The organism is Rhizobium sp. CG5, assembly GCF_023701945.1.
Taxonomy (GTDB): Bacteria; Pseudomonadota; Alphaproteobacteria; order Rhizobiales; family Rhizobiaceae; genus Allorhizobium.
This window is the reverse complement of the sequence record NZ_JABAEF010000008.1, coordinates 226295-282520: the sequence shown is the minus strand read 5'-3', so window position 1 is coordinate 282520 and position 56226 is coordinate 226295. Positions and strand designations below refer to the sequence as shown.

The 56226-nt window shown below is 62.9% G+C and carries 58 protein-coding genes and 1 riboswitch (2 of these 59 only partly in view); of the genes, 46 read left to right on the top strand and 12 right to left on the bottom strand.

Annotation, left to right across the window (positions count from 1 at the left end; translation table 11 throughout):
- Both HGO38_RS15710 and HGO38_RS15705 read left to right on the top strand, forming a co-directional pair.
- Nucleotides 1–48 carry the 3' portion of a hypothetical protein gene (locus HGO38_RS15710; protein ID WP_250956835.1) on the top strand. The gene continues 324 nt to the left of window position 1, outside the view, so 48 of the gene's 372 nt are visible here — the last part of the coding sequence; its start codon lies off the left edge, out of view; its stop codon occupies nt 46–48.
- A gap of 86 nt (nt 49–134) precedes the next feature.
- Nucleotides 135–1157, top strand: coding sequence for a copper chaperone PCu(A)C domain-containing protein (locus tag HGO38_RS15705; protein ID WP_250956834.1), 1023 nt, complete (start codon nt 135–137; stop codon nt 1155–1157).
- An 83-nt stretch (nt 1158–1240) separates the two neighbouring features.
- Here the strand turns inward: HGO38_RS15705 and HGO38_RS15700 are convergent, their stop codons facing one another.
- A complete protein-coding gene (locus HGO38_RS15700; protein ID WP_250956833.1) occupies nt 1241–1516 on the bottom strand; it encodes a hypothetical protein in 276 nt (91 codons plus the stop codon).
- Nucleotides 1517–1758: 242 nt separating this feature from the next.
- On the opposite strand from HGO38_RS15700, the gene HGO38_RS15695 reads away from it, so the two are divergent.
- From HGO38_RS15695 to cobO, 11 genes are all read left to right on the top strand, one after another.
- Nucleotides 1759–2295 (top strand): flavodoxin domain-containing protein, encoded by a 537-nt coding sequence (locus HGO38_RS15695; protein WP_250956832.1) that lies wholly within the window; start codon nt 1759–1761, stop codon nt 2293–2295.
- A gap of 65 nt (nt 2296–2360) precedes the next feature.
- Complete coding sequence (gene crcB, locus HGO38_RS15690; RefSeq protein ID WP_250956831.1) at nt 2361–2738, top strand: fluoride efflux transporter CrcB; 378 nt, start codon at nt 2361–2363, stop codon at nt 2736–2738.
- 134 nt (nt 2739–2872) lie between these two features.
- Nucleotides 2873–3862 (top strand): RluA family pseudouridine synthase, encoded by a 990-nt coding sequence (locus HGO38_RS15685; protein WP_250956830.1) that lies wholly within the window; start codon nt 2873–2875, stop codon nt 3860–3862.
- Nucleotides 3859–4512, top strand: coding sequence for an HAD-IA family hydrolase (locus HGO38_RS15680; RefSeq protein WP_250956829.1), 654 nt, complete (start codon nt 3859–3861; stop codon nt 4510–4512). The genes HGO38_RS15685 and HGO38_RS15680 overlap by 4 nt, the downstream gene beginning before the upstream one ends.
- 11 nt (nt 4513–4523) lie before the next feature.
- The gene (locus HGO38_RS15675) at nt 4524–5315 is read left to right on the top strand and encodes an ATP12 family chaperone protein (RefSeq protein WP_250956828.1); all 792 of its coding nucleotides are present in this window, start codon (nt 4524–4526) and stop codon (nt 5313–5315) included.
- An 86-nt stretch (nt 5316–5401) separates the two neighbouring features.
- Complete coding sequence (locus tag HGO38_RS15670) at nt 5402–6148, top strand: hypothetical protein (RefSeq protein ID WP_250956827.1); 747 nt, start codon at nt 5402–5404, stop codon at nt 6146–6148.
- Between the two features lie 41 nt (nt 6149–6189).
- Nucleotides 6190–6604, top strand: a riboswitch (cobalamin riboswitch).
- Between the two features lie 168 nt (nt 6605–6772).
- The gene (locus tag HGO38_RS15665) at nt 6773–7030 is read left to right on the top strand and encodes a hypothetical protein (RefSeq protein WP_250956826.1); all 258 of its coding nucleotides are present in this window, start codon (nt 6773–6775) and stop codon (nt 7028–7030) included.
- Between the two features lie 3 nt (nt 7031–7033).
- On the top strand, nt 7034–7561 hold the full coding sequence (cobU, locus tag HGO38_RS15660) for a bifunctional adenosylcobinamide kinase/adenosylcobinamide-phosphate guanylyltransferase (RefSeq protein ID WP_250956825.1): 528 nt from the start codon (nt 7034–7036) through the stop codon (nt 7559–7561).
- A 4-nt stretch (nt 7562–7565) separates the two neighbouring features.
- Nucleotides 7566–8639, top strand: coding sequence for a cobalamin biosynthesis protein CobW (cobW, locus tag HGO38_RS15655; RefSeq protein ID WP_250956824.1), 1074 nt, complete (start codon nt 7566–7568; stop codon nt 8637–8639).
- A 3-nt stretch (nt 8640–8642) separates the two neighbouring features.
- Nucleotides 8643–13226, top strand: coding sequence for a cobaltochelatase subunit CobN (locus tag HGO38_RS15650; protein ID WP_250956823.1), 4584 nt, complete (start codon nt 8643–8645; stop codon nt 13224–13226).
- The gene (gene cobO, locus HGO38_RS15645) at nt 13219–13851 is read left to right on the top strand and encodes a cob(I)yrinic acid a,c-diamide adenosyltransferase (protein WP_250956822.1); all 633 of its coding nucleotides are present in this window, start codon (nt 13219–13221) and stop codon (nt 13849–13851) included. Before HGO38_RS15650 ends, cobO begins: the two co-directional genes overlap by 8 nt.
- Nucleotides 13852–13878: 27 nt before the next feature.
- Here the strand turns inward: cobO and HGO38_RS15640 are convergent, their stop codons facing one another.
- The 4 genes from HGO38_RS15640 to HGO38_RS15625 form a co-directional block, all read right to left on the bottom strand.
- Nucleotides 13879–14178: a type II toxin-antitoxin system RelE/ParE family toxin gene (locus tag HGO38_RS15640; RefSeq protein WP_250956821.1), complete on the bottom strand. Its 300-nt coding sequence runs from the start codon at nt 14176–14178 to the stop codon at nt 13879–13881.
- Nucleotides 14175–14423 (bottom strand): type II toxin-antitoxin system ParD family antitoxin, encoded by a 249-nt coding sequence (locus tag HGO38_RS15635; RefSeq protein ID WP_250956820.1) that lies wholly within the window; start codon nt 14421–14423, stop codon nt 14175–14177. The genes HGO38_RS15640 and HGO38_RS15635 overlap by 4 nt, the downstream gene beginning before the upstream one ends.
- Before the next feature lie 74 nt (nt 14424–14497).
- On the bottom strand, nt 14498–15319 hold the full coding sequence (locus tag HGO38_RS15630; RefSeq protein ID WP_502941576.1) for a TSUP family transporter: 822 nt from the start codon (nt 15317–15319) through the stop codon (nt 14498–14500).
- 110 nt (nt 15320–15429) lie between these two features.
- Nucleotides 15430–15600, bottom strand: a complete 171-nt coding sequence (locus HGO38_RS15625) for a hypothetical protein (protein ID WP_250956818.1) — start codon at nt 15598–15600, stop codon at nt 15430–15432.
- A gap of 355 nt (nt 15601–15955) precedes the next feature.
- On the opposite strand from HGO38_RS15625, the gene HGO38_RS15620 reads away from it, so the two are divergent.
- From HGO38_RS15620 to cobM, 6 genes are all read left to right on the top strand, one after another.
- Nucleotides 15956–17293: a sirohydrochlorin chelatase gene (locus HGO38_RS15620; protein WP_250956817.1), complete on the top strand. Its 1338-nt coding sequence runs from the start codon at nt 15956–15958 to the stop codon at nt 17291–17293.
- Between the two features lie 184 nt (nt 17294–17477).
- Complete coding sequence (locus HGO38_RS15615) at nt 17478–18122, top strand: precorrin-8X methylmutase (protein ID WP_250956816.1); 645 nt, start codon at nt 17478–17480, stop codon at nt 18120–18122.
- Nucleotides 18115–19341 (top strand): precorrin-6y C5,15-methyltransferase (decarboxylating) subunit CbiE, encoded by a 1227-nt coding sequence (gene cbiE, locus HGO38_RS15610; protein ID WP_250956815.1) that lies wholly within the window; start codon nt 18115–18117, stop codon nt 19339–19341. The genes HGO38_RS15615 and cbiE overlap by 8 nt, the downstream gene beginning before the upstream one ends.
- 1 nt (nt 19342) lies before the next feature.
- Nucleotides 19343–20086, top strand: a complete 744-nt coding sequence (gene cobI, locus HGO38_RS15605) for a precorrin-2 C(20)-methyltransferase (RefSeq protein ID WP_250956814.1) — start codon at nt 19343–19345, stop codon at nt 20084–20086.
- Nucleotides 20083–22017 (top strand): precorrin-3B C(17)-methyltransferase, encoded by a 1935-nt coding sequence (gene cobJ, locus HGO38_RS15600; protein ID WP_250956813.1) that lies wholly within the window; start codon nt 20083–20085, stop codon nt 22015–22017. The genes cobI and cobJ overlap by 4 nt, the downstream gene beginning before the upstream one ends.
- Nucleotides 22018–22230: 213 nt before the next feature.
- Nucleotides 22231–23013, top strand: a complete 783-nt coding sequence (cobM, locus tag HGO38_RS15595) for a precorrin-4 C(11)-methyltransferase (protein WP_250956812.1) — start codon at nt 22231–22233, stop codon at nt 23011–23013.
- Between the two features lie 38 nt (nt 23014–23051).
- On the opposite strand, the gene HGO38_RS15590 is transcribed toward cobM, so the two are convergent.
- Entirely contained in the window at nt 23052–23318 is a 267-nt protein-coding gene (locus tag HGO38_RS15590) for a hypothetical protein (protein WP_250956811.1), read from the bottom strand.
- Between the two features lie 231 nt (nt 23319–23549).
- Here HGO38_RS15590 and HGO38_RS15585 point away from each other — a divergent pair, with 231 nt between their 5' ends.
- The gene (locus tag HGO38_RS15585; RefSeq protein ID WP_250956810.1) at nt 23550–24008 is read left to right on the top strand and encodes a GFA family protein; all 459 of its coding nucleotides are present in this window, start codon (nt 23550–23552) and stop codon (nt 24006–24008) included.
- Nucleotides 24009–24090: 82 nt separating this feature from the next.
- On the opposite strand, the gene HGO38_RS15580 is transcribed toward HGO38_RS15585, so the two are convergent.
- Entirely contained in the window at nt 24091–25329 is a 1239-nt protein-coding gene (locus tag HGO38_RS15580; RefSeq protein WP_284739427.1) for a TadE/TadG family type IV pilus assembly protein, read from the bottom strand.
- A gap of 370 nt (nt 25330–25699) precedes the next feature.
- Here HGO38_RS15580 and HGO38_RS15575 point away from each other — a divergent pair, with 370 nt between their 5' ends.
- Nucleotides 25700–26659 carry a nucleoside hydrolase gene (locus tag HGO38_RS15575; protein ID WP_250956808.1) on the top strand — a complete coding sequence of 320 codons (960 nt, stop codon included), beginning with the start codon at nt 25700–25702 and terminating at the stop codon, nt 26657–26659.
- Between the two features lie 154 nt (nt 26660–26813).
- Nucleotides 26814–27323 carry a chemotaxis protein CheD gene (locus HGO38_RS15570; RefSeq protein ID WP_250956807.1) on the top strand — a complete coding sequence of 170 codons (510 nt, stop codon included), beginning with the start codon at nt 26814–26816 and terminating at the stop codon, nt 27321–27323.
- Here the strand turns inward: HGO38_RS15570 and HGO38_RS15565 are convergent.
- Nucleotides 27320–28003 carry a cobalt-precorrin-6A reductase gene (locus HGO38_RS15565; protein ID WP_250956806.1) on the bottom strand — a complete coding sequence of 228 codons (684 nt, stop codon included), beginning with the start codon at nt 28001–28003 and terminating at the stop codon, nt 27320–27322. The two genes, HGO38_RS15570 and HGO38_RS15565, sit on opposite strands and share 4 nt — an antisense overlap.
- Nucleotides 27993–29129 (bottom strand): cobalt-precorrin-5B (C(1))-methyltransferase, encoded by a 1137-nt coding sequence (locus HGO38_RS15560; protein ID WP_250956805.1) that lies wholly within the window; start codon nt 29127–29129, stop codon nt 27993–27995. Before HGO38_RS15560 ends, HGO38_RS15565 begins: the two co-directional genes overlap by 11 nt.
- Nucleotides 29130–29222: 93 nt before the next feature.
- Between HGO38_RS15560 and cobA the strand changes: the two genes are divergently transcribed.
- The 5 genes from cobA (at nt 29223) to HGO38_RS15535 (ending at nt 33908) form a co-directional block, all read left to right on the top strand.
- Nucleotides 29223–30065 carry a uroporphyrinogen-III C-methyltransferase gene (gene cobA, locus HGO38_RS15555; protein ID WP_250956804.1) on the top strand — a complete coding sequence of 281 codons (843 nt, stop codon included), beginning with the start codon at nt 29223–29225 and terminating at the stop codon, nt 30063–30065.
- Nucleotides 30062–31369: a cobyrinic acid a,c-diamide synthase CobB gene (locus HGO38_RS15550; RefSeq protein ID WP_250956803.1), complete on the top strand. Its 1308-nt coding sequence runs from the start codon at nt 30062–30064 to the stop codon at nt 31367–31369. Before cobA ends, HGO38_RS15550 begins: the two co-directional genes overlap by 4 nt.
- Entirely contained in the window at nt 31369–32370 is a 1002-nt protein-coding gene (cobD, locus tag HGO38_RS15545) for a threonine-phosphate decarboxylase CobD (RefSeq protein WP_250956802.1), read from the top strand. The genes HGO38_RS15550 and cobD overlap by 1 nt, the downstream gene beginning before the upstream one ends.
- On the top strand, nt 32367–33338 hold the full coding sequence (cbiB, locus tag HGO38_RS15540; protein WP_250956801.1) for an adenosylcobinamide-phosphate synthase CbiB: 972 nt from the start codon (nt 32367–32369) through the stop codon (nt 33336–33338). The genes cobD and cbiB overlap by 4 nt, the downstream gene beginning before the upstream one ends.
- 141 nt (nt 33339–33479) lie before the next feature.
- Nucleotides 33480–33908, top strand: a complete 429-nt coding sequence (locus HGO38_RS15535) for a L,D-transpeptidase (protein ID WP_250956800.1) — start codon at nt 33480–33482, stop codon at nt 33906–33908.
- 45 nt (nt 33909–33953) lie between these two features.
- Here HGO38_RS15535 and HGO38_RS15530 read toward each other — a convergent pair whose 3' ends face one another.
- Complete coding sequence (locus HGO38_RS15530) at nt 33954–34682, bottom strand: Crp/Fnr family transcriptional regulator (RefSeq protein ID WP_250956799.1); 729 nt, start codon at nt 34680–34682, stop codon at nt 33954–33956.
- A 221-nt stretch (nt 34683–34903) separates the two neighbouring features.
- Between HGO38_RS15530 and hemN the strand changes: the two genes are divergently transcribed.
- From hemN to HGO38_RS15490, 8 genes are all read left to right on the top strand, one after another.
- Nucleotides 34904–36253, top strand: a complete 1350-nt coding sequence (hemN, locus tag HGO38_RS15525; protein ID WP_250956798.1) for an oxygen-independent coproporphyrinogen III oxidase — start codon at nt 34904–34906, stop codon at nt 36251–36253.
- A gap of 107 nt (nt 36254–36360) precedes the next feature.
- Complete coding sequence (locus HGO38_RS15520) at nt 36361–36639, top strand: acyl carrier protein (RefSeq protein WP_168474252.1); 279 nt, start codon at nt 36361–36363, stop codon at nt 36637–36639.
- A 24-nt stretch (nt 36640–36663) separates the two neighbouring features.
- Nucleotides 36664–37137, top strand: coding sequence for a 3-hydroxyacyl-ACP dehydratase FabZ family protein (locus tag HGO38_RS15515; protein WP_250956797.1), 474 nt, complete (start codon nt 36664–36666; stop codon nt 37135–37137).
- A 103-nt stretch (nt 37138–37240) separates the two neighbouring features.
- The gene (locus tag HGO38_RS15510) at nt 37241–38449 is read left to right on the top strand and encodes a beta-ketoacyl-ACP synthase (RefSeq protein WP_250956796.1); all 1209 of its coding nucleotides are present in this window, start codon (nt 37241–37243) and stop codon (nt 38447–38449) included.
- A gap of 14 nt (nt 38450–38463) precedes the next feature.
- Entirely contained in the window at nt 38464–39750 is a 1287-nt protein-coding gene (locus HGO38_RS15505) for a beta-ketoacyl-ACP synthase (protein ID WP_250956795.1), read from the top strand.
- 85 nt (nt 39751–39835) lie between these two features.
- The gene (locus tag HGO38_RS15500; protein WP_250956794.1) at nt 39836–40864 is read left to right on the top strand and encodes a zinc-binding dehydrogenase; all 1029 of its coding nucleotides are present in this window, start codon (nt 39836–39838) and stop codon (nt 40862–40864) included.
- 4 nt (nt 40865–40868) lie between these two features.
- The gene (locus HGO38_RS15495) at nt 40869–41798 is read left to right on the top strand and encodes a lipid A biosynthesis lauroyl acyltransferase (protein ID WP_250956793.1); all 930 of its coding nucleotides are present in this window, start codon (nt 40869–40871) and stop codon (nt 41796–41798) included.
- A gap of 297 nt (nt 41799–42095) precedes the next feature.
- On the top strand, nt 42096–42926 hold the full coding sequence (locus HGO38_RS15490) for a PAS domain-containing protein (RefSeq protein ID WP_250956792.1): 831 nt from the start codon (nt 42096–42098) through the stop codon (nt 42924–42926).
- Nucleotides 42927–42961: 35 nt separating this feature from the next.
- On the opposite strand, the gene HGO38_RS15485 is transcribed toward HGO38_RS15490, so the two are convergent.
- Entirely contained in the window at nt 42962–43483 is a 522-nt protein-coding gene (locus tag HGO38_RS15485) for a hemerythrin domain-containing protein (protein WP_250956791.1), read from the bottom strand.
- Nucleotides 43484–43788: 305 nt separating this feature from the next.
- On the opposite strand from HGO38_RS15485, the gene ccoN reads away from it, so the two are divergent.
- The 9 genes from ccoN (at nt 43789) to gnd (ending at nt 53643) form a co-directional block, all read left to right on the top strand.
- Nucleotides 43789–45417 carry a cytochrome-c oxidase, cbb3-type subunit I gene (gene ccoN, locus HGO38_RS15480; protein WP_250956790.1) on the top strand — a complete coding sequence of 543 codons (1629 nt, stop codon included), beginning with the start codon at nt 43789–43791 and terminating at the stop codon, nt 45415–45417.
- Between the two features lie 12 nt (nt 45418–45429).
- The gene (gene ccoO / locus HGO38_RS15475) at nt 45430–46161 is read left to right on the top strand and encodes a cytochrome-c oxidase, cbb3-type subunit II (RefSeq protein WP_250956789.1); all 732 of its coding nucleotides are present in this window, start codon (nt 45430–45432) and stop codon (nt 46159–46161) included.
- Nucleotides 46162–46171: 10 nt separating this feature from the next.
- Nucleotides 46172–46324, top strand: a complete 153-nt coding sequence (locus tag HGO38_RS15470) for a cbb3-type cytochrome c oxidase subunit 3 (RefSeq protein ID WP_250956788.1) — start codon at nt 46172–46174, stop codon at nt 46322–46324.
- A gap of 3 nt (nt 46325–46327) precedes the next feature.
- On the top strand, nt 46328–47191 hold the full coding sequence (gene ccoP / locus HGO38_RS15465) for a cytochrome-c oxidase, cbb3-type subunit III (RefSeq protein ID WP_250956787.1): 864 nt from the start codon (nt 46328–46330) through the stop codon (nt 47189–47191).
- A gap of 294 nt (nt 47192–47485) precedes the next feature.
- Nucleotides 47486–49072, top strand: coding sequence for a cytochrome c oxidase accessory protein CcoG (gene ccoG, locus HGO38_RS15460; RefSeq protein ID WP_250956786.1), 1587 nt, complete (start codon nt 47486–47488; stop codon nt 49070–49072).
- A complete protein-coding gene (locus tag HGO38_RS15455; protein ID WP_250956785.1) occupies nt 49069–49566 on the top strand; it encodes a FixH family protein in 498 nt (165 codons plus the stop codon). Before ccoG ends, HGO38_RS15455 begins: the two co-directional genes overlap by 4 nt.
- On the top strand, nt 49563–51869 hold the full coding sequence (locus tag HGO38_RS15450; protein ID WP_250956784.1) for a cation-translocating P-type ATPase: 2307 nt from the start codon (nt 49563–49565) through the stop codon (nt 51867–51869). The genes HGO38_RS15455 and HGO38_RS15450 overlap by 4 nt, the downstream gene beginning before the upstream one ends.
- Nucleotides 51866–52021, top strand: coding sequence for a cbb3-type cytochrome oxidase assembly protein CcoS (gene ccoS, locus HGO38_RS15445; protein WP_250956783.1), 156 nt, complete (start codon nt 51866–51868; stop codon nt 52019–52021). The genes HGO38_RS15450 and ccoS overlap by 4 nt, the downstream gene beginning before the upstream one ends.
- A gap of 194 nt (nt 52022–52215) precedes the next feature.
- Complete coding sequence (gene gnd, locus HGO38_RS15440; RefSeq protein ID WP_250956782.1) at nt 52216–53643, top strand: NADP-dependent phosphogluconate dehydrogenase; 1428 nt, start codon at nt 52216–52218, stop codon at nt 53641–53643.
- A 35-nt stretch (nt 53644–53678) separates the two neighbouring features.
- Here gnd and HGO38_RS15435 read toward each other — a convergent pair whose 3' ends face one another.
- On the bottom strand, nt 53679–54722 hold the full coding sequence (locus HGO38_RS15435; protein ID WP_250956781.1) for a LacI family transcriptional regulator: 1044 nt from the start codon (nt 54720–54722) through the stop codon (nt 53679–53681).
- Nucleotides 54723–54915: 193 nt separating this feature from the next.
- Between HGO38_RS15435 and HGO38_RS15430 the strand changes: the two genes are divergently transcribed.
- Together HGO38_RS15430 and HGO38_RS15425 are read left to right on the top strand one after the other, a co-directional pair.
- The gene (locus HGO38_RS15430; RefSeq protein WP_250956780.1) at nt 54916–55125 is read left to right on the top strand and encodes a hypothetical protein; all 210 of its coding nucleotides are present in this window, start codon (nt 54916–54918) and stop codon (nt 55123–55125) included.
- A gap of 45 nt (nt 55126–55170) precedes the next feature.
- Nucleotides 55171–56226 carry the 5' portion of an ABC transporter substrate-binding protein gene (locus tag HGO38_RS15425; protein WP_250956779.1) on the top strand. 180 nt of this gene lie beyond the right edge of the window, so only the first 1056 of its 1236 coding nucleotides appear in the window; the start codon lies at nt 55171–55173; the stop codon falls past the right edge of the window.

The window sequence follows — 56226 nt, the reverse complement described above, 5'->3', positions numbered from 1 at the left end:
CTGGCCGTCGACCATCCCCGGTCACGTGGACCACCGTCGATCTCCTGATCTTCGTCGAAAAATAATCCCTAAGATCCGCCGTCGATCGGCAGGTCAGGACATGCGCCGCATGGGCCTGGTCAGGAGAAAACACCATGAAAACCCTTTTGAAATTCGCAGCCGTCTCGCTGCTTGCCTCGTCTGCCGCAACCGCGGCTCTCGCCCATGCCAGTTTTGCCAATGGCGAGGTCGAGCCCGAGGGTTATGTCGCCGCCGTCCTGCAGGTGCCGCACGGTTGCGACGGCAAGGCCACCAATGAAGTGCAGATCAAGCTGCCCGAGGGCTTTATCAGCGCCAAGCCGATGCCGAAGGCGGGCTGGGATCTGGAAGTGATCACCGGCGACTACAAGAAGAGCTACGACAATCACGGCAAGGCGATCACCTCGGGTGCGGTCGAGATCCGCTGGAAGAACGGCGACCTGCCGGACGCATTTTACGATACGTTTACGGTCTATGGCAAAGTGTCGGGCATCGAAGGCGGCTCCGACCTGCCCTTCGTCACCACGCAACTGTGCGGCACCGACGGCAAAGTTTCCTGGGACGAAATCGCCCCGGCCGGGACAGATCCGCATTCCCTGAAGAGCCCGGCGCCGGTATTGAAGATCGCCGCGACCTCGAGCGGTCATGATGCCCATGCCGGCCACGGACAAGCCGCAGCAGCCGACGCCCATGCCGGTCATGGCGCCCACGGTGATCACGGCGCTGCTGCCGCAGCGCCGACAGATGCTTCTACGGGCAAGATTGGCGATCTGGAACTCTCGGGCGGCTTCACCAAGGCCATGCTGCCGGGCCAGCCGGTCGGTGGCGGTTTTGTCACCATCCACAACGAAGGCTCGACCGACGATCGTTTGATCGCGGTCGAATCTCCGTCCGCTGGTCGTGTGGAACTGCATGAAATGGTCATGCAGAACGACGTGATGAAGATGCGCCAGCTGAACGATGGCATTCCGGTGCCGGCCGGCGCCATGGTCGAACTCAAGCCGGGCGGCCTGCATCTGATGTTCATGGACGTCAAAAAGCCCTTCGTCGAAGGCGAAACGGTCGACGTCAAGCTGACCTTCGAGAAGGCCGGAACGGTCGATCTCGTCCTGCCGATCGGCCCTGCCAAGGGCAAGTAAGGCCAGTCGACGAAGAGGCGCCTATCAAAAAACGCCGGGACCGCCCCATGGGCAGTCCCGGCGTTCTTACGTCCGGGGAGGAGTTAGGCGGCTGAGTTGCGATAGGCTTCGAGCGTTTGCTGCAGGGTCGCCTGCTGGTTATGCTGCTGGCTGGCGGTCAGGAAATAAAGCGCCAGCGCTGGCGGCTGGATCACGTTGACAACGGCACGCAGCGAGAAGTCTTCACTCCGCGAGGCCTTCTCGGCGATAATGCGCGTTTCCTGCGCAACGATACTCTCGCGCACGTTTTTCAGTTGCGGCTTCAGCAAGTCGCTCGCATAGCCGGCAGTCGTCGCAGAAACGGTCAGTACCTGAGTCATGTGGATCACCAGTCCATTGTCATGACGCTAATGTACACCGAAGGAATGGACGCACTTCTAAATTGCGCTTTTCATTTTGACTCAATTTTTAGCGATTGTTCACAATGCCGCAGTCGACCAATGGACGGGCTATCCGGCTTGCCAAAGGTCCGGATTTGTTCGAGCTTGGGGCGAGGGCGCGGGCCGGTACACGGCAATGCCAGAGGCCTTAAGGAAAGACCCGCGTCGAGGAGGAGACATTCATGACCATTCTTGTTGCCTATACGAGTATCGAGGGCCAGACGCGCAAGATTGCCGAGCATGTCGCGGCTGAGATCGAGAAAGGGGGCGAGCGGGCTGCCCTGTTCAATGTCGCCTCCATGGCAGAATATGCGCTGGAGCGTCCCGATGCCGCCATTCTCTGTGCGCCGATCCATGCCGGGCGCTATCCGGCGCCGTTTGTGGATTTCGTCGAGCGGGAAAAGGACTGGCTCTCTTCGGTGCCGAACGCTTTCGTCTCGGTGTCGCTGTTCATCCGCAGCGACGATCCGGCGGAACGCGAAGAGGCGCTGCATTTTCCCGACGCCCTGATGGCCCAGTCGGGCTGGATGCCGGGTGAGGTGCATCACGCCGCCGGCGCGCTGCGCTTTACCGAATACGACTTCTTCAAGCGCTGGATGATGAAGCGCATGGCCGAGCGCGAAGGCGCGCCGACCGATGTCGGCCACGATCACGAGTTCACCGACTGGGCAGCACTGGATGTGTTCATTGGAGAATTCATCAAGGCCATCAAGTCTTGACGACGCGCTAATTCGCTCCGGTCCGGCCTTGGCGCTGATTGAGATTTCGGCTAAGGACTAAAGCCATGAACCATATGCTTCTTGTCGCCGCCGGTGGCGCGGTCGGATCCGTTGCGCGCTATGCCGTGGGCGTCTGGGCCATCAGGACGTTAGGTCCGGCCTTGCCCTGGGGCACCTTCATCGTCAATATCGTGGGATCATTCGTGATCGGCCTGTTTGCCGAAATGGTGGCGGGCAAGTTTTCGGCCTCGCCGGAACTGCGCCTGCTGTTGATCACCGGCTTTCTGGGCGGTTTCACCACGTTTTCCGCCTTCTCGCTCGATGCGATTTCGCTCATCGAGCGCGGTGCATCCACCTCGGCACTGATCTACGTGGTTGGCAGCGTCACCCTGTCGATTGCGGCTGTGATCGCCGGATTGGCGCTGGGACGGCAGTTTTTCTGACGAATTGCGACGTCTGTCGCCTTTAACGCTGCGTTTTTTGTCGGTTCCTGTTTCCCCTTGCCGCCAAAATGCTCTAGAGGCTGCAGGTCTGGACAGAAGGCGCGGGGCGCCGAGCGGATTTTGAAAGAGTTATCATGGCGGGCATAGAGCATATTACTGTGAACGAGGACGAGGCTGGCATGCGCCTCGACCGCTGGTTCAAGGTGCACTATCCGGGCCTCGGCTTCGGCCCGCTGCAGAAGCTGCTGCGCTCCGGCCAGGTGCGCGTCGATGGCGGCCGCGTCAAGACCGATGCCCGCGTGCAGCCCGGCCAGGTGGTGCGCATTCCGCCGATGGATGTCGATGCCAAGGGCGGCGGCCCGATTGCCGGTCATGACCTGAAACATGCCGGCGACCACGAATTGCTGTCGCGCATGCTGCTGCATGAGGACGAAAAGGTCATCGTGCTGAACAAGCCGGCCGGCCTTGCCGTGCAGGGCGGCTCCGGCCTCAATCGACACATCGACCAGATGCTGGAAGCCTGGACCAGCCGCAAGGGCGAAAAGCCGCGCCTGGTCCACCGTCTCGACCGCGATACCTCGGGCGTGCTGGTGGTGGCCCGCACCCGCGGTGCCGCCCAGAAGCTGACAGCCGCGTTTCGCGAACGCGACACCAAGAAGACCTATTGGGCGCTGGTCAAGGGCGTGCCGCGCAAGCACGAGGATAAGATCTCCACCTGGCTGGTCAAGGACCAGACCGACGAAGGCGACCGCATGCGCATCGCCCGGCACGGCGAGGACGGCGCCGACCATGCCATTACCTATTACCGCGTTCTCGAAACCGCGGCGCAGAGCCTCGCCTGGCTGGAAATGGAGCCCTATACCGGCCGGACCCATCAGTTGCGCATCCATTCCCTGCATATCGGCCACCCGATCATCGGCGACCCGAAATATGCCGACGAAGACCATAACTGGGATTTCCCGGGCGGCATGCAGAAGCGTCTGCATCTCCATGCCCGTCATATCGACATTCCCCATCCCGATGGCGGACGGCTGAAGATCACAGCACCTCTGCCGCCCCATATGGTGCAGAGCTGGAACCTTCTCGGCCTCGACATGGAAAATGGCCGCAGGGACGACGAATGAAGCTTGTTCTGTTCGATTGCGACGGTACGCTGGTCAACAGTGCGGCCCTGATCCATGAAGTGATGGTGCGCACCTTTGCCGAGTTCGGTCATGCCCGGCCGACGATCGAGAGCACCAAGTCGATCATCGGCCTGACCCTCGACATCGCCATTGCCCGCATGCTCGGCAGGCCGCATGCCGATGACGAAGCGGTGCGGATGACGGCCTGTTACAAGTCGTTCTTCCCGACCGTGCGGGCCGAGGCCGGTTATGAGGAAAGCCTCTACGACGGCATTGCAGACCTGATCGCGACGCTGGCGGCGCGCGACGACATCCTGATCGGCGCCGTGACCGGAAAATCCCGTCGCGGGCTGGAATTGGTGCTGAACGGCCACGGCTTCAAGCCGCATTTCATCGTGTCGCGCACCGCAGACGATTGCCCCTCCAAGCCCCATCCGGCCATGGTCACCGAATGCTGCGACGAGACCGGCATGCAGGCCGCCGACACGATTGTCATCGGCGATGCGATCTATGATATGCAGATGGCCAAGGCGGCCGGCGCCAGGGCGCTCGGCGTTTCCTGGGGCTATGCCTCTGTCCAGCAATTGCAGACGGCCGGCGCCGACGTGATCGTCGATCACCCGGCCGATATCCTGACCCACCTTTACTGAGGCACAAGTCGATGCGCGACATCCTGAGCGATCCTGGTCCCGAACTGAGCGATGCCGATCCGGTCCGCCGGGCGCAGATCCAGATGAAGAAACCGCAGATCAAGCGCTTCTACACCGGGGTCAGCACGCAGCCGGAGGCCGATTGCGTCTCGGTGCGGCTCGATGGCCGCAGCGTCAAGACGCCGGCCAAGAAGACCCTGACGCTGCCGAATGCTGCAGCCGCCGAACTGGTGGCTGCCGAATGGCGCGCCCAGGGCGAGATCATCGAGCCCGCCACCATGCCGGTGACGCGGCTGGCCAATACCGCCATCGACGCGATCGCCGACCAGGCCGACGACGTGTTCGCCGATATCGTCCACTATGCCGGCAACGACCTTTTGTGCTACCGCGCCGAGACGCCGCAGGAACTGGTCGATCGTCAGGCGCAGGCCTGGGACCCGGTGCTGGAATGGCTGGCGGCGACCCACGGCGCGCGGTTCATCCTGGCCGCCGGCATCGTCCACCAGGCGCAGCCGGACGCCGCCATTGCGGCCTTCCGCCACGCGCTGTCGCGCTATGCGACGCCGTTCCAACTGGCCAGCCTGCATGTGGTGACCGCCATGACCGGCTCGGCGATGCTGGCTCTGGCCTTTGCCGATCAGCATCTGTCGCTCGACGCGATCTGGCAGCTGGCCCATCTCGACGAGGACTGGACCGACGAGCATTGGGGCGCCGACACGGAAGCGCAGGCCCGCCGGGTGGCGCGTTATCGGGATATCGACGCGGCGGCCCGGCTTTTCAACGCCCTGCGCCCAGTGAAGTGACGCCAACCGTTAAACGGTTAATCCTTCGCTAACCATAACAGGCGAAACTTCGCGGCATGCTCATCGCGCCGTCGGGGAAGATCGCCATGCTTTGCCGTACCGTTCAAGCTGCCGTCGTGCTGGTTGCCTGCGTGCTGCTGGCCTCCTGCAGCGTGTTCAACCGCCGCCCGATCGAACGGCCGCTTTACTACGATGTCCGCGACATCTCCGTCATGGCCAGTGCACGGGTCTCGCCGGTGCTGATTGCCGGGATCGACCGGCGCATCTCCGCCTCGATCGACGCGACACGCCGGCCAGTGCCCTTGCCGCGCGTCGTCCTGGCCGTGCGCATCGAAAACTACAGCGTGGGCACCGGCATGAACCGGCGGTTGAACGAGGCGCGCTTCCGCGTCTCCGCCATTTCGGTGGAGAATGGCGAAACGGTCGCAACCGGCGTGTTCGACGTCTACAGCACCAGCGACAATCCGCTGATGGCCGAGGAGAGCCTTGCCGAAGAAATCACGGCGCGGGTGCGTTATGCCTTTTCGCTGACCACGCCGTCGCTGCCGAAGCCGGCGAGGCCGGCGGTTCGACGGGTGACGTCACCCGACGTCTCGGATTCGGCGGCAAGCCCGGCGCCGATTGCGGTCGAGCCTGTGTCGGCCCCGGCCGATGGTGGTGTGGAGGTCGTGCCCGAGGCCCCGGGGCCGGCCCCCCAGACCAATGCCGTTTCGCCCGGCACCAACACCGAAGAGGGGGCGCTGGCAACCATCGACCTGTCGGGTCGCGGTCCGGCCAAAACCGCCGACTGCAAGGACGCGCCAGGGCAGCCATGCCCGTTGCCAAAGCCGTGAGCGCCCGCCGCGATTGATTGACTTCGCGCGGCCTTGCGCCTATTTCTGAGATTACGAATGGTTCCCGCAGCCGTGTGATGCGGATCGGGAAGCAAAAGGGAATACGACGGCATGGACCCAATCCGGGCATGCCGGAAGTAGCCGACCCCGCGACTGTAGAACAGCGAGGGTCTTTCGTCCTTTTGACACCGTCGCGTTGCCGATCGTCCGCATGGTGCGGGCAGGGGGCGCGGCGAGCACAAAAGGAAAAGCCACTGGAGTGGCCAAGCGATCTGCCGGGGCTGGACGCCTCTATCATCTACGAATCGTCCACCTTTTCGCAAAGCCAGACACTCCGGGAAGGCGAGAAAGACCCGCTGGCATTGAGCCGGACGAATTGATGTCAATCGACGTCATTCACCGGTTCGAGCGCCTGAAGCTGCGAGCCAGGAGACCTGCCTTTCGTGCCGGGCACATGCCCAAGACTGGGGGAGTTTTCCCCGTTGCCTGCACGGAGGTTGGCGTGGCGACAGATCGTTTCAACGGGACAGGACTGTCCCGCGCCGGCCGGTATTCCGGCCACTCTTGCAGCCGGTATTCCGGCTCTTATGCTTGCGCAGGCTCTCCGCGACCGGAGGCGCTGCCATGACCCTTTCCCATGTTCAAGCGACCATCATGGCCACGGCCGTGCTTGTGCTGGCCGGGCTGGCATTCGCGTTGTTTCCGCGCGGCTTTGCCGAGCCTGCCGATTCCGTCGTGACGGGCTCGACGGGCGCGTCGACGGGCCGTGCCGCGTCAGAAAATTCGCTCGCCGACCCTGAAGGCAAATGGCAGCCGACCCCGTGGCCGGCCTTCGCGCCGCGCGACGGCGGTCTTTACGCCGCCCCTGGCGCCGACGACTGACCCATGGATCAGACAGCACACCGCAGCCTCCTGGTGCTGGGAGGCGCCCGTTCGGGCAAATCCCGTTTCGCCGAAGGTCTTGCCATCGAGACCGGGCTGGAACGCCACTATATCGCCACCGGCCGCGCCTTTGACGACGAGATGCGCGCCCGGATCGCGCAGCACAAGGCTGACCGCGCTGGCCGCGGCTGGACCACCCATGAGGAACCGCTGGCGCTCACCGACACGCTGACCCGCATCGACGATCCGGGCCGCGTCGTGCTGGTCGATTGCCTGACGCTGTGGGTCACCAATCTGATGATGGAGGAGCGCGATGTGGCGGCCGACAGTGCCGCCCTGGGAGCGCTGCTGCCGGACCTGAAAGCGACCGTCCTCCTTGTGTCCAACGAAGTCGGGCTCGGCATCGTGCCCGACAATGCCATGGCGCGCGCCTTTCGCGACCACGCCGGGCGCCTGCACCAGATCGTCGCCGAACAGGCGACCGAAGTCTATTTCGTTGCGGCCGGCTTGCCGCTGAAAATGAAGGGTTGAACCAATGCTGCAATCAAAAATCCCCGCCACCGTCATCACCGGATTCCTCGGCGCCGGCAAGACGACCATCATCCGCAACATGCTGATGAATGCCGGCGGCAAGAAGATCGCGCTGATCATCAACGAATTCGGCGATCTCGGCGTCGATGGCGACGTGCTGAAGGGCTGCGGCGCCGACAATTGCACCGAGGACGACATCATCGAACTGACCAATGGCTGCATCTGCTGCACGGTGGCCGACGATTTCATCCCGACCATGCAGAAGCTTCTGGAGCGTGGCACGCTTCCCGATCATATCGTCATCGAGACCTCGGGCCTCGCCTTGCCACAGCCGCTGGTCAATGCCTTCAACTGGCCGGATATCCGCACCCGCGTCACCGTCGATGGCGTCATTACCGTGGTCGACAGTGCAGCGGTGGCCGCCGGCCGGTTCGCCGACGATCACGACAAGGTGGCGACGCAGCGCGCCGAGGACGACAGCCTCGACCATGACAGCCCGATCGAGGAACTGTTTGAGGACCAGTTGACCTGCGCCGACCTGATCGTGCTCAACAAGACCGACCTGCTGGATGCCGCCGGCATTGCCGCCGTGCGGGCCGACGTGACAGCGCGCGTCAAGCGCAAGCCGACCATGGTGGAAGCTCGCAATGGCGAGGTGCCGTCGATGGTGCTGCTCGGTCTCGGTGCTGGTTCCGAGGACGATATCGACAACCGCAAGTCCCATCACGAGCTGGAACATCAGGCGCTGCACGACAGCGGCGAGGCCCATGACCATCATCACGATCACGACGAGTTCGAGAGCTTCGTGCTGAAGCTCGGCTCGATCGCCGATCCCTCAGCTTTTGTCGACCGGCTGGTGCCGGTCATCGAGGCCCATGACATCCTGCGCCTGAAAGGCTTCATCGACGTGCCCGGCAAGCCGATGCGGCTGGTGATCCAGGCCGTCGGCAGCCGCATCGACACCTATTTCGACCGGCCCTGGACCTCCGGCGAAAAGCGCGAGACGCGCCTGGTGGTGATCGGCCTGCATGACTGGGATTTTGCAGCCGTGGTCGGGGCGGTCGAGAAGGCGGTCTGATCCATGCATCTGCTGCTCGCCCAGAAAGGTTCGATTGCCGATGGCGAAGAGGCGATCGACCTTGGTCAGACGCCGGGCGACATTGTCTTCCTGTCGGCGGCCGATACCGAGCTTGCGGCGATTGCCGCAGCCGTGGCCGCCCGGGCAGAGGGTCCGAGCTTCCGGCTGGCAAGCCTGATGAGCCTCAAGCATCCGATGTCGGTCGACACCTATGTCGAGCGCACGGCGCGCCATGCCCGGCTGATCGCTGTGCGGGCACTGGGCGGCGCCAGCTATTTCCACTATGCGCTGGAGGCTTTGCATGCGGCGGCCCGCCGCTCGGGCGCTTTGATCGCCGTCTTGCCCGGCGACGACAAGCCGGATGAGGGGCTCGCCGCGTTTTCGACCGTCTCTCCTGAAGACCTCGCCGCCCTGTGGGCCTATCTGATCGAGGGCGGCGAGACCAATGCCCGCGCCTTCACCGACTATGCCAGCGCCCTGATCGGCCACGGCGACCGCCCGCAGCCCGCTGACCCGTTGCTGAAAGCCGGCATCTGGTGGCCGGGCAGGGGCGTGGTGGGCGTGGAGGAGTGGAAAGGCCTTGTGGCTTCGGCCCCCTCATCACTGGTGCAAGATGTCGCGCCCGCCGCTTCGGGTCTTCCTCTCTCAGCTGGGCAAACGGCCTATCCTGGGTCTTTGTCGCGGAGTACCGTGACACCCCCCTCTGGCCTGCCGGCCATCTCCCCCTCAAGGGGGGAGATCGACTCGCTGCATGCGTCCCCAGCTTCATCCGGCACCGCGCCTTCAGAAACCCTTTCAACAAATGCCAGCTCTGGAGGTGACGCAGCGTGGTTCCCGCGTCCGATCTCCCCCCTTGAGGGGGAGATGGCCGGTAGGCCAGAGGGGGGTAAACACAGGCCAGCCCCCATCGTCGCCCTCTGCTTCTACCGCGCCCTGGTGCAAAGCGGCGAGACGAAACCCGTCGAGGCGATGATCGAGGCACTGCGGGCGGAGGGACTGATCGCCCTGCCGGTATTCGTCTCGAGCCTCAAGGATGCCGTGTCCGTCGAGACGCTGCGGGCAATCTTTGCCGAGGCACCGCCGGCCGTGGTGGTCAATGCCACCGGCTTTGCCGTCTCGGCGCCCGGCGCCAAGCGCATGTCCACGGTTCTGGACGAAGGCGGCGCGGTCGTGCTGCAGGCGCTGTTTTCCAGTTCGACGCGCGAGGCCTGGGCCGCGTCCTCGCAGGGGCTTTCCGCCCGCGACCTCGCCATGAATGTAGCGCTGCCGGAGGTCGATGGCCGCGTCATGACCCGCGCCGTCTCCTTCAAGGCCGCCGCCCGTTTCGATGCCCGCGTCGAAGCCAATATCGTCACCCACGCCCCGGATGCCGACCGCTGCGCCTTTGTTGCGCGGCTCGCCGCCAACTGGGCGCGCCTGCGCCAGGCCGCACCGCCAGAGCGCCGGGTGGCGCTGATCCTCGCCAATTACCCCAACCGCGACGGCCGCCTCGGCAACGGCGTCGGCCTCGATACGCCGGCCGGCACGGTCGAGGTGCTGCGGGCCCTGCAATCGGCCGGCTATGCGGTCGGCGATCTGCCTGCCGATGGCGACGCGCTGATCAACCATCTGATGGCCGGACCGACCAATGCGGCGACCCGCGGCCGGGAAATCCGCGAAACCCTTTCGCTCAACGATTATATGAGTTTCTTCAAATCTCTTCCCAGATCGGTTCAGGATGCGATCACCAGCCGCTGGGGCGATCCCCTGACCGATCCGTTCTTTCGGGACGGACGCTTCGCCCTGCCGCTGTCGCGCTTCGGCCATGTCGTCGTCGGCATCCAGCCGGCCCGTGGCTACAATATCGATCCTAAGGAAACCTATCATTCGCCGGATCTGGTGCCGCCGCACGGCTATCTCGCTTTCTACGCCTATCTGCGGCTGACGATGGATGTCCATGCGGTGATCCATATGGGCAAGCACGGCAATCTGGAATGGTTGCCGGGCAAGGCTTTGGCGCTGTCCGAGACCTGTTATCCCGAAGCGATCCTCGGGCCGCTGCCGCATCTCTATCCCTTCATCGTCAACGATCCCGGCGAAGGCACGCAGGCCAAGCGCCGCACCGCGGCCGTCATCATCGATCACCTGACGCCACCGCTGACCCGCGCCGAAAGCTATGGCCCGCTGAAGGACCTGGAAGCGCTGGTCGACGAATATTATGAAGCGGCCGGCGGCGATCCCAGGCGGCTGCGCCTCTTGAAAAAGCAGATCCTCGATCTGATCGCCGATATCGGCCTCGACCAGGATGCCGGCATATCAAAGGGCGAGGCCGACGAAACGGCGCTTGAAAAGCTCGACGCCTATCTCTGCGACCTCAAGGAAATGCAGATCCGCGACGGCTTGCACATTTTCGGCCTGGCGCCCGAGGGACGGCTTTTGACCGACCTGACGGTGGCGCTGGCCCGCGTGCCGCGAGCCTTGGGTGAGGGCGGCGACCAGAGCCTGCAGCGGGCGATTGCGGCGGATCTCCATCTGATCTCCCCCCTTGAGGGGGAGATGTCGGCAAAGCCGACAGAGGGGGGGATTGCAAGTGAGACCTCTCGGCGTTCACCCCCCTCTGCCCTGCCGGGCATCTCCCCCTCAAGAGGGGAGATCGGCGCGAGGCAACCGCCCGCGTCATCGACCCCGGCGTCATCTGGAACAGCTGTTGGCCTCTCTTCCTTTGTCGCAAACCTTGAGAATGGCCGAGTGGCATCATCCCCAATCTCCCCCCTTGAGGGGGAGATGTCGGCAAAGCCGACAGAGGGGGGTATTGCAATCGAGACCTCTCGGCGTTCACCCCCCTCTGCCCTGCCGGGCATCTCCCCCTCAAGGGGGGAGATCGGCGCGAGGCAACCGCCTGCGTCATCGACCCCGGCGTCATCTGGAACAGCTGTTGGCCTCGCTTCCTCTGCCGCAAACCTTGAGAATGGCCGAGTGGCATCATCCCCAATCTCCCCCCTTGAGGGGGAGATGCCCGGCAGGGCAGAGGGGGGTATTTCCGGCACAGATTCCCCTTTCGACCCCCTCGACTGCATCATGTCCGATCCCTGGACCGGCCCGAAACCCGCCATCCTCGCCGCTCTCGACGACGCCCCCTGGCGCACCAAGGGCGATACCGTCGAGCGTATCGAGCTTCTGGCAGCAAGGCTGGTCGACGGAATGGTGCCATGCCCCGACCATTGGCCCCAAGCCCGTGCCGTGCTCGACGAGATCGAGACCCGGTTGAAACCCTCGATCATTCACTCCGGCCCCGCCGAAATCGCTGGCCTGCTGACCGGACTTAACGGCTGCTTCGTGGCGCCCGGCCCGTCGGGTGCCCCGACCCGTGGCCGCCCGGACGTGCTGCCGACCGGCCGCAATTTCTACTCGGTCGACAGTCGCGCCGTGCCGACGCCGGCGGCCTATGAACTGGGCAAGAATTCCGCCGAGCTGCTGGTCATCCGCTATGCCCAGGACCATGGCGAATGGCCGACCTCGCTCGGGATCACCGCCTGGGGCACCTCCAACATGCGCACCGGCGGCGACGACATTGCCCAAGCCCTGGCGCTGATCGGCGTCAAGCCGCTGTGGGACATGGCCTCGCGCCGCGTCACCGGCTTCGAGATCCTGCCGCAGGCGGTTTTGAACCGGCCGCGCGTCGATGTCACCCTGCGGATCTCCGGCTTCTTCCGCGATGCCTTTCCCGAGCAGATCGCTTTGTTCGACAAGGCGGTGCGGGCGGTCGGCGCTCTGGACGAGGACGATGCCGACAACCCGATCGCCGCCCGCATGCGGGTCGAGACGGCGCGCCTGATCCAGCAGGGCCTCAGCGACACCGACGCCGCCCGCCGCGCCGGTTACCGGGTCTTCGGCTCCAAGCCGGGGGCCTATGGCGCCGGTCTGCAGGCGCTGATCGACGAGAAGGGCTGGCAGAACCGCGCCGATCTGGCCGAGGCCTATCTGGTCTGGGGTTCCTATGCCTATGGTGCCGGCAGCGAAGGAAATGCCGAGCGCGGCCTGTTCGAGGAGCGGCTGCGGTCTGTTAAGGCCGTGGTGCAGAACCAGGACAATCGCGAACACGATCTCTTGGACAGCGACGACTATTACCAGTTCGAAGGCGGCATGACGGCGGCAATCGAACATGTCGCCGGCAAACGCCCCAGCGTCTACCACAACGACCACTCCCGGCCGGAAAAGCCTGTCATCCGCAGCCTCGAGGAAGAGATCGCCCGGGTCGTGCGCGCCCGCGTCGTCAATCCGAAATGGATCGACGGCGTCATGCGCCACGGCTACAAGGGCGCCTTCGAGATCGCCGCCACCGTCGACTACATGTTCGCCTTCTCGGCCACGACAGGCGCCGTGCGCGACCACCATTTCGAGGCGGTCTACCAGGCCTTTGTTCTGGATGACAAGGTCCGCGATTTCATGGCGGACAAGAACCCGGCGGCGCTGACCGAAATGGCCGAACGGTTGAAGGAGGCGATCGATCGCGGCCTGTGGACGCCCCGCAGCAATTCGGCGATGTTCGACTTAACCGCGCTTGCCAGGCAGAATATGGAAAAGCAATTGGAGGACCACCATGATTGAGGATACCACAGGCGCATCGCCCGAGGATCTCGCCCGCCACGCGGAAAAAATGGCCAAGAAGAAGGCCGCTCGCGAAAAGATCATGGCGACCAAGACGGGCGAGAAGGGCCTGGTGATCGTCCACACCGGCAAGGGCAAGGGCAAGTCCTCGGCCGCCTTCGGCATGATTTTTCGCCATATCGCCCATGGCCGGAAATGCGCGGTCGTGCAGTTCATCAAGGGCGCCATGTCGACCGGCGAGCGCGATCTGATTCTGAAGCATTTTTCCGATCTCTGCCAGTTCCACACCATGGGCGAAGGCTTTACCTGGGAAACCCAGGACAAGGCCCGCGACGTGGCGATGGCCAGAGCCGCCTGGGACAAGGCCAAGGAGCTGATCCGTGACGAGAGCAATGCCATGGTGCTGCTCGACGAAATCAACATCGCGCTGCGTTACGACTATATCGACATTGAAGAGGTGGTCGAGTTCCTGAAAACCGAAAAGCCCGAGATGACCCATGTCGTCCTGACTGGCCGCAATGCCAAGGACGAACTGATCGAGATCGCCGATCTGGTCACCGAGATGGAATTGTTGAAACACCCGTTCCGCTCCGGCATCAAGGCACAGATCGGTGTGGAGTTCTGAAGGGCTGACAGGGGGCGGGAGACGGAGTCAGCGAATTTTGTTCTCCGGCGCCATTCGCTGGTGGAGAACGCGTAGGATTTCAACGCCTTCAGCGATCATGCGATAAAAAATCACATGCGATCCTTCGGGATAACTATAGACCTGCGTTGCAAACTCCGATCTTTCCATGCCAGCACGAGGATGGTGGGATAGCCATAGGAAACGCGCGCTGAGTGCTCGCAAATAGATGTTTCGCTTCTTTCGTCCCCAAAGCTTTGCGGTGTAGCGACCTATTTCCTCAATATCGCGATTGGCCAAGGGCGTAATGCGATAATGATGTCCGTTCATCTTTCAGCATCAAGCCTGTCGATCAAATCTTCGATCGAAAAATTGTCCACGAATTCCCCGGCGTCTGCCTGGGATATACCTTCATTGACCAGTCGACGAAGTTCGTCGAGTTGCTGGGTTTGCTTCTCAAGCCCCTGCAACGCATCGCGCACCACCTCCTCGGCCGAGGCGTAGCGACCGCTGGTCACCTGCGCTTCGATAAAATCTTCCCAATGGGGGCCGAGATTGAGGGCCGTCTTTGCCATCGTCCGTCTCCGAGGTCAGTCGTCAGAACAATCCGAATATAGATCAAGCAGCAGAGCTTGCAAAGTTGTCCGTCTCAGACGCCGACCCACACCCGCACCGGATTGGCAGGATCGGCCAGAAGCCGGATGGCCATGGCAAGGCACGAGACGATCAGCAGCGGCTTGATGATCTTGGCGCCGCTCTTCATCGCGAAACCCGAGCCGACCTGGGCGCCCAAGAACTGGCCGAGGCCCATCAGCAGGCCGACCTTCCAGAGAATGACGCCGCTGAACAGGAAGACCAGAAAGGCTCCGGCATTGGAGCCGAGATTGAGCAGCTTGGTATGGGCCGTCGCCTTCAGCATGCCGAAGCCGGCCAGCGACACGAAGGCCAGCATGAAGAACGATCCCGTTCCGGGACCGAAAATGCCATCATAGAAACCGATCAGCGGCACGAAGGTCAGGCCGAACAGCAGGGCCGTGATGCGGCGATGGCTGTCGCGGTCGCTGAGATTCGGCTTCAGGGCGAAATAAAGTGCAATGGCGACCAGCAGGAAGGGCATGATGGCGCGCAACACGTCGCCGGGCACGAGGATGGCAAGCGCTGCCCCCAGCGCTCCGCCAAGCGTCGCCATGGCGGCCATCGGCAATTGCGCCTTCAGATCGACATGGCCTCTCCGCGCATAGGCGATGGTGGCCGATGCCGCACCGAATTGCGATTGCAGCTTGTTGGTGCCCAGCGTCTCCAGCGGCGGAATGCCTGATATCAGCATGGCCGGAATGGTGATCAACCCGCCGCCGCCGGCAATCGAATCGACGAAGCCGGCGAAGAAGGCGGCGATGAACAGCAGCAGCAGGGTCGGGAACAGGATGTCGGGCAAGGGAAAAATCCGCCGGGAGGAAAACGACAGGCACATGTTCGCCTGAGCGCTCCCTATGGCACAAACCGGATGACATCAAAAGCCCGTTCCAAGCGCTCATGACGTCTAGCGCGGAGCAGATCGCGCGCCACTCCGGAGCAACACCATCACAGACCTTTGACGAGATTGCCCAGCAGCAGGACAACGAAGGCCGCCGTCATGATCCAGAACGATGGAATGGCGGCAAATGGCAGAATGTTGAGGAATATCAGCAGTGCGACTACGGCAAGAACAATCGAAATGACAAAAACGGCCTGGGTGGGACGGCTCAGATACATGATGTAATTCTCCAGATGGATGGTCCTTGAGGCCAGGACAACACCTCATAATGCCGTCCTCGCGCGAAAGTTCCATGACGACCTGAAACAGTCTTGGGAAAATCGTGCCCTCGGCGGCGCCGGTTCGCGCGCGGATGGCCCACAGAATGGCGCAAACAGGTTTGACCTGATGACGCCGACTGGCTAAACCTCTTGCCATGTGCGACGGCGCCTGTTTGACAGGCTGGAAATGAGTCCGGTGCGGCCGACCCAGTCAGGGGGCCAGATCCGGAGCTGTCCCAATGGCCACAGAACCGATTGCGTTCTGGCGCTTCGTACATAGTGTTGGAACGAAGCAGGGAGGCCTATCAAAACAATGGCTGAAAAACTTGGAATCATGGTCTGCGGCCACGGCAGCCGCAACCAGAATGCGGCCCGCGAATTCGCTGTCATCGCGGAGGCCCTGAAGGCCCGCAACCCCGATATGCCGGTCGAATACGGCTATCTCGAATTCTGCAATCCGGTCATATCGGCCGGCCTCGACAGTCTGCGCGCCAAGGGCGTGACGCGGGTGCTGGCCATTCCCGGCATGCTGTTTGCCGCCGGCCATGCCAAGAACGACATTCCGTCGGTGCTCAACACCTACCAGGCCCAGAACCCCGGCATGGTGATCAACTATGGCCGCGAACTCGGCATCGATTTAAAGATGATCCGCGCCGCCGGCGACCGCATCCAGGAGGCGGTCGATGCCGCCAATGCGGAACTTGGGCCCGTCGACAAGCACGAGACGCTGCTGATGGTGGTCGGCCGCGGCTCGTCGGATCCCGATGCCAATTCCAATGCGGCCAAGGTCATGCGCATGCTGTGGGAAGGCATGGGTTTCGGCTGGGGCGAGACCTGCTATTCCGGCGTCACCTTTCCGCTGGTCGAGCCGGGCCTGACCCATGCCGCCAAGCTCGGCTACAAGCGCATCATCGTCTTTCCGTATTTCCTGTTCACCGGCGTGCTGGTCAAGCGCATCTACAGCTATACCGACGAGGTCGCCGCCCGTTATCCTGAGATCCAGTTCGTCAAGGCGAGCTATCTCAACGACCACCCGCTGGTGCTCGACACTTTCCAGGATCGCGTCCATGAGATCCTCGACGGCGCGGCGCTGATGAACTGCCAGATGTGCAAATATCGCGAGCAGGTGCTGGGTTTCGAGGCCGATGTCGGCCAGCCCCAGGAAAGCCATCACCACCATGTCGAAGGCATCGGCGGCGGGTTGGAAAACTGTCCGTGCCAGGGCGATTGCGATGCCTCGTGCCGCGACGAGGATTTCTGTCGCGAGCACGGCCTGCCCTGGACGCCGCTGCATTCCCATGCCGAACCCCGCCCGCTGGAGCCTGCCTTCGACTACACGCCGTCGACGACGCTCGGCGGCAAATATGCCCATCTGATGAATGCCAGCCCGGATGCCGACCTGGAAGCGGTGATGAACGCGCCCTCCAGCGGCAAGGCAGCGGCCCACGAGCACGGCCCGAACTGCGGCTGCGGGCATGATCACGGCCATCACCATGGGCACGATCATGGTCACGCGCACGACCATCATGGCCATGACCACCACGACCACCATGATCACCATGACCATGCGCACGATCATGGTCATCACCACGCCCCGTATCCCCATGCCGACCATCCGCTGGGGCCGAAGTCGATGCAGAAGAAGACGTGATGGGTCTGGTGACCGGATTACCCCCCTCTGGCCTGCCGGCCATCTCCCCCTCAAGGGGGGAGATCGATCTGCCGCACCGCCTCACTTTTAGCTGCATGCAATTGCCCGAAATCGGAACATTTGGCTGCTTGCCGATCTCCCCCCTTGAGGGGGAGATGCCCGGCAGGGCAGAGGGGGGTGTGCGTTGACCACCCCGCTCGACCACATCCGCGACCCCGCCGAAATCTATCGCCAGTCCTTCGAAACGATCCGGCGCGAGGCGGATCTGGCGCGGTTTTCGGGCGGCATGGAGAGCTTGGCTATCCGGCTGATCCATGCCTGTGGCATGACCGATCTGGCCGGCGATATCGCCTTTTCAGACGGCGCCTTCGAGGCGGGGGCGCAGGCTCTGGCGAAGGGCGCGCCGGTCCTCTGCGATGTCGAAATGGTCCGCCACGGGATCATCCGCCTGCTGCTGCCGGCCGACAACCAGGTGCTGTGCCTGCTGAACGACGAGCGGGTCCGCCCGATCGCGGTGCAAATCGGCAATACCCGTTCGGCCGCGCAGGTCGATCTGTGGGACGAGCATCTCTCCGGCGCGGTGGTGGCGATCGGCAATGCCCCGACGGCGCTGTTCCGGCTGCTGGAGCGCATCGCCGCAGGCGCACCGCGCCCGGCGCTGATCCTTGGTCTGCCGGTCGGCTTCGTCGGCGCTGCCGAATCCAAGGACGCGCTGATCGAAAATGACCTCGGCATTCCTTTCATTGCGGTGCGTGGCCGGCGCGGCGGTTCGGCCATGGCATCGGCCGCCGTCAACGCCCTGGCCGGGGGGCTCGGCGCCAATGACTGACCGCTGGCTGACCATTATCGGCATTGGCGACAACGGCCTGTCGAGCCTGACGCCGGAGGCCCAGGCGCTGCTCTGGCAGACCGAGACCGTGGTGATCGGCGAGCGGCTCGATCATGTGCTGGAAGGCGGAGCCCTGCCGGAATTGAAGCGCATCCTCAACTGGGGCGGCGGTTTTCGCGACACCTTGAACGAGGTGCTGAAACTGCGCGGCACGCCGGTCACCGTTCTGGCCACCGGCGATCCCATGCATTTCGGCATCGGCGCGACACTCAGGCGTTATGTGGCGCTGGAGGAAATGTATATCGTTCCATCGCCCTCGGCCTTTTCGCTGGCCGCCGCGAGAATAGGCTGGCCGCTGCAATCCGTGGCGCAGATCTCTTTGCATGGCCGGCCGCTCGCCAGCCTCAACCGCCATATTCTGCCCGGAGCGCGCATCCTGGCGCTGACGTCAGGCGCGGAAACCGTGCACCAGGCGGCCGACCTGCTGGTCGAGCGCGGCTTCGGCGCCTCCATCCTGCAGGTGCTCGAGCATATGGGCGGCGAGGAAGAGCGCACCGTGATCATGACCGCCCAGGGCATGGTCGATCATCGGCCCGAGATTTCCGAGTTCAACACGCTGGCCATCGACTGCGCCTATGACGGCGCGCTGCTGTCGCCGGTGCCGGGCCTGCCGGATGATGCCTTTCGCCATGACGGGCAATTGACCAAACGCGAAGTGCGCGCCGCGACCCTTGCGCTCTTGACCCCGTTTCCCAATGCGCTGCTCTGGGATGTCGGCGCCGGATGCGGCTCGATTGCCATCGAATGGCTGCGCTGCGGCATGGGAACAAAGGCCGTCGCCATCGAGCCGAAGCCGGAGCGGGTCGCGATGATCCGTTTCAACGCCGCCACCCTCGGCACGCCGGATCTGAAGGTGGTGGAGGGCGAGGCTCCCGCGGCGCTTGCGGACTTGGACGTACCCGACGTGATCTTCATCGGCGGTGGCATTACCCATGAGGGCCTGTTCGAGACCTGCTGGGCAGCGCTGCGCAGCGGCGGCTGGCTAGTCGCCAATGCAGTCACCATCGAGGGCGAGGCGCGGCTGGCCGAATTGCGCGGCCAATATGGCGGCGACCTGACCCGGATATCGGTGGCGAGAGCCGCCCCGGTCGGGCGTTTTTGCGGCTGGAAATCGCTGATGCCGGTGACCACCTGGTCGGTGACGAAGGGGGCGGAGTGACATGAGTGGCAAGCTCTATGGCCTCGGCCTTGGCCCCGGCGATCCGGAACTGCTGACCCTGAAGGCCCATCGTATCCTGACGCAGGCGCCGGTGATTGCCTATCCGGCACCCGATACCGGCCCGAGCTTTGCCCGGCAGATCGCCAGCTCCTATCTGTCCGGCAATCAGATAGAAGTGCCGATCGTCGTGCCGATGCGCGTCGAGCGCTTCCCAGCCCAGGATATCTATGATGCCGCAGCACTGACCCTGTCGCGCCATCTCGATGCCGGCTCGGACGTCGCCGTGCTCTGTGAGGGCGATCCCTTCTTCTACGGTTCCTTCATGTATCTGTTCGAGCGGCTGGCCGGGCGCTATGAGACGGAAATCGTGCCCGGCGTCTCGTCGATGATGGCCGCAGCCGCAGCCCTTGGCCGGCCGCTGGCGGCCCGCAACGATGTGCTGAGCGTGGTGCCGGGGCCGCTCGACGACGCCGATATCAGCGCCCGCATCGACGCGGCCGGCGCCGTGGCGATCATCAAGGTCGGCCGGCATTTCGCCCGGATCCGCGCGCTGATCGACACCATGGGGCTGACCAGTGCCGCCGGTTATGTCGAACGCGTCAGCCTGCCCGAACAGCGCATCATGCCGCTGGCCGATGTGAAAGAGTCCAGCGCCCCTTATTTTTCGATGATCCTGATCTACAAGGGCAGCGAGGGCTGGGCATCCGGTCCTGCCAGCGGCGCCCGCAATGGAAGTGCCTCATGACTGTGATTGTGAAACCGGCCGTTATCCTTCTGTCGCCGTCTGCCGCCGTGCTTGGGAGCCGGATTGCCAAGGCGATCGGCGGCGAGATCCATGGCGCGAAGGCGCGGCTGGCGGATGCCGACGTGCTGTTCGACGATGTGAAGGCGCATCTGCAGGCGCTGTTTGCCGCCGGCCGGCCTGTCGTCGCTGTCATGGCGTCGGGCGCCGTCATCCGCCTTCTGGCGCCTGTTCTGGCCGACAAGCAGTCCGAACCGCCGGTAATCTGCGTCGCCGAAGACGGATCCTCCGTCGTGCCGCTGCTCGGCGGCCATCACGGCGCGAACGATCTGGCGCGGACCATTTCTGCCGCGATCGATGGCCATGCCGCCATCACCACCGCCGGCGACCTGAAATTCGGCGTGGCGCTCGACCAGCCGCCGGAGGGCTATGTGCTGGCCAATCCGGACACGGCCAAGGCGGTGATGGCCGAACTGGTGGCGGGGGCTGGCGTGACGCTCAACGGTCCTTCTCCCCGCTTGCGGGGAGAAGGTGCCCGAAGGGCGGATGAGGGGCCGTTGCACGACGAGCGAGATCTGCCCCCCACCCCCACCCCCTCCCCCCCGGCGGGGGGAGGGGGCATCGCCGCCTGGCTCACCCAATCGAGACTGCCATTCCAACCTGAGGCCAAAGTAACGCTGACCGTCACCGACCAACAGAAGACCGCAGGCGAGCTGGAACTCGTCTATCACCCGAAAACGCTCGTTCTCGGCATGGGTTGTGAGCGCCATGCTTCGATCGAGGAAGCGATTACGCTGGCCGAGCAGGCCCTGACCGACAGCGGTCTGGCGCGCCAGAGCCTTGCCGTCGTCGCCTCCATCGACCTCAAGGCCGACGAGACGGCCATCCATGCAGTGGCCAGCCATTTCGGCGTGCCGGTCCGGTTCTTCTCCGCCGCAAGGCTGGAACAAGAAGCGCCGCGCCTGAAGAATCCGTCGGATGTGGTGTTTGCCGAGGTCGGCTGCCACGGCGTTGCCGAAGGGGCGGCGCTGGCCGCAGCCGGTCCGGACAGCGAGCTGGTCTTCGCCAAGATCAAGTCGAAGGGCGTCACCGCGGCGATTGCCCGGTCAGCTGAGGTTGTCGACCCGCAGGCGGTGGGCCGGGCGAGGGGCACGCTGTTCGTGGTCGGCATCGGGCCGGGGGGCGAGCAATGGCGCTCGCCGGAGGTCTCGGCCATGGTCTTAGCCTCCACCGACCTGGTCGGCTATTCGCTCTATCTCGATCTCATGGGCCCCCTGGTTGAAGGCAAGGCGCGCCATGATTTCGACCTCGGCAAGGAAGAGGCGCGCGTCGTGCATGCCATGGAACTGGCCGGTGAGGGCAGGACGGTGGCGCTGGTCTGCTCGGGCGATGCCGGCATCTATGCCATGGCGACGCTGGTCTTCGAGCTGTTCGACAAGGGCGGCATTTCCGATGCCGCCTCGCGCATCGAGGTCCAGGTCTCGCCCGGCATTTCCGCCTTGCAGGCCGCCGCCGCGCGGATCGGCGCGCCGCTCGGCCACGACTTCTGCACCATCTCTCTGTCGGATCTCTTGACCCCTTGGGAGCATATCCAGAAGCGCGTCAGGGCGGCCGGCGAGGGCGACTTTGTCATCGCCTTTTATAATCCCGTCTCCATGAAGCGCCGCACGCAACTGGCCTTTGCCCGCGACAAATTGCTGGAATACCGCCCGGCCGACACCCCGGTCATTCTCGCCACCAATCTCGGCCGGCCCGGCGAACATGTCCGCACCGTGCCGCTCGGCAGCTTGAATGTCGATGATGTCGACATGCTGACCGTGGTGGTGGTCGGTTCCTCGGAAAGCCGCACGGTCACCACCGGCGACGGCAAGACCTGGGTCTACACGCCGCGCGGCTATTCGGGCAAGGCCGAGAGCGGCATGAAGGCGGGTTAAGGGGTCGTGTGCTGGGTGTCGGCTGCCCCTCATCCCCCTGCCGGGACCTTCTCCCCGCAAGCGGGGCGAAGGGACTTGTGGCACGGCCTCGGCTCCATCTGCCTTCGCCCCGTCAAAACGGGGAGAAGGTCCCGGTAGGGGGATGAGGGGCAACGCGTTGCGCTGGGGATGAGGGCAACGGAGCGAACTGAAATTGGATAAGGAAGAACAAGCATGACCGTCTATTTCATCGGCGCCGGACCGGGCGCGCCGGACCTGATCACGGTACGCGGCCTCCGGCTGATCGAGCGCTGCCCGGTCTGCCTCTATGCGGGCTCGCTGGTGCCGGAGGAGACGGTGAAATGCGCCCCGGATGGGGCCGTCGTCAAGGACACGGCCCCCATGCATCTCGACGAGATCATCGCCGAGATTGTCGCCGCCCATGCCCGTGGCGAGGATGTGGCGCGCGTCCATTCCGGCGATCCGTCGATCTACGGCGCCATCGCCGAACAGATGCGGCGGCTCGAAGCGCTCGATATTCCCTATGACGTGGTGCCTGGCGTGCCGGCCTTTGCCGCAACCGCCGCACGCCTCAAGACCGAGCTGACCCTGCCGGAAATCGCCCAGACGGTGATCATCACCCGAACCGAGATGAAGGCATCGTCGATGCCGGAATTCGAGACCCTGGAGATCCTCGGCAAATCCCGGGCGACGCTGGCGATCCATCTGTCGATCCGCAACCTCACCCATATCCGCGATACGCTGACACCGTTCTATGGCGAGGATTGCCCGGTGGTGATCGCCTATCGCTCGACTTGGCCGGACGAATTGCTGATCCGCTCGACCCTGAAGGACATGGCCGAGGATGTGCGCAAGGCCAAGATCACCCGCACCGCGCTGATCATGGTCGGCAAGGTGTTCGGCCATGTCGAGTTCCGCGACAGCGATCTCTACAATTCCGGCTTCACCCATGTGCTGCGCAATGCCGGCAAGAAGAAAAACAAGGTGGCGGGTTGAACTGCCGGGCTCTGCAATTGTGGCTGCCCGATCAGGCTTTACCCTGATCGCATGTATCGTCGAAAGCAGGGAATCAAGAAGGATCCGGTGCGGCGGTGGGCTCTGCCGGACCGCATCTTTTCGGCTTCGGTGCCTGCCATATCCTGGCCGGCTTTTACCTGCAGCATAGGCCGCTGCCCGGCTTTTTTGCCGAGCGCATCGTTCCGGATGATGGTTTTGCCGGCGCCCATGTGTTTGCCACGGACGGTTTCGTCGCCTTTGATTTTCACGGTTATAGCCGGCGCGATCGGCTGCTTGCCCACCATGACAAAGGCTGGTCAGCCCATAATCCGGGATGGCATAGCAGGATCGAACCCGTGGATGTCGACCTGTTGGACACAGCGGCGCTGAACGCGCGGAAAATGTTGGGACCCGACCAGTATCTTCATGATCCGCGGCCGCGCGCTTCGGCATTCGTGCAACGCCGCGATCATGTCCGTGACGCGAAACAAGCCCGGCAATCCGCTGGGCCAACATCCTGAAACGAGGAGACTAGGATGTCCGAGACTGAAGCGACCCACAACGGTGCATGCCGGTGCGGCCAGGTGCAGCTAAAGGTCCGCGGCAAACCGCTGATCACCATGGCCTGCCATTGCAGCGGCTGCCAGAAAATGACATCCAGCGCCTTTTCGCTCAGTGCCCTCTATCCGCTCGATGTGGTCGACATCAGCGGGCTTGAGCCTGTTATCGGCGGCATGCACGGTGAGATGCGCCATCACTTCTGCCCCCATTGCCTGAGCTGGATGTTTACCCGCGCCGAGATGATGGGGCCCTTGGTCAATATACGCTCGTCGATGCTCGATAACGTCGCCGAATTGGCGCCCTTTATCGAGACCGGCACCCGTGAGAAGCTCGAATGGGCCCAGACATCGGCCGTTCACAGCTACGCAATGTTTGCGCCCAAGGAGGATTTTCCCATGCTGATGCAGGCCTACGCGCAATCGATCATCGGATAGAATGGCGGGATCTGTCGGCGGACGGACCCAAGAATGTCCGGCCCCCGACATCTCGAGCCGTTGCCCGGCTCTGAGCGGGACGTCAGTTGACCAGTCGAACCGCGGTCGACGTCCCCGTGCTGCTGCTTTTGCCGGTATAGGGCTCGATCAGCCAGTTTGCCGAGTTCATGATCATCGTGTTCACCACCAGCGAGATACGGCTGATCTGGTTTGTGGTGGAATTGTAGGTCACGTCGCGGTTGGGCAGATGGATGATGCCTTCCAGCACCTCGCCCAGCGAGCCGTTGAAGATATACTGTTGCTTGTTGGCGGCATTCGAACTGTCCGAGGTGTTTTCGAACATCAGGATGCCCTTGTAGGTGCCGCTGGTCGGCCCCGTCCCGGTAAACTTCACACCGCCATTGATGCGGATTTCGCTATAAACGTCCGGGAAATAGAACGTGACGCCTTCGGCGATCACGGTGGCATTGCTGTTGATGATCATCCGGCCCTTGATGATGTGAAGGCCGGGCTCGAAGGTGATGGTCGGGCTGCCGTTGAAGCCGGTCTCGCAATGCAGGCCGGGCTTCAGGGAAATCTTCTGGCCGTCCTTCCATCCGCTGGTGGTGCACTGGCTTGGAACGCTGGGTTCCGGCAGCGTGCCGGCATAGGGATCGGCCTCAGCGGCACAATTGGTGACCAGGTTTGACAACGTGCCGCCGTTCTTGATGTACTTGGTGCCCTTCAAGCAGACCTTGGCCAACTCGATCTTCGAACCGGAATTCATGATCAGGGCCGGATTGGCCGTCGAGTGAACCTGCGCGCTGCAGTCCTTGGAATAGACATTGGCACCGGAATTGATCAGCACGTCCTGACCCTTGCTGCCGAGCACGTAGAGACAGGCCGCCGCCACCGGCTCGTCTTCGCCACCGATCGCCGTCGCCGTCACCGTGATGTCGTATGTGTCGATGCCGATCAGGCCGAGGAACGGCGTATCGATCGAGCCGTCGAACGTGGCCTTGATGCTGCCGTCGGATTGCGTGTCAATACCCAGTATATCCGTGAACTCTGTGTCCTCAGGGACCGCCGATGCAACGAACTGTTTGGCGACCTCGAACTGTTTCTGCGGGTCGGTTTCTTGCGCCGCGGCCAGAACCGCCGCATCGATCAGCATCTGCAGATGCGCTTTCTCGTTGAAGGCACGGCTCATGTCGACAGCGCCGCCGGCGGCGGTGAGAAGCACAGGCAAAAGTATGGCTGTCATGATGCCAAAATTGCCCGTCCGTTCCTGAAGCAACGGAACGATAGATTTGTGTTTAGTCTGGCTTATATTCTCTGGCATAGCTATCAATCCGCTGTGAAACATCAATATTCGCAGATGAAAGTAAAGCGGAGATGCTAAATTCGACTTTACGAAATTGTTAGGATTTTAATGAAAAGTGACCCAATATGGCGCAATACTTGGGATCTTTTGGTTAAAAATTTATGAAAGGTGCGAACATGAGCGATCTCTAGGTTTCTGTCATCAAGACTTGGCAATAGTGCCTTTGCGGCGAAAATGGCTAATCCGCCCCCTGATGCCTCGCGATGCGGCGACGAAAAAATCACTTTGGATCCCTGCGTCTTGAACAGTTGCCCGGCCTCCGCTAAGCGGGACGTCAATGCGGCAGACGTCTTGCCGCTTCTCCTCTTCAGCGATAGGGCGGCGTTTCATGCATAAGGTGATTTTCGATACGGATCCGGGCGTTGACGATGCCATGGCGCTGCTCTTTCTCCACCACCATCCTGAGATCGACCTGATCGGCATCACCACCGTCTTCGGCAATGCCCGGATCGAGACCACGACCCGCAATGCGCTGTTCCTGAAGCGCGAATGGAAGATCGATGCGCCGGTGGCCAAGGGGGCAGGCGAGACCTTCATTCCGCACCGCGTCAGCCATGAGCCGCCGACCTTCATTCATGGCGACGATGGCCTGGGCAATATCGGCGTGCCTGACGTCATCGACCTGCCGCTCGAGCCGCGCCCTGCCCATCGCTTCATCGTCGAAACCGTTCGAGCAAATCCGGGCGAGGTGACGCTGGTCGCTGTCGGCCGCATGACCAATCTCGCCAATGCCCTCAAAGAGGATCCAGAACTCGTCGGCCTGGTCAAGCAGGTCGTCATCATGGGCGGCGCCTTCGACACCAATGGCAATGTCACCCCGGCCGCAGAAGCCAATATCCATGGCGATCCGGAAGCGGCCGACGTGGTGATGACGGCGAGCTGGCCGGTTGTCGTGGTCGGTCTCGACGTCACGCTGCAGACCGTGATGACCAAGCAGGCGCTCGCCGATATCCGCGATGCCGCCGGCAAGCGCGCCGAGCTGTTGTTCGATCTGTCGCAGTTCTACATCAAGTTCTACGAGGGCCGCGTCGCCGACGGCATGGTGGTGCATGACAGCTGCGCCTGCGCCTATGTCGTGGCGCCGCAGCTGTTTGAGACCCGCTCGGGCGCCATCCGCGTCGTCAGCGGTGGTCTGGCCGACGGCCAGACGATCCAGAAGCCGGATGACAAAGGCTTTGGGCCCAGCGACTGGGACAATCTGCCGTCCCAGAAAATCTGCATAGGCATTGACGCGCCGGCCGTCCTGAAGCTGATCCACGACACGATCGTTGCCGTAAAGGAGGATTGATCCGCCTCTCTGCCTGTCCCCGGCCGCATGGCTGTGCCGCACTGCCAGAGCTGCGAAAGCCGGTGCACACTTCATTGTGATTTATAATATTCGAATGAGTAAATTTATCCTTCTGATGTATCGTTGACCTGACAGCGTTGCAAGGTTGGTGAGTATGGCATTCAAAGTGTATGGTGGCACCACAACTCCGGCAAGCGTCAGGCCGGTGCGACGGGTCACGATCGGCCAGGGCCAATATGAGGTGCTGGACGATCCCGATGCGGTGATCACCACCATTCTTGGCTCCTGCGTTGCAGCCTGCATTCGGGACGTCCGTCGCGGCTTCGGCGGCATGAACCATTTCGTGTTGCCGGGCCCGCAACATAAAAGCAAGAGCCCCGGCGATCCGGCGCGCTACGGCGATTATCTCATGGAACTGCTGGTCGATGAGATGTTCAAGCGTGGCTCCAGTCGCAACTGTCTCGAGGCGAAAATATTCGGCGGCGCGAGCCCGCTCAACGCGTTTTCGACTGTCGGGCTTCAGAACGCCGCCTTTGCCCGGGATTTCCTGGCAGAGAAGGGGATTGCCGTCGTCGAGGTCAATGTCGGTGGGCCCTATGGCTGCAAGCTCGACTATTGGCCGGTCTCCGGAAAGACCCGGCATACGCTGCTGACGGGCCTCTAAGGCGCCGGTCTGCCCACTATCACGACATCGATCCCCATCTGCCGGGCAGCCGCGATCTTGCCATGGCCGGCAGCGCCGCCGGAATTGCGGGCGACGAGGCAGGTGATCGAATGGTTCGCAAAGAGCGCTCTTTCCGCGTCCGGGTCGGCCGACGCCTTTCCGAGGATAACGATGGCGTCGCGCAACGGCAGCGCATCGAGCGGCGGATCGATCATGCGGACCACGAACCGGCAATCGGTGCGGCCGGCAAATGCCGCGATATACTGACGTCCGAGCGCCAGAAACACGGTCGCCCCGACAGGCAGGGCTTCGGCGGCGGCGGCCAGGGTGTCGACCTCCACCCAGCGATCGCCCGGTTCGCGGCGCCACACGCTGCGCCTCACGACCTCCAGGGGCACGTTCGCCAGGGCACAGGCAGCCTGCGCATTCTGCGATATGCGCGTTGCGAACGGATGGGTGGCGTCGATGACCCTGGAAATTCCATTGGCGCTGAGATAGGCGGCAAGCCCCTCGACGCCGCCGAACCCGCCGATCCGCACCGCGCCGGCCAGCGGTGCCGGTTCCTTGGTGCGGCCGGCAAGCGAGGTCGTCACCTCTGCGCCGCCTTGCGCGACCAGACGCGCCGCCAGCTCGGCTGCCTCCGCCGTGCCGCCGAGAATGAGGATTTTCTCAATGGGCATGGGCGAGGATCTGTCCCTGGCGATCGGTGACGATGACATCGACCTCGATCGGCGCGCCGCGCAGCGTATCCAGCGCCGTTAAGCGTGCTTTAGTCGCAATTATATGAGCAATATCGAATCTGCTTTGCGAAGCCAGTTCAAGCACTTCCATCGCCGTGTTCGCAGACAGGATACGGTTCTTCAGGGCCACGCCCTCGGCGGTCGGCGGCACCAGTGCCGCCAGAAATTCCATGTCCACCTGGCTGCGGCCGGAATGCAGGTCGAGCGCCCCCTGGGCAAGCTTGGTGAGCTTGGCAAAGCCGCCGGCGATCGTCAGGCGGGGGACCGGGTGCACGCGCAGATATTTGAGCAGCCCGCCGGCAAAGTCGCCCATGTCGAGCAGCGCGCCATCCGGCAGATCATGGAAATCGCGCGCCGCCTTTTCCGATGTCGAGCCGGTGGCCCCCAGCACATGGGTCAGCCCCTCGGCGCGCGCCACATCGATGCCGCGGTGGATCGAATGGATCCAGGCCGAGCAGGAAAACGGATGGACCACGCCGGTTGTGCCGAGCACCGACAGCCCGCCGACAATGCCGAGCCTCGGGTTCCAGGTGTTTTCCGCGATCTTTTGTCCGCCGGGAATGGCGATGGTGATCTCGATATCGGCGGGAACATCGTGTTCCCGACACAGCGCCTTGACCTCGGCCTGCATCATGGCGCGCGGCACCGGGTTGATTGCCGGTTCGCCGACGCCGATCGGCAGGCCGGCCTTGGTGACCGTGCCGACGCCATCGCCGGCGACAAAGCGGATGCCGTCGCCGGCTGCAAGCGGCCGCACCGTGGCAATCACCGTGGCGCCATGGGTGACATCGGGATCGTCGCCGGCATCCTTGACGATGCCGGCCGAGGCAAAGCCGTCGCCAAGCGTCTCGATGGCCAGGGCAAAGGCGGGCTCCTCGCCGCGCGGCAGGCGGATCGTCACGGGGTCGGGGAATTGGCCTGTTATCAGCGCCGTCAGCGCCGCCTTGGTGGCGGCCGTGGCGCAGGCGCCGGTGGTCCAGCCGCGCCTCAGCGCACCCTCCGGCCGGCGGGCGCCCGCAGGTGTCGAAAATGTCGGATCTGGAGGCGCGCTGGCGGGATCACTCATGGCTTCCTTATAGGCGAGCCGGGGCGCCTTCGAAAGCGGCAGAAACAGCCTTTGCGGATTGCATTTTCAAAAGGGCGGGCATAGAGCAGGACCATGACTGACACTCCCTTTTCGCATCTTCCGTCGATGGTGCCCGGCCATGTCTGGCTGGCCGGCGCCGGTCCGGGCGATCCAGGCCTTCTGACGCTGCTGGCGGCCAAGGCTCTGGGCGAGGCGGATGTCATCGTCCATGATGCGCTGGTCAACGACGATTGCCTGAAAATGGCCCGCAGCGGCGCGCTGCTCGAATATGCCGGCAAACGCGGTGGCAAGCCGTCTGCCAAGCAGCGCGATATCTCGCTGCGCCTGGTGGAACTCGCCAAGGCCGGCCATCGCGTGCTGCGGCTGAAGGGCGGCGATCCCTTCGTGTTCGGACGCGGCGGCGAGGAGGCCCTGACGCTGATCGAACACGGCGTGCCATTCCGCATCGTGCCGGGCATTACGGCGGGGATCGGCGGACTGGCCTATGCCGGCATTCCGGTCACCCATCGCGAGATCAACCATACGGTCACCTTTCTGACCGGCCATGATTCGTCCGGTCTGGTGCCCGACCGGATCGACTGGCCATCGATCGCCAAGGGATCGCCGGTGATCGTGATGTATATGGCGATGAAGCATATCGGCCGCATCAGCGCCAATCTGATCGCCGCCGGCCGTTCCAGCGACGAACCTCTGGCCTTCGTCTGCGATGCCGCCACATCCGATCAAAGGGTGCTGGAGACGACGCTGGGCGAGGCCGAAAACGCCATGGTGCAGGCCGGCATCGAACCGCCGGCCATTGTCGTGATCGGCGAAGTGGTGCGGCTCAGGCCGTCGCTCGACTGGCTGGGCGCTCTGTCCGGCCGGCAATTGCAGCCCGACCCGTTCGCCGGTCGTGGCCGGAAGGAAAGCGCATGAGCGGCCTGTTGATAGCGGCACCGTCGTCCGCCGCGGGCAAGACCACGGTCACGCTCGGCCTGTTGCGGGCGCTGAAGACAAAAGGGTTCGCCATTGCGCCGGGCAAGGCCGGGCCGGATTATATCGACCCGGCCTTTCATGCCGCGGCAAGCGGCGAGGTCTGTCTCAATTTCGACCCCTGGGGCATGCGGCCGGAACTGCTGCTGGCCAATGCCGCCCTGCATATGTCCGGCGGCAAGGTGCTGGTCATCGAGGCGATGATGGGCCTGTTCGATGGTGCTGCCGACGGCACGGGCTCTGCCGCCGATCTTGCCACCATCCTCGGCCTCTCCGTCGTGCTGGTGGTTGATTGCGCCCGGGCCTCCCATTCGATCGCCGCTCTGGTCAGCGGCTTTGCCAATTTCCGCGTCGACACCCGTATCGTTGGCGTCATCCTCAACCGGGTCGGCAGCGACCGCCACGAGGCCATGCTGCGCGGCGCCCTTGCCGGCATCCGCATGCCGGTCTTTGCCGTGATCCGCGCCGACAAGTCACTGAGCCTGCCGGAGCGCCATCTGGGCCTGGTGCAGGCGGGGGAACATGCCGAACTCGATGCCTTCATCGACCGCGCGGCCGAGATTGTCGCGGCCGATTGCGACCTGGATGCGCTGATGCGCACCGCCCGCCATATTCCCGCCCGCGCATCGGACGCCAATATCGATCGCCTGCCGCCGCTCGGCCAGAAGATCGCCGTGGCGCGGGACCTGGCCTTTGCCTTTTCCTATGAGCATATGCTGCTCGGCTGGCGCCGCCGCGGCGCGGAAATCTCGTTCTTCTCGCCGCTTGCCGACGAGGCCCCGGCGGCAGACGCCGATGCCGTCTATCTGCCGGGTGGCTATCCCGAACTGCATGCCGAGACGATTTCCGCAGCCGCCAATTTCCGCCACGGCATGGTGGCGGCCCGCGACCGCGGCGCCCGGATGTTCGGCGAGTGCGGCGGATACATGGTGATGGGCGACAGCCTGGTCGACGCCAAGGGCCGGGCCCATGCGATGCTCGGCCTGCTGCCGCTCACCACCAGTTTCGAGACGCGCCGCCGCCAGCTTGGCTATCGCCGGCTGAAACCGGTAGACGGCTCGTTCTTCGCAAGCCCGATCAACGGCCACGAGTTCCACTACGCCACCATCGTCTCGGAAGGGGCGGGAGACCGGCTGTTTAAGGTCGAGGATGCGCTGGGGACGTCGCTTGGATCGTTCGGCCTCAGGCACGGCAATGTGGCGGGCTCCTTCATGCACCTGATCGACCTTGCCGCGAGTGCCGGCTGATGAGCGGCGCGATCGTCCATGGCGGCGGTATCGCTCAGGCGGCAAAGCTTTATGGCGGGCGGCCGGAAGACTGGCTCGACCTGTCGACCGGCATCAATCCCTGTCCGCCTGCGCTGCCGGACATCCCGGCCCGCGCCTGGCACCGTCTGCCGGACCGCGAGTTGGAAGAGGCGGCGCGTGAGGCGGCGAGGGGCTTCTACCGCTCAGGCGCACGCCTGCCGCTGCCGGTGCCCGGCACGCAATCGGCGATCCAGCTGCTGCCGCGCCTCACCGATCCGGCCAAACGCGTCGCCATCGTCGCGCCGACCTATGGCGAATACGCCAGGGCCTTTCAGCTCGCGGGCCTTGCCGTCGATGCGGTGACATCGCTGGACGACATCGACGCCCGGCATGGCCTGGCCGTCGTCGTCAATCCCAACAATCCGACCGGGCGCAGCTTTTCTGACCTGGAATTGGCGGCCCTGGCGGCGCGGTTGCACTCGAGCGGCGGCTGGCTCGTCGTCGACGAGGCTTTCGGCGACATGGAGAGCTTGGCCAGCATGGCCGGCCGGACCGATTCCAATCTCATTGTCCTGCGCTCCTTCGGCAAGTTTTTCGGCATGGCCGGCGTAAGGCTCGGTTTCGTCATTGCCGACGACAGTGTCACGACCCGCTTTGCCGATTGGCTGGGGCCATGGGCCGTGTCAGGGCCGGCACTGTCTGTTGCCACCGCGTTGTTTGCACAGGATCGTCAGACGATCCACGCCGGGATCACCGAGCGTTTTGCAGCCCTTCAGCGAATCCTGGGCGGAGCGGGGCTGCAGATGATCGGCGGGGCAGGGTTGTTCGCTCTGGTCGAGGAACCGGACGCCACCGCGCTCCATGCCCATCTCTGCAAAGCCCATATCCTGACGCGCCGCTTCGACTATGCGCCGACCTGGCTGCGTTTCGGTCTGGCGCCGGATGACAAGGCCGATGCGCGGCTGGCCGCGGCCCTTGAATCCTGGCAGCGCCGGCCATGATGCAATTCCTGACGCTCCTGGTGGCTCTGCTGCTCGACCGGCTTGTCGGCGATCCGCCCTGGCTGTGGCAGCGCCTGCCGCATCCGGTCGTGCTGTTCGGCGCGGCCATTTCCGCCTGCGACCGAGGACTGAACCGGGCACACTGGTCGCCGCGACGCCGGCGGCTCGGCGGCGTGCTGACCATCGTCATTCTTCTGGCTTTGTCATTGGCCCTCGGCGTGTTCCTGCATCGTCTATTCGGCCATCTCGGCCCGCTCGGTTTTGTCCTGGAGATCATCATCACCGCAATCTTCCTGGCTCAAAAGAGCCTGACGGATCATGTCTCGGCGGTGGCCGTGGGCTTGCGCGACGGCGGCATTGCCGGCGGGCGCAAGGCGGTGTCGCTGATCGTCGGCCGCGACCCGGAGACGCTCGACGAGCCCGGCGTCTGCCGCGCGGCCATTGAAAGCCTGGCCGAAAACTTTGCCGATGGCGTCGTCGCACCGGCGCTCTGGTACGCCGCGCTCGGCCTGCCGGGCATCCTCGCCTACAAGATGCTCAACACCGCCGATTCGATGATCGGCCACAAGTCGGACAAATATCTCGATTTCGGCTGGGCCTCGGCGCGGCTCGACGATCTGGCCAATTGGCCGGCAGCCCGCCTGTCGGCGCTGTTGATCGCGGCCGGGGCCTTGTGGCATAGCGGGCGCCGTGCGGCGGGTCGGTCGCTCTCTTTGGCGCTGCGCGATCACGGCCTGCATCGTTCGCCCAATTCCGGCTGGCCGGAAGCGGCCATGGCCGGCGCTCTCGACATCGGCCTCGCCGGTCCGAGGGTCTATGCCGGCCAGCCGGTCAGCGAGCCGATGATGAACGGCGCGGGTCGGCGCGATCTGGGGTCTGCGGATATCGACGCCGCGGTTGCGGTTCTGCAGGCCGCCTGGCTCTCCTTGTGGCTTGCCGTGGGCGCTGCGCTGATCGTCGCGCTGTAGAAATTCCCCTGTCGTCTCGGAATTTTACCATTTGCGTTAGCGATAACGAATAAATGGCAAGTCGAGCCATGTACATTTTCAAATGACTATTGTTCTCTACTGAAGGGAACCGGATATCGATCAATCCGGATGGGGGGAGCAATGAAGAAAATTTTGATTGTGTTGGCTGCAATTCTGTTCAGCCAGTGTCTTCCGGTCGTCGCTGAGGGTGCCAACCTTGTGGCACGCATCAGTCTGCAAGATCAGACCATGACGGTCACCGAAAACGGCTTCGTCAAGTATCGCTGGAAAGTGTCGACCGGGCGTAAGGGATATATTACTCCGACCGGCAGCTACAGTGCCAAATGGGCCTCGAAGAACCATCGCTCGCGCAAGTATGATAACGCGCCGATGCCGTTCGCGATCTTTTTCAAGGGTGGCTATGCCGTGCATGCCACCTATGAAACCAAGCGGCTCGGCCAGCCGGCCTCCCATGGCTGCGTGCGCCTGCATCCAGACGATGCGGCCCGGTTCTTCTCGATGGCGACCCGCACAGGTCTCGGCAACACGAAGATCGTCATCACCCGCTGAGGCGGGTGTTGACGATTTCGATACAGGGCTGGACGTGGAATGAACTCAGTCGATGCCGGCGGCGTTGCGCAGGCGGCGCGGGTCCGGCACGATGACATGCCGGTTGTTCTCGATGACGATGATGCCTTCCTTGCGCAGCTTGGTCATCTGGCGGCTGACGGTTTCGATCGTCAGTCCGAGGAAGTCGGCGATATCGGCGCGCGACAGCGGCAGGTCGAAGGTCGTGCTGGTGGCCTTCATCGGGTCGATATGGGTGGCGATCAGATAGAGAAAGCTGGCGACCTTCTCCTGCGCCGTCTTGCGGCCTAGCGTCAGCATCCAGTCGCGGGCCTCGTCGAGTTCTTTTAGCGACTGGCTATGCAGCTTGCGCTCGAAATCGGGAACTTCGGTGACCATCCGGTCGATCAGGGCGCGCGGAAAGGCGCAGATTTCCGCGTCGGTCGCCGCCTCCGCCGTCAGGCTGCTTTCCTCGATAAACGGCCGGCCCATGAAATCGGGGGCAAACTGCAGCCCGACGATCTGCTGGCGTCCGTCGGCCATCATCTTCGACAGCTTGACCACGCCTCCCAGGATATTGCTGTAGGACGACACCTGCTCGCCCTGGCCGATCACCTCGCTGCCGGCCTCCACCTTGCGGCGGGTCGAATGCTTGTTCAGCTCGACCAGCTGCGCTGCCGTCAAGGAACCGCACACACCGCCATGGCGCGCCTCGCAGGCACGGCAAACCTGGGGGGCTTCGATATCGGCATAAGGCTTCGAATTCTGCGTGTCCATATCCGCTCCCGGTTCGGCAAAATGGCCGAAGCATGATGTGAGGCTCTTTGACACGAATGTATCCAGAGCTCCGCCCGAAAGAGACCGGACGAAGATCATGCGGATTAGTTTAATTCAATGTCCGCTTGTAGCAGGAAATTGATCGAAGTCAAAGGCCGGAAGGCCTGTCGGCGTTATCAGCTAGTCAAATGATGTTCGCCTCGCAAGGGTCCGGAGGAAAAATGAACAACGCTTTGTTAGCCAAATATTCCAGCGCCGTACCGCGTTACACAAGCTATCCGACAGCGCCACATTTTCATGAGGCGATCGGGTGCGGCATTTATGCGCAGTGGTTGCAGGAACTGCATTCCGGCAACGACATGTCGCTCTACATCCATATTCCCTATTGCGATCGGCTGTGCTGGTTCTGCGCCTGCCATACCAAGCACACGCTGAAATATGAGCCCATCACCGCCTATCTCGCGGCCCTGAAGCTGGAAATCGAAAAGATCGGCTCCCTGGTCAGCCGTGAGGTGCGCGTCAGCGCCGTGCATTTCGGCGGCGGTTCGCCGACCATGCTGCGGCCGGACGACATGATCGCGCTGATGGCGGACCTGCGGTCAGCCTTCACCTTCCGTGACGATGTCGAGATCAGCGTCGAGATGGATCCGAACGATCTGGACGAGCCGCGCTACGATGCGCTGGCGGCAATCGGCATGACGCGGGCAAGTCTCGGCGTGCAGGATTTCGATCCGCTCGTGCAGAAAACCATCAACCGCATCCAGACCTTCGAGCAGACCCGCGCCGTCGTCGAGGCCGTACGGGCGAGGGGCGTGCATTCCGTCAACTGCGACATTCTCTATGGCCTGCCGCACCAGACGCTGGAGACGCTGACCAGCACGGTCCGCGATATCGTTTCGCTCTCTCCGGATCGAATCGCCCTGTTCGGTTATGCCCATGTTCCGTGGATGAAGAAGCACCAGACCATGATCCCGGAGGATGTCCTGCCCGGCATCGAGCAGCGGTTCCAGCAGATGACCCGTGCCGCGGAGCTTCTGGTGGCCGCCGGTTACGAGCCGATCGGTATCGACCATTTCGCAAAACCGGACGACACCCTGGCGATCGCCGCCAGAGAGGGCCGCCTGCGTCGCAATTTTCAAGGCTACACGGACGACGCCGCCGACGCGCTGATCGGGCTTGGCGCCTCCTCCATCGGGCAATTGCCGCAGGGTTACGTGCAGAACATGCCGGCCACCGGCGAATATCAGCGGCTGGCGACGGACCAGGGCCTGACCGTGGTGCGCGGCATCGCTCTGTCGGACGACGACCGCATGCGCGCTTGGGTCATCGAGCGGATCATGTGCGACTTCGAAGTCTCCTTTGCCGAAATCCGCACCCTGTTTCCGGCCCTTGCCGAAGACATCATTGCAGAGGTCCGGCGGTTTGCGGCTGGCAACCAGGACGGTATCTGTCTGATCGAAGCCGATCAGCTCCGGTTGACCGACCTCGGCAAGCCATTTGCGCGCAGCATTGCTGCGGTCTTCGACAGCTATCTGTCGAACGGCAAGGGGCGCCATTCGATTGCTGTTTAGGCAACACTGATCTGCCATTTTGTTCCACGGCGCAAACTGGCCATTGGCTTTTGGCATCGTTTTGCCTATGTGGGACGCTGAAGTGGATTTTTACGAGGATAATTGGCGTGACTGCTACATTTGACAAAGTTGCCGACATTATCGCTGAGACCAGCGAAATCGACCGCGAGACCATTACGCCGGAAAGCCATACGATCGACGACCTCGGTATCGACAGCCTCGACTTTCTCGATATCGTCTTTGCCATCGACAAGGAATTCGGCATCAAGATCCCGCTGGAACAGTGGACCCAGGAAGTCAACGAAGGCAAGGTCTCGACCGAAGCGTATTTCGTGTTGAAGAATCTCTGCGCCAAGATTGACGAACTCAGGGCGGCCAAGGGCTGACAAGCCCGGCGACCGGAGGTCCCCATGCTGCTGGAATATTTCCAGATGATCGACAAGGTGGAGGCGGTCAGCCTTCGCGATGGCAAGCTCAAGGCGCGCTCGGTCGTGCCTGAGAAAAGCCCCGTCTTCGAGGGCCATTTCCCAGGCATGCCGCTCGTGCCGGGCGTGTTGCTGATCGAGACCATGGCCCAGGCCTCGGGCATGCTCGTGCTGGCCGTGACCGATTTCGCCGCCATGCCCTTCCTGATGTCGGTCGACGGCGCCAAGATGCGCACTTTTGTCGAACCGGGTGCCGTGCTGGACATCGAGGCCGATCTTGAGCATGACGGCTCCGGTTTTGCCGTGACCAAGGCGCGCATCACCTCGGGCGGCAAGAAGATCTGCGATTGCCAGCTCAAGCTGCGCACCATGCCTTTCAATGAAATTCCGCTGGCCGATATCGTGCGCAAACGCGCCGAAGAGGTCGGCCTGATGGACGCCATCGCCGCGAATTCCTAAAGCGACGTCTGCCGGGCGGCCTTCGGGCGCCCAGAAGGAGCGGCCGTCCCCGCCGACCAGGTGTCGACCAGGGACCGCCGGGCTCCGGACAAGAGGATATGAAATGGACAAGACGCCGAACGATGTGGTGATCACCGGCATAGGCATCGTCACCTGCCATGGCACCGGCAAGGATCCGCATGTCGCGCTGCTCAGCGCGCCGACGGCGCCTCGCCCGCCGATCGAAGCGGAGGCCTTCAAGCCCTATCCGATCCATCCGCTGCCGGAGATCGACTGGTCGCAGCAGATCGCCAAGCGCGGCGACCAGCGGCAGATGGAGAACTGGCAGCGGCTCGGCGTCTACACCGCCGGCCTGGCGCTGGACGATGCCGGGCTCAAGGACGACCTGGAAGCCTGTGGCACCATGGACATGATCGTCGCCGCCGGTGGCGGCGAGCGCGACGTCAATGTCGATACGCTGATCGTCGACGAGGGCCTGAAGCGCAACGACCGCGACATGCTGCTCAACGAGAAGCTGACGACCGAACTGCGGCCGACGCTGTTTCTCGCGCAATTGTCCAATCTGATGGCCGGCAATATTTCCATCGTCCACAAGGTGACCGGCTCGTCGCGCACCTTCATGGGCGAGGAATCGGCCGGTATATCCGCGATCGAGACCGCCTTTGCCCGCATCAAGGCCGGCCAGTCGACCCACACCTTGGTCGGCGGCGCCTTTGTCGCGGCGCGTGCCGATATCTTCCTGCTGGTCGAGGGCATCAATGCCCATGCCACAGGAGACTGGCAGCCTTTGTGGTCGCGTGCCGAGGGTGGCGAAGGCGGCGGCATGGTGCTCGGCACGGTCGGCGCCTTCCTCGTGCTGGAATCGCGCGCCCATGCCGAGGCCCGTGGTGCGCATATCTATGCAGCGATCGACGCGATCGAAGGGGACCGCGGCAGCCGCGATCCGGGCAAGCTGGAAGACCGGCTGGCTCGACTGTCAGCGGACATGGGCAAGCCCGTGTCGGGCGATACGGTCGTGTTTTCCGGGGCCAGCGGCCTGCATGACCTGTCGGCCCGCGAGAATTTGGCGCTGCAGGCAGCCTTTCCGGCTGCGCCCTTGCGCGCCTATGGCGGCATGACCGGCCACGCGCTGGAGGCGCAGTTCCCGCTCGGCCTGGCGCTGGCAGCGCTCGCCATCGACACCTGTGCCAAGGTGCCGCCCTTCGACCCAGCCCATGAAACAGCCATGACCCACGGCGCGCGGCATGCCGTCGTGACGACGGTCGGCTATACCCGCGGCGAAGGCATGGCCATGCTTTCGGCCGAGGCGTAAGGAGAGTTGCCATCATGACGCAGTCCCGTTTCAAGGATCATCTCGGACGCCCGCTCGTTGCCGTCACGGGCATGGGGGTCATCACATCGCTGGGCCAGGGGCTTGAGGACAATTGGTCGGCGCTGACCGGTGGCGTGTCGGGCATCCATGCCATCAACCGTTTTCCGACCGAGGGGCTTTCGACGCGGATCAGCGGCACGGTCGATTTCATCGACCTGCCCGCCGCCAACGCCGTCGAGCGCTCCTATGCCATGGCGCGAGAAACCACCATCGAAGCGCTGGCCGCCGCCGGCCTGTCGGGCGATTTCGCCGGACCGCTGTTCCTGGCCGCCCCGCCGGTCGAGCCGGAATGGGCGGATCGTTTCGCGCTTTCCGACCGTGCCCCGCCGCCAAGCCATCCGGGCGACGCCTACGAGCGCTTCCTGACGGCGATGCGCGAGCGGCCCGATCCGGTATTCCTCGAGGCGGTGCAGTTCGGCTCGATCTCCGAGCGGCTTGCCGACCGTTTCGGCACGCGCGGCCTGCCGGTGACCCTGTCGACCGCCTGTGCCTCAGGCGCCACAGCCATCCAGCTCGGCGTCGAGGCAATCCGCCAGGGTCGCACGGAACGCGCCCTGACGGTTGCTACCGACGGCTCGGTCAGCGCCGAGGCGCTGATCCGCTTCGCCTTGCTGTCGGCGCTGTCGACCCAGAACGATCCGCCGGAGCGCGCCTCAAAACCCTTCAGCAAGGATCGCGACGGCTTCGTGATTGCCGAAGGGGCCGCGACCCTGGTGCTGGAGACGCTCGAATCGGCCGTGTCGCGCGGCGCAAAAGTGCTCGGCATCATGCGCGGCTGCGGCGAAAAGGCCGATCATTTTCATCGCACCCGCTCCTCGCCGGACGGCGGCCCGGCGATCGCCACGATCCGCGCCGCTCTGGACGATGCCGGCCTGTCGGAAGAGGGCATCGGCTATGTCAACGCCCATGGTACGTCGACGCCGGAAAACGACAAGATGGAGTATGGCGCCATGCTGGCGGTGTTCGGCGAGGCACTGAAGGATATCCCGGTCTCGTCGAACAAGTCGATGATCGGCCACACCCTGACGGCGGCGGGCGCCGTCGAGGCGGTGTTCTCGCTGCAGACCATGCTGACCGGCACGGTGCCGCCGACCATCAATTACAACAATCCCGACCCGACCATGGTGCTGGATGTCGTGCCGAACGTGAAGCGGGATCAGAGCGTGTCTGCCGTCCTGTCGAACTCCTTCGGCTTCGGCGGCCAGAACGCCAGCCTTGTCATGACGCGTGAACCGGCTTAATCGGCTCACGCGCGTGAACCGGCTTAATCGGCTCCGCAACGACGTATAGGTACGACATAACGCCCTTGGGCGAAGGATGGAATTCATGCGCGCTTTGCAGCTTATCGATGACCGCAAGCTTGAGATCACCGATCTGCCGGAACCGGACGCTCCGGGCCCAGGCGAGGTGACGCTGCGCGTCAAGGCCGTGGCCCTCAACCATATCGACGTCTGGGGCTGGCGCGGCATGGCCTTTGCCAAGCGCAAGATGCCGCTGGTGATCGGCGCGGAAGCCTCCGGCGTGGTCGAGGCGATCGGGCCGGGCGTCGGCAGCATCCTGCCGGGCCAGTTGGCCGCCATCTACGGCGCGCGCACCTGCGGCCTGTGCAAGCCCTGCCGCGAGAAGCGCGACAATCTGTGCGAGAACGTCTCCGGCGTGCATGGTTTCCACCTCGACGGTTTCGCGCAGGAGAAGATCAACATTCCGGCCCGCCTGCTGGTCCCGGCCCCTCCCGGCGTCGATGCCGTGGCCGCAGCGCTTGCGCCCGTCACTTTCGGCACCGTCGAGCACATGCTGTTCGACAATGCCAAGCTCGAGCCCGGCGAAACCATCCTGATCCATGCCGGCGGCTCGGGCATCGGCTCGGCCGCCATCCAGCTCGCCAAGAAGATCGGCTGCACGGTGATCACCACCGTCGGCTCCGATGACAAGATCGAACGGGCCAAGGCGCTGGGCGCCGATCACGTCATCAATTACCGGGTCGACCGGTTCGAAGGCGTGGTGCGCAAGCTGACCAAGAAGAAGGGCGTCGACGTTGTCTTCGAACATGTCGGCAAGGATACGTTTGCTGCCTCGATGTTCTGCCTCAAGCGCGGCGGACGGCTGGTCACCTGCGGTTCGACCTCCGGCGTCTCGACCGATGTCAACCTGATGATGCTGTTCCAGCAGCAGCTCAAACTGCTCGGCTCGTTCGGCTGCCGCATGGAAAACATGGCCAATGCCATGCAGAAGATGGCCCGTGGCCTGGTGCATCCGGTCATCGACACGCAGATCCGCCTCGAAGAGATCGACCAGGCTCTGCTGCGCATGGAATCCCGCGAGGTCTTCGGGAAAATCGTCCTGCGGATGGATTGACCCGGTGAAGATGATCCTCACCCGCCTCGTGCTCGCACTTAGGCGCTTCCAGCAATGGCTGGTGGCGCAGCTGATCTTCGGTTTCCTGAGCGTCCTGAAACTGCTGCCTGCCGACCCGGCGATCCGCTTCGCCGATCGGCTGATGCGTTGGATCGGGCCGAAGCTTAGCCGGCATCGGCTGATGCTGGTCAATCTGCGCAATGCCTTCCCGGAAAAGAGCGACGAGGAGATCCAGTCGATCGCGCTGGCAAGCTGGGGCCATATGGGCCGGCTTGCGGCGGAATATATCTTCCTCGACCAGATCTTCGATTTCGATCCGGAGCAGGGGAGCGAGGGCCGAATCGAGGTCTCCGGCATCCCGATCTTCATGGATCTGCGCGACAACCCGCGGCCGTTCATCGTCTTTACCGCCCATACCGGCAGTTTCGAGCTACTGCCGGTGGCCGGCGCTGCGTTTGGCCTCTATGTGACCGTGCTGTTTCGCCCGCCGAACAATCCCTATATCGCCGAAAAGGTCTTTGACTTCCGCAAGGCGCGCATGGGCAAGCTCGTGCCGTCCCATGCCGGCTCGTCCTTCGCGCTGGCAAGGCAGCTGGAGGCGGGCGGCGGTGTCGGCGTGCTCGTCGACCAGAAATTCACGAAGGGCGCACCGACCTCCTTCTTCGGTCGCGACGTCCGCACCAATCCGCTGCTGGCCAAGCTCGCCCGCCAGTTCAATTGCGAGATCTATCCGGCCCGCTGTATTCGTCTGCCCAACAACCGTTTCCGCCTCGAGATCGAGCCCAAGGTCGATCTACCGCGCGACCCGACGGGGCTTCTGGACGTTCAGGCGACCGCACAGCTGCTGAACGACAAGGTGGAGTCGTGGGTCCGCGAATATCCCGAACAATGGCTGTGGTATCACGACCGCTGGGCGATCAAGCGGCAACTCTGAAATCCCTTAGGCAGAGTCCCCGATCGCAAGGATCGGCGTGGAACGAACCCGGTCGATCGCGCTGTGGAGCCGAGCCGGTAGCATGCCGCTGCCTTGCCAGCATGCCCATGTCGATGCGGCAAGGCCAAAATAGAAGTTCTAATTTAACATCAGTTGAAGTGCTTATTTAAGCGGTGTTGCATAACAACGTCGTCCGCCATCGCGTCGATGTACTTGATGCAGGGCAGCTATGCAGTCACCCTAAACTTGTTTGGTTGAATGTGAGGCCTATTCATGTTAATGCGATTGCACGGACCGATGGCCATTATGACCTGCCGTTTTGACGTAATTCAGTGCGTTTCAGCTTTGAAGTGCATGTCAATCTTTCGAAAGGTAGTTGCGTCTGCAATGTCACAGGGAGGACGGGACGGCCATCTGTCAGTATTGTTCGATGCGCTTTTGCTGCGGACTCGGCAGCTGCAGCAGGCGGTGCGGGTCGGCAATGACGATTTGGTCCTGTTGCTGGATCGCCAACTGGATCCGCTGATATCGGCGATTGTCGAGTACCGGGCGGAGACCACCCAGCAGGTCCATCAGCAGCTCGGATTCTTCAGCGAACTGGTTCGTCAGGACGCTGACGATCGCTCCTGCGTCGTGCGGTATTCCGGAGCGCTCGCCGTTCTTCTCGATCGCTATTTCGGTGACGGCAATCAGCTCGACAATTGGGCGCCGCCGCAAATGCCCGTGCGGGCAGGGTCGGCTGGACAGTCGTCTGAAAATGACATCGTTCTGAACGAAGCCATCCTCGACGCCCTTCCGGATCGTATTTTTGTTCTGACCCGCGACTATCGCTACCTCTATGCAAATGCGGCCTATGCCGCGTCCGTCCAGTCGGTTCCGCTGGATCTGATTGGACGCCATGTTAGCGATGTCATGGGCGAGGCGTGTTTCGAAAGAGAGGCGAAGCGGAATTTTGACGGGAGCTTTGACGGCCAGGCCGTCGAATGCCGCGGCAAGCGAAGGCTTCCGTCGGGTGACGTTGCCGTCTATCGACGTTTCATCCCCATGCAGGCCGGCAACGGCCCTGTCATCGGCGCAATCCTGCAGGAACGCGACCTGCCGGAGCCGGCAGGTGAGGGCGACGTCTGACAGACCCGATCCGGGCATTGACCCGGAGCGGTCCGTCAATTGTGGCCGGTCACCACCGTGTCTTCGGGAATCTCCTTTAGCAAATGCTCCCGTTCAAATGCGATATGACGTCGCATGCCCTCGAAGAACCCGCGCAGCATGTAGCCGACCGCCTCCATGTTGACCGGTTCCCCGGAGCCGAGCTTCAGCAGGGCATCGGTCAGTTCCTCGGCGAAGCACTCGTCCTCGCAATGCTCGAATTTCAGCCGGCTGAGGGTGTCGGCGAGCGGCTGGCTCTTGGCAATGCGCCCCTCAAGCCATGGGAAAAGAACGTTTTCCTCGTAGTGATGGATGCCGCGGATCAGCGGTCCCAGCGCCTTGGCCGCATAGATGCACTTCTGCCGATCGATGCTGCCCGGCAGAGAATCGGCGATTTCCTCCAGTTCGCGACACAGGGAGAGCTGTTCATCATGGGCGCGGTTGAGCCAGGCGAGCGATCGCCCTTCCATCAAGGCGCAGAAAGGCACCGGCTTTCCTGCCGCGTCCTTCGGGCCGCCTATGCCGTTGTTTGATTGCATCTCCGCATCTCCGTCTTGAGGGTCCGCAAGGGCTTATGACAATGTGACCGCGGCGATCAGGACGTATTGGGAATCCCGTTCGCGCCGTCGCTGCCTTTGAGCGATCGACACGCCTCGTCACGGATTCCAGCCTGCACCTTTGCCGTTATTCTTTGTGTGCAAACTGCGTGTTGCTTGCATTGATTTAAATCAAGGTATCTTGTCGCCATGAATGGCAAGTCTGCAAACAAGGCAGAAGATACCCGATGCCACGAGGCAGAAGGTATATCTGTGAGATATCAGCAAGCCGTTGGGGGATTCCAACAATGAATTATACGTTAGAGACCATGGGGATGGCCGTCCTGGCCTTCGCCGCGCTGCTCGGGGTCGCTTTTGCCCATGACAGCTTATTTGCCGCCCATATGTGGGTCGCCTTCTTCGCGCTGCTTGGCGGCACGATCGTCATGTTGCGTCGTGCCAGTTTTGCGCCCGCGAACGTCAAGACAGCTGCGCAGCTGAAATCCGAATACTTCGACGAAGTCGTCAAATACGGCGTCATCGCCACGGTCTTCTGGGGTGTCGTCGGCTTTCTCGTCGGCGTGGTCGTTGCGTTGCAACTGGCCTTTCCGGACCTCAATATCGAGCCCTGGTTCAACTTCGGCCGCATGCGGCCGCTGCACACATCCGCGGTCATCTTTGCCTTTGGCGGCAATGCGCTGATTGCCACCTCCCTTTACGTCGTACAGCGCACCTCGCGCCAGCGGCTGTTTGGCGGATCGCTCGGCTGGTTCGTGTTCTGGGGATACCAGCTTTTCATCGTCATGGCGGCAACCGGCTATCTCCTCGGCATCACCGAGGGTCGCGAATATGCCGAGCCCGAATGGTATGTCGATATCTGGCTGACGCTGGTCTGGGTGGCCTATCTGATCGTCTTCCTGGGCACGATCATGACCCGCAAGGAGAGCCATATCTATGTTGCCAACTGGTTCTACCTGTCGTTCATCGTCACCATCGCGATGCTGCATATCGTCAACAATCTGTCGATGCCGGTGTCCTTCCTCGGCTCGAAGAGCTACTCGGTCTTCTCCGGCGTTCAGGATGCCCTGACCCAGTGGTGGTACGGCCATAACGCCGTCGGCTTCTTCCTGACGGCCGGCTTCCTCGGCATGATGTACTATTTCGTGCCGAAACAGTCGGGACGCCCGGTCTATTCCTATCGCCTGTCGATCATCCACTTCTGGGCCCTGATCTTCATGTATATCTGGGCCGGTCCCCACCATCTGCACTACACGGCTCTGCCGGACTGGGCGCAGACCCTCGGCATGGTCTTCTCGATCATGTTGTGGATGCCGTCCTGGGGCGGCATGATCAACGGCCTGATGACGCTGTCTGGCGCCTGGGACAAGATCCGCACCGATCCGATCATCCGCATGATGGTCATCGCCATCGCCTTCTACGGCATGTCGACCTTCGAGGGTCCGATGATGTCGATCAAGTCGGTCAACTCGCTCAGCCATTACACCGAATGGACCATCGGTCACGTTCACTCCGGCGCACTCGGCTGGGTCGGCATGATCAGCTTCGGTGCCATCTACTACCTGACGCCCAAGCTGTGGAACCGCAACCGGCTCTATTCGCTGCGTCTGGTCAACTGGCACTTCTGGCTCGCAACCCTCGGCATTGTCGTCTACGCCGCTGTGCTGTGGGTTGCCGGTATCCAGCAGGGTCTGATGTGGCGTGAATACGATGAACAGGGCTTCCTGGTCTATTCGTTCGCCGAATCGGTCGCAGCCATGTTCCCGTACTTCGTCCTGCGGGCCGTGGGCGGCACCATGTACCTCGCTGGCGCTATCATCATGGCCTACAACGTGGCGATGACGATCCTGGGTTATGAACGGCAGGAAGCCCCGATCCCTGGATCGGTCGTGCCCGCTGCAGTTCAGCCGGCTGAATAAGGAGGACTTGAGATGTCTATTCTCGACAAACACGCAATTCTCGAAAAGAACGCAAGCCTCCTGTTCCTCGGTTCGCTGCTGGTCGTCACCATCGGTGGCATCGTTGAAATCGCTCCGCTCTTCTACCTGGAGAACACGATCGAAAAGGTGGAAGGCATGCGGCCCTATTCGCCGCTGGAGCTGGCCGGCCGCAACATCTACATCCGGGAAGGGTGCTATGTCTGTCATAGCCAGATGATCCGGCCGTTCCGCGACGAAGTGGAACGCTACGGCCATTATTCGCTGGCCGCGGAATCGATGTACGACCATCCCTTCCAGTGGGGATCGAAGCGCACCGGGCCGGATCTGGCCCGGGTCGGGGACCGCTATTCCAACGAATGGCATGTCCAGCATCTGACCGAGCCGCGCGACGTCGTGCCGGAATCGATCATGCCGAGCTACTCCTTCCTGAAGCACACGCCGCTGAAGATCACCGATGTCGGCATGGACCTCAAGGCCAATGCGATCGTCGGCGTTCCCTACACGGAAGAGATGATTGAGAATGCCAAGGCCGATCTGGCAGCCCAGGCTGACCCGAATGCGGACACGGCGGCGCTTCTGGCCCGCTATCCCAAGGCCAAGGTCGGTGATTTCGACGGCAATCCCGCCGTGCTGACCGAGATGGACGCCCTGGTGTCCTATCTCCAGATGCTCGGCACGCTGGTCGACTTCACCACGTATGATGACGCAACCGGATATCGTTGAGGAGGCTGTTATGGAAACCTACACGGCCATGCGCCACTTCGCCGACAGCTGGGGTCTCCTGGCCATGGCTTTGTTCTTCGTTGGCGTAATCGTCTTCACGTTTCGGCCCGGCGGAAAGAAATCCGCCGACGACGCGGCAAGCATCCCTCTCAAGGAGGATTAAGAGATGTCTGGAAAGCATATTGACGAAATCAGTGGCGTCGAAACCACTGGCCACGAGTGGGATGGCATCCGCGAACTGAACAACCCGATGCCGCGCTGGTGGGTCTGGACCTTCTATGCGACGATCGTCTGGGCGATCGGCTACACGATAGCGTACCCGGCCTGGCCGCTTCTGACGACCAATACCAAGGGCCTGCTGAACTACACCAACCGTGGGGCTCTGACCGAGGAACTGTCCACGGCGAAGTCTGCCCAGGCCGTCTATCTCGACAAGATCGCAGCCCTGCCGCTGAACGAGATCGTCGCTGACAAGGAACTGGCCCAGTTTGCCGTGGCCGGCGGTGCTGCCGCCTTCAAGGTGAACTGCACCACCTGCCATGGGTCGGGTGCGGCCGGCGGTCCCGGTTATCCCAACCTCAATGACGATGACTGGCTGTGGGGTGGCGATCTGGAATCGATCTACACCACCCTGTCGCATGGCATCCGCTATGACACCGATCCGGAGACCCGCGTCTCCGAAATGCCGGCCTTTGCCGACATTCTCGAGCCCGAACAGGTCAAGCAGGTTGCAGCCTATGTGGTCAGCCTGACCGGAACCCCGGCCGATGCGGCCATGGTGGAGCCCGGCAAGCAGCTGTTTGCCGAAAATTGCGCCTCCTGTCACGGCGAAGATGCCAAGGGCGGTCGCGATTTCGGGGCGCCGAACCTTGCCGATGCCATCTGGCTGAAGGCCAGCGGCGAAGCCGGCATTGTGAGCCAGGTCTCAGCCCCCAAGCACGGTGTCATGCCGGCCTGGACCGCCCGCCTCGGCGAAACCACCGTCAAGGAACTGGCCATCTACGTGCACCAGCTCGGCGGCGGCGAATAAGCACAACAGCCGGTCCCCTTGCGTCAAGGGGACCGGCGCCTGCCGATTGTTCTTGACAGGACCGTTTGAAAAGCCGCGCATATTGTCGCGGCTTTTGCCTTTCCAGCGGCTGCGAGACGCCTTTGATCGGCTCGAATGGGCGCATTTTCCGGCAAATCCCAAGAAAACCTGCTCCGATCGCTAGATATAGAAGAAACCCTATGAATTGCGACGCTTGGTCGCTGCTTGATATAAGTCAAGGCGGGATAAGAACGGAACTGGGACAAGAAGCGCCAGAACGAGAGGTCCTTTCCAATGAACTTGCAGGAAGCCAATGACAGGGCGGCGGCATCCGCCGAAATCGAACGTTCGGATGCGGAGGCGGTCAACTCGGCCAAGACCCGTCGTCCGCTTTATGAAGCCCGCGCCAAGATCTTCCCCAAGCGCGCCTCCGGGCGTTTCCGGCAATTCAAGTGGCTGGTGATGCTGGTCACGCTCGGCATCTACTACCTGACGCCCTGGCTGCGCTGGGATCGCGGCGCCTATGCGCCGGATCAGGCCGTGCTGATCGATCTGGCCCACCGTCGATTCTATTTCTTCTTCATCGAGATCTGGCCGCAGGAATTCATCTTCGTGGCCGGCCTGCTGGTCATGGCAGGCTTCGGCCTCTTCCTGATCACGTCCGCGGTCGGGCGCGCCTGGTGCGGCTATACCTGTCCCCAGACGGTGTGGGTCGATCTGTTCCTGGTGATCGAGCGGTTCATTGAGGGCGACCGCAATGCGCGCATCAAGCTCGAGACCGCGCCCTGGACCTTCGACAAGATCTGGAAGCGAGTGACCAAGCATGCCGTCTGGCTGGCCGTCGCGGTGCTGACCGGCGGTGCCTGGATCTTCTATTTTGCCGACGCGCCTGATCTGGCGATGGAGTTCATCGAGGGCAATGCCGCACCGGTGGCATACTTGACCGTCGCCGTCCTCACCGCCACGACCTATGTCTTCGGCGGCCTGATGCGCGAGCAGGTCTGCATCTACATGTGCCCGTGGCCGCGTATCCAAGCAGCCATGCTCGATGAAGATTCGCTGGTCGTCACCTATAACGACTGGCGCGGCGAGCCGCGCACCCGCCATGCCAAGAAGGCGGCCGCTGCCGGCGAAAGCATCGGCGATTGCGTCGACTGCAATGCCTGCGTGGCGGTCTGTCCCATGGGGATCGACATCCGTGACGGCCAGCAGCTCGAATGCATCACCTGCGCGCTGTGCATCGACGCCTGCGATGGCGTGATGGACAAGATCGGCAAGCCGCGCGGCCTGATCGCCTATGCGACGCTGGACGAGTATCAGGGCAATATGGCGCTGGCCACCAACAATGGCACAACCGCGATCATACCGGAAAATGTCCGCACGCCGGACGGCCGCTTCAGCGACAAGATCCGTCATTTCAACTGGCGCGTCATCCTGCGCGCCCGCACGCTGCTGTATATGGGTGTGTGGCTGGCCGTCGGTGCCGGTCTCGTGGTGGCGCTGCTCGGTCGCGACCGGCTCGAGCTCAATGTGCTGCACGATCGCAACCCGCAATATGTGCTGGAATCCGATGGTTCGATCCGCAATGGGTATACCGTTCGCATCTTGAACATGATCCCCGAACCGCGCAATATCATCGTGTCGATTGACGGCCTGCCGGATGCGGTGATGAAGGTGAACGGTCTTGCGGCGGACGAAGTGCGTTCGTTCTCGGTCTCGGTCGAGCCCGATGAAGCGACGACTTTGAAAGTCTTCGTGACGATGCCGGGCGATCAGGTGGCATGGACCTCGGAGGAGTTCCGCGTCATTGCCAAGGATGCCGCGAGCGAAGAACAGGATGTCTATACCGCTGTCTTCAACGGACCAGGAGTCAAGAAATGAGTGCGAGACAGGAGAAAGCCGGCTTCGTCTTCACCGGATGGCACATGTTCGGGGTGTTGTTCCTGTTTTTCGGAACGATCATCACCGTCAACCTGACCATGGCCTATTTCGCGACGTCGACCTGGAGCGGCCTCGTCGTCCAGAACACCTATATCGCCAGCCAGGAATTCAATGGCAAGGCGGCGTCGATCCGCGACATGCTGGCAACCGGCATTAGGGGAAAGCTGACGGTGTCGAAGGGCGAAATCCTCTATGAACTGGCCATCCCCGACCGCGGCCCGGTCGAGGCGGACAAGGTCACGGCGCATTTCAAGCGTCCGGTCGGCGAGCACCAGGATTTCATCGCCGAGATGCAGCCGGTCGGCAATGGTCGCTACACGGCCAGCCATGAGGTCCTGCCCGGCCACTGGATCGTCGAGGTGATCGCCGTCAAGGGTGACAAGATCATCATGCACGAGGCCAATCGCATCGCCGTGATCGGAGAGGCCAAATGAGCTGCTGTGCTGCGGGATCGGAAGGGGCACTGGATATCGAGCGGGCCAGCCATGGCCTGCCATCTCCGGAGGAACTGCGGCTTTCGAGCCGTGATCTGGGCGACGGGCTGTGGCAGGTCGACCTGAGCGTCCCCGCCGTCTATTGCGGCGCCTGCATCTCGACCCTGGAGAGAGCCTTGCGGGGCTTGCCGGAAGTCGAGCGGGCCCGCGTCAATCTCTCCTCCAAGCGCGTTGCCGTGGTCTGGAAGGACAAGGTCGGCGACATCCCGACCGATCCGACCGTCATCGTGCGGGCGATTGCGGCGAGCGGTTACGAATCCCACCTGTTTACCGCGGCGGAGGGGGCATCCGACGAGCTGCGCAACAAGCTGATCCGCGCCGTTGCCGTCTCCGGCTTTGCCGCCACCAATATCATGCTTCTGTCGGTCTCGGTCTGGTCGGGCGCCGATGCATCGTCCCGCGACATGTTTCACTGGATCTCGGCGATGATCGCCGCACCGGCCCTGATCTATGCGGGCCGCTTCTTCTACCAGTCGGCCTGGAACGCCCTTCGCCACGGCCGCACCAATATGGACGTGCCGATCGCGCTGGCCATCACGCTGTCCTATTTCGTTTCGCTCTGGGAGACGATCCACCATGGCGAGCATGCCTGGTTCGATGCCACGGTGTCGCTGCTGTTCTTCCTGTTGATCGGCCGGACGCTCGACCATATCATGCGCGAAAAGGCCCGCTCGGCGATCAGCGGTCTGGCCCGGCTCAGCCCGCGCGGCGCCATGGTCGTCCATGCCGACCGGACGCGCGAATATCGTCCCGTCGAGGACATCAAGGTCGGCGATCACATCGCCATAACAGCCGGCGAACGGGTGCCGGTCGACGGCATGGTGACTGCCGGGGCCACCGACATGGATGTCTCGATCGTCAATGGCGAAAGCGCGCCGCTGCCGGTGTCGGTGGGCTCTGCGGTGCAGGCCGGCACCCTGAGCCTGACCGGTTCGCTGACGATTTCGGCGACCGCGACGGCGCAGAATTCCTTCCTGTCGGAGATCGTCCGCCTGATGGAGGCCGCCGAAGGGGGCAGGGCGCGCTATCGCCGCATCGCCGACCGGGCCGCGCAATACTATTCTCCCGCCGTGCATCTGCTGGCCATCACCGCCTTCGTGTCCTGGGGGCTTTATGACGGCGACTGGAAGCATGCCATGCTGGTTTCCATCGCCGTGCTGATCATCACCTGCCCCTGCGCATTGGGCCTGGCCGTTCCGGTCGTGCAGGTCGTGGCGGCAGGCCGCCTGTTCAAGCACGGCATCATGGTCAAGGACGGCTCGGCCATGGAACGGCTGGCCGAGATCGACACCATCGCCTTCGACAAGACGGGAACCCTGACGCTCGGCCGGCCGCGGCTGGTCAATCGATCCGAGATCAGCGCGCAGAATCTCGCCATTGCCGCCGGCCTCGCGTCGCTGTCCCGTCACCCGCTGTCGCGGGCCATCTTCCGGGCCGCCGAAGGCGTCATGCAATATTTCGACGGCGTTCGCGAGATCCCCGGCTCCGGCGTCGAGGCGCAAGGTCCCGAGGGCCTCTATCGGCTTGGCAATCGTCGCTTTGCCTGTGGTCAAGCGGATGATGCGGCTGCAGATCCAGCCTCCCTGTCCGAGGTCGTGCTGTCGCTGGACGGGGTGGAGCTGCAGACCTTCCAGTTCGAGGACACGCTGCGCGCCGGTGCCCAGAAGGCGGTGTCGGACCTCAAGCGCAAGGGCTTTGCCGTCGGAATTCTGTCCGGTGACCGGCCGGCCGTGGTGGCCGCACTCAGCAGCCGTCTCGGCATCGATCAATGGCGGGCCGGCCTGTCGCCGCGCGACAAGGCCGAGGCCTGCACAGAGGCCCGCGACCGTGGCCGCAAGCTGCTGATGGTGGGCGACGGCATCAACGACGCCCCGGCATTGTCGGCCGCCCATGTGTCGATCGCACCGGCCACCGCCGCCGATGTCGGCCGCCAGGCTGCCGATTTCGTCTTCATGCACGAAAACCTCGAGGCCGTGCCCTTTGCCATCGAGGCGTCGCGTCGCGCCGGCCGGCTGATTCGCGAGAATTTTGCCCTGGCGATCGGCTATAACGTCATTGCCGTGCCGATCGCTCTGGCCGGCTATGCAACGCCGCTGATCGCCTCGATCGCCATGTCGACCTCGTCGATCATCGTCGTGGTCAATGCCCTGCGGCTGAACCGTCTGAGCCTCAAGCCGTCGACGGAGGCCGGTGAGCTGCGCCTTCCGCCGGTGGTGGCCGCCGGACCAAGGCTTGCCTCATGAACATGCTCGTCTATCTCATTCCGATCGCCCTGTTTCTGGGCGGTCTGGGCCTGTTTGCCTTTCTCTGGTCGTTGAAGAGCGGCCAGTACGAAGATCTCGACGGGGCAGCCTGGCGCGCCCTGGATGACGACGACGACCGTCCGTCGCCCTGACGATCAGCGATCCCATGCTGTAAGAAAAGGGAGCCGATTGCGGCGGCATGATCCTTTTCTCCCGTCTCTGTTTCATCCGTTTTTTTAGAAACTGTGTTTACGTCTCATCGCGCCGCAGCCCTTGCCGCGTCGTCCAAGGAGTGCCACAAAAGCCACCTTGATTTGACATGTTTCAATGGAAATGGAGAAGCGGGATGCAAAAGGCGGAAATCGGATTGATCGGCCTCGGCGTCATGGGATCGAACCTTGCCCTGAACATTGCGGAAAAGGGCAACCGGATCGCAGTGTTCAACCGGACACCGGCACGGACTGCGGAATTCGTCGCCGAAGCCGGTGATCTCGCCGGCAATATCATCGGTTGCGCCACGATCGAGGAATTCGTCGAGGCCATTCGTCCGCCACGCCCGATCATTATCATGATCAAGGCCGGCGACGCCGTCGACCAGCAGATGGACCTCCTGAAGCCGCATCTGTCCGCCAACGACATCATGATCGACGCCGGCAATGCCAATTTCCGCGATACGATCCGCCGGTTCGATGCGCTGAAGGACAGCGGCCTGACCTTTATCGGCATGGGCGTGTCGGGTGGCGAGGAGGGCGCCCGCCATGGTCCCTCGATCATGGTTGGCGGCACCGAGGACAGCTGGAAGCGGGTCGAGCCGGTGCTGACTTCGATCTCCGCCAAATTCAACGATGACCCCTGCGTCGCCTGGCTCGGCAATGACGGCGCCGGCCATTTCGTGAAAACCATCCACAACGGCATCGAATATGCCGACATGCAGATGATCGCCGAAATCTACGGCATCCTGCGCGATGGCCTCGGCATGAGCGCCACGGCGATCGGCGATGTCTTCGGTCAGTGGAACACCGGCCGGCTCAATTCCTACCTGATCGAAATCAGCGAAAAGGTGCTGAAGGCCAGCGATCCGGTCACCGGCAAGCCGATGGTCGATGTCATCCTTGACAGCGCCGGCCAGAAGGGTACCGGCAAGTGGTCGGTGATCGAGGCGCAGAACATGGGCGTCGCCGCCACCGCCATCGAGGCGGCCGTCGCCGGCCGTGTGCTCTCCTCGCAGCGCCAGGAGCGTCTGGCCGCCGAAAAGATCTTTGGCCTGCCACCGAAAGTCCAGGGTCAGACCCATGACGGCATGGCCTTCCTCGCCGATCTGGAAAATGCGCTGCTGGCCGCAAAGATTGCCGCCTATGCCCAGGGCTTTGCCGTGATGGCGACAGCCTCCAAGGAGTTCGGCTGGTCTCTGCCGATGCCGACCATCGCCCGCATCTGGCGGGCTGGCTGCATCATCCGCTCGCAGTTCCTCGACGAGATCACCTCGGCCTTCACCAAGGAACCGGATGTCGCCAACCTGATCGTCACGCCGGCCTTCGCCAAGATGGTCAAGGACACCGATGGCGCGCTGCGTCGGGTCGTCTCCTATGCGGCGCTGAACGGTCTGCCCGTTCCGGCCCTCTCATCGGCGCTGTCCTATTTCGATTCCTATCGGCGCGGTCGCGGCACGGCCAACCTGATCCAGGCGCAGCGTGACTTCTTCGGCGCCCATGGCTTCGAGCGCCTCGACGGCGTCGACCGGCCGCATGGTCCCTGGGGCAGCGGGGCGGTGTAAACCCCGCACCGGGCCTCAGTTTCCCGGTTTGGCCCTCAGGCCATTGTCGTCCAACTCGGTTCGCTGATGCTTTGCAGCGTCAGCGGGCCGGCACCATCGATCTGGCCGATCACCGCCTTGGCCAGTTCCCGTCCGGCGGTCCGGATATCTTCGTTCATGGTGATGATCTCCGGCCGGATCCAGTTGAGGATGCCGCTGTTCTGTTTCGAGACCAGCTCGACATCTTTGCCGATCGCCTTTCCTGCCGCCTCGATACCGGCCATCACCGCGATCGTGGAATTGCCGCTGCAGGAGATGAAGCCGTCCGGCGCATCTGGCCCCTGCATCACCTGTTCCACCGCATCGCGGATAGCCGCCAGCCGCGAGTCGATGTTGACCGCAGGGATGGCGACCTCTTCACATCCCGTTGACTTCAGCCCGGCGAGATAGCCGGCCCGCGTATGGGACCAGAAGGTCAGCTGCGGTGGCGGCATCAGGATGGCAATGCGCTGACAGCCCTTGGCCGCCAGCCGCTCCACTGCCTCGCGTCCAAAGCGCTCGTTGTCGAAATCGTGAAAGGGGTGGACGATCCCCATATCGGTGCGGCCATGGGTGGCAAAGGGCATGTGCCGCTCGGTCAAGAGCCGCACGCGCGGATCGTTCGGCTCCATGCGCGAGATGATCACGCCGTCGGCGGAGCCGGTATCGAGAATGTAGCGGATCGGCACCATCGGGTCGCGGCTGTTGGAATGGGGCGTCACGACCAGATGATAGGACGTGCTGTTGAGCACTTCCGAAATGCCGAACACCAGGTTGGAGGTCAGCCCCATGACCTCTTCATCGACGCTGAGCACGAGCGCGATGACATTGGTCTTGCCGGTCCGGAGGCGCACGCCGGCGCGGTTCGGCTGGTAGCCCAGTTGCCGGGCCACCATGCGCACCCGCTGCTTGGTTTCCGCGCCGATATCGGGGGCATCCTTCAGGGCGCGCGAGACGGTGGTAATGCCGAGCCCCGTCATGAAAGCGATGGTCTTGAGCGTTGGCCGCTCCCGTGACGTCGCCTCGATGCCGGCCTTGTCACCCTCGAATTCCTGTTTCATGCCTACCCCGTCACTGCCTGCAAATTGTCACTATAGTTGCCATGGCCCCTGCTGCAAACGGGTGCGGCTGCCTTTCGGGTCACTGCCGGAAAGACCAAATCTGTAACGATACAGTAATTTTGTCGAGCATTTTTTTCGCATACACGCCTGCATCACACCGTAGGTTGAGTCGCAAGGACGGGACGAGGTTGTTGTGCAGCCGCGAGATGCCGTTTTTGTTCTCATGACGACGATTCAGCCGTTAAATGGCTTTAACGAAGCGATTTCAACTCTTAAAATCGATGCGGCAGCGCAAAAACAGTCGCATCCGCAGTATGTGAGGCAGATCGCGAAAAACAATCATGGCGGGTATAAAAGGTCAGTCAGAAAAAAATCGCGCCGAGTGGTTGCGCCGCGAAAATGATTCGACTAGGTTTTTACGGCAACGTTTCAGTGAGGGAGGAGACTCATGAATTTTCGTAGCGTAGCGGTAGCTTTAGCCGCAAGCGTCGTATTGCCTTTCGGGGCGGCCCATGCCGCCGACCTGGAGGTAACCCATTGGTGGACATCGGGCGGGGAGGCGGCCGCGGTCGCTGAACTCGCCAAGGCATTCGATGCCACCGGCAACAAATGGATCGATGGCGCCATCGCCGGATCGGGCGGGACAGCCCGGCCGATCATGGTCAGCCGCATCACCGGCGGCGACCCGATGGCCGCCACCCAGTTCAATCACGGCCGCCAGGCCGAGGAACTGGCCGAGTCCGGCCTGATGCGCGACCTGACGGATGTCGCGGAGAAGGAAAAGTGGAAGGAGTTCATTCGTCCGCTCAGCCTGCTGGACTCCTGCACCATCGACGGCAAGATCTATTGCGCCCCCGTCAACATCCATTCCTGGCAGTGGCTGTGGCTGTCCAATGCGGCCTTCAAGACCGCTGGCGTCGAAGTCCCGAAGAACTGGGATGAGTTCGTCGCAGCCGCTCCGGCGCTCGAAAAGGCCGGCATCCAGCCGCTCGCCATCGGCAGCCAGCCCTGGCAGGCCACCGGTGCTTTCAGCGTCTTGATGATCGCGATCGGCGGCAAGGACGCCTATCTCAAGGTCTACCAGGACAAGGATACCGAAATGGCGGGCGGTCCTGAAATCGGCAAGGTCTTCAAGGCCGCCGACGATGCCCGTCGCATGTCCAAGGGCAGCAATGTCCAGGACTGGAACCAGGCGACCAACATGGTCATCACCGGCAAGGCCGGCGGCCAGATCATGGGCGACTGGGCACAGGGTGAATTCCAGCTGGCCGGCCAGGTGGCGGGCAAAGACTATACCTGCCTTCCCGGTCTGGGCGTCAACGAGATCATCACCACGGGTGGCGACGCGTTCTACTTCCCGGTCCTGAAGGACGAGGAGAAGTCCAAGGCCCAGGAGGTTCTCGCCTCCACCCTGGTCAGCGCCAAGACGCAAGTTGCCTTCAACCTGAAGAAGGGTTCGCTGCCGGTTCGCGGCGACGTCGATCTGGCCACGGCAAACGACTGC

Coding starts and splice junctions, on each gene's coding strand:
- cobI (WP_250956814.1), top strand. CDS start 19,343: ATGAGTGGCAAGCTCTATGGCCTCGGCCTTGGCCCCGGCGATCCGGAA.
- HGO38_RS15665 (WP_250956826.1), top strand. CDS start 6,773: ATGACCCTTTCCCATGTTCAAGCGACCATCATGGCCACGGCCGTGCTT.
- HGO38_RS15515 (WP_250956797.1), top strand. CDS start 36,664: ATGCTGCTGGAATATTTCCAGATGATCGACAAGGTGGAGGCGGTCAGC.
- HGO38_RS15680 (WP_250956829.1), top strand. CDS start 3,859: ATGAAGCTTGTTCTGTTCGATTGCGACGGTACGCTGGTCAACAGTGCG.
- ccoN (WP_250956790.1), top strand. CDS start 43,789: ATGAATTATACGTTAGAGACCATGGGGATGGCCGTCCTGGCCTTCGCC.
- HGO38_RS15635 (WP_250956820.1), bottom strand. CDS start 14,423: ATGGCAAAGACGGCCCTCAATCTCGGCCCCCATTGGGAAGATTTTATC.
- crcB (WP_250956831.1), top strand. CDS start 2,361: ATGAACCATATGCTTCTTGTCGCCGCCGGTGGCGCGGTCGGATCCGTT.
- cobU (WP_250956825.1), top strand. CDS start 7,034: ATGGATCAGACAGCACACCGCAGCCTCCTGGTGCTGGGAGGCGCCCGT.
- cbiB (WP_250956801.1), top strand. CDS start 32,367: ATGATGCAATTCCTGACGCTCCTGGTGGCTCTGCTGCTCGACCGGCTT.
- cobJ (WP_250956813.1), top strand. CDS start 20,083: ATGACTGTGATTGTGAAACCGGCCGTTATCCTTCTGTCGCCGTCTGCC.
- HGO38_RS15530 (WP_250956799.1), bottom strand. CDS start 34,682: ATGGACACGCAGAATTCGAAGCCTTATGCCGATATCGAAGCCCCCCAG.
- ccoS (WP_250956783.1), top strand. CDS start 51,866: ATGAACATGCTCGTCTATCTCATTCCGATCGCCCTGTTTCTGGGCGGT.
- HGO38_RS15630 (WP_502941576.1), bottom strand. CDS start 15,319: ATGTGCCTGTCGTTTTCCTCCCGGCGGATTTTTCCCTTGCCCGACATC.
- HGO38_RS15455 (WP_250956785.1), top strand. CDS start 49,069: ATGAGTGCGAGACAGGAGAAAGCCGGCTTCGTCTTCACCGGATGGCAC.
- HGO38_RS15705 (WP_250956834.1), top strand. CDS start 135: ATGAAAACCCTTTTGAAATTCGCAGCCGTCTCGCTGCTTGCCTCGTCT.
- cobO (WP_250956822.1), top strand. CDS start 13,219: ATGATTGAGGATACCACAGGCGCATCGCCCGAGGATCTCGCCCGCCAC.
- HGO38_RS15640 (WP_250956821.1), bottom strand. CDS start 14,178: ATGAACGGACATCATTATCGCATTACGCCCTTGGCCAATCGCGATATT.
- HGO38_RS15685 (WP_250956830.1), top strand. CDS start 2,873: ATGGCGGGCATAGAGCATATTACTGTGAACGAGGACGAGGCTGGCATG.
- cobW (WP_250956824.1), top strand. CDS start 7,566: ATGCTGCAATCAAAAATCCCCGCCACCGTCATCACCGGATTCCTCGGC.
- cobA (WP_250956804.1), top strand. CDS start 29,223: ATGACTGACACTCCCTTTTCGCATCTTCCGTCGATGGTGCCCGGCCAT.
- hemN (WP_250956798.1), top strand. CDS start 34,904: ATGAACAACGCTTTGTTAGCCAAATATTCCAGCGCCGTACCGCGTTAC.
- HGO38_RS15695 (WP_250956832.1), top strand. CDS start 1,759: ATGACCATTCTTGTTGCCTATACGAGTATCGAGGGCCAGACGCGCAAG.
- HGO38_RS15575 (WP_250956808.1), top strand. CDS start 25,700: ATGCATAAGGTGATTTTCGATACGGATCCGGGCGTTGACGATGCCATG.
- HGO38_RS15450 (WP_250956784.1), top strand. CDS start 49,563: ATGAGCTGCTGTGCTGCGGGATCGGAAGGGGCACTGGATATCGAGCGG.
- HGO38_RS15585 (WP_250956810.1), top strand. CDS start 23,550: ATGTCCGAGACTGAAGCGACCCACAACGGTGCATGCCGGTGCGGCCAG.
- HGO38_RS15560 (WP_250956805.1), bottom strand. CDS start 29,129: ATGAGTGATCCCGCCAGCGCGCCTCCAGATCCGACATTTTCGACACCT.
- ccoO (WP_250956789.1), top strand. CDS start 45,430: ATGTCTATTCTCGACAAACACGCAATTCTCGAAAAGAACGCAAGCCTC.
- HGO38_RS15580 (WP_284739427.1), bottom strand. CDS start 25,329: ATGCCAGAGAATATAAGCCAGACTAAACACAAATCTATCGTTCCGTTG.
- HGO38_RS15500 (WP_250956794.1), top strand. CDS start 39,836: ATGCGCGCTTTGCAGCTTATCGATGACCGCAAGCTTGAGATCACCGAT.
- HGO38_RS15505 (WP_250956795.1), top strand. CDS start 38,464: ATGACGCAGTCCCGTTTCAAGGATCATCTCGGACGCCCGCTCGTTGCC.
- ccoG (WP_250956786.1), top strand. CDS start 47,486: ATGAACTTGCAGGAAGCCAATGACAGGGCGGCGGCATCCGCCGAAATC.
- HGO38_RS15435 (WP_250956781.1), bottom strand. CDS start 54,722: ATGAAACAGGAATTCGAGGGTGACAAGGCCGGCATCGAGGCGACGTCA.
- HGO38_RS15485 (WP_250956791.1), bottom strand. CDS start 43,483: ATGCAATCAAACAACGGCATAGGCGGCCCGAAGGACGCGGCAGGAAAG.
- HGO38_RS15490 (WP_250956792.1), top strand. CDS start 42,096: ATGGCCATTATGACCTGCCGTTTTGACGTAATTCAGTGCGTTTCAGCT.
- HGO38_RS15570 (WP_250956807.1), top strand. CDS start 26,814: ATGGCATTCAAAGTGTATGGTGGCACCACAACTCCGGCAAGCGTCAGG.
- HGO38_RS15565 (WP_250956806.1), bottom strand. CDS start 28,003: ATGCCCATTGAGAAAATCCTCATTCTCGGCGGCACGGCGGAGGCAGCC.
- HGO38_RS15550 (WP_250956803.1), top strand. CDS start 30,062: ATGAGCGGCCTGTTGATAGCGGCACCGTCGTCCGCCGCGGGCAAGACC.
- HGO38_RS15535 (WP_250956800.1), top strand. CDS start 33,480: ATGAAGAAAATTTTGATTGTGTTGGCTGCAATTCTGTTCAGCCAGTGT.
- HGO38_RS15670 (WP_250956827.1), top strand. CDS start 5,402: ATGCTTTGCCGTACCGTTCAAGCTGCCGTCGTGCTGGTTGCCTGCGTG.
- HGO38_RS15700 (WP_250956833.1), bottom strand. CDS start 1,516: ATGACTCAGGTACTGACCGTTTCTGCGACGACTGCCGGCTATGCGAGC.
- HGO38_RS15590 (WP_250956811.1), bottom strand. CDS start 23,318: ATGGTGGGCAAGCAGCCGATCGCGCCGGCTATAACCGTGAAAATCAAA.
- HGO38_RS15650 (WP_250956823.1), top strand. CDS start 8,643: ATGCATCTGCTGCTCGCCCAGAAAGGTTCGATTGCCGATGGCGAAGAG.
- HGO38_RS15675 (WP_250956828.1), top strand. CDS start 4,524: ATGCGCGACATCCTGAGCGATCCTGGTCCCGAACTGAGCGATGCCGAT.
- ccoP (WP_250956787.1), top strand. CDS start 46,328: ATGTCTGGAAAGCATATTGACGAAATCAGTGGCGTCGAAACCACTGGC.
- HGO38_RS15470 (WP_250956788.1), top strand. CDS start 46,172: ATGGAAACCTACACGGCCATGCGCCACTTCGCCGACAGCTGGGGTCTC.
- HGO38_RS15620 (WP_250956817.1), top strand. CDS start 15,956: ATGGCTGAAAAACTTGGAATCATGGTCTGCGGCCACGGCAGCCGCAAC.
- HGO38_RS15625 (WP_250956818.1), bottom strand. CDS start 15,600: ATGTATCTGAGCCGTCCCACCCAGGCCGTTTTTGTCATTTCGATTGTT.
- gnd (WP_250956782.1), top strand. CDS start 52,216: ATGCAAAAGGCGGAAATCGGATTGATCGGCCTCGGCGTCATGGGATCG.
- HGO38_RS15510 (WP_250956796.1), top strand. CDS start 37,241: ATGGACAAGACGCCGAACGATGTGGTGATCACCGGCATAGGCATCGTC.
- cobD (WP_250956802.1), top strand. CDS start 31,369: ATGAGCGGCGCGATCGTCCATGGCGGCGGTATCGCTCAGGCGGCAAAG.
- cobM (WP_250956812.1), top strand. CDS start 22,231: ATGACCGTCTATTTCATCGGCGCCGGACCGGGCGCGCCGGACCTGATC.
- cbiE (WP_250956815.1), top strand. CDS start 18,115: ATGACTGACCGCTGGCTGACCATTATCGGCATTGGCGACAACGGCCTG.